The sequence below is a fragment of the Paraburkholderia sp. RL17-380-BIE-A genome (genome assembly GCF_046028085.1).
In the GTDB taxonomy this organism is placed as follows: Bacteria; Pseudomonadota; Gammaproteobacteria; order Burkholderiales; family Burkholderiaceae; genus Paraburkholderia.
This window is the reverse complement of sequence record NZ_JARESQ010000016.1, coordinates 57,672-114,167: the sequence shown is the minus strand read 5'-3', so window position 1 is coordinate 114,167 and position 56,496 is coordinate 57,672. Positions and strand designations below refer to the sequence as shown.

The 56,496-nt window shown below is 63.0% G+C and carries 53 protein-coding genes (1 of these 53 cut by a window edge); 25 read left to right on the top strand and 28 right to left on the bottom strand.

Annotated features, from left to right (window positions below; translation table 11 throughout):
- Window positions 1-117: 117 nt before the first annotated feature.
- Together P0D68_RS25490 and kdgD are read right to left on the bottom strand one after the other, a co-directional pair.
- Window positions 118-1,470, bottom strand: a complete 1,353-nt coding sequence (locus tag P0D68_RS25490) for an MFS transporter (protein ID WP_408301391.1) — start codon at window positions 1,468-1,470, stop codon at window positions 118-120.
- 200 nt (window positions 1,471-1,670) lie between these two features.
- Window positions 1,671-2,588 (bottom strand): 5-dehydro-4-deoxyglucarate dehydratase, encoded by a 918-nt coding sequence (gene kdgD / locus P0D68_RS25485; RefSeq protein WP_091802071.1) that lies wholly within the window; start codon window positions 2,586-2,588, stop codon window positions 1,671-1,673.
- A 237-nt stretch (window positions 2,589-2,825) separates the two neighbouring features.
- On the opposite strand from kdgD, the gene garD reads away from it, so the two are divergent.
- The 7 genes from garD to P0D68_RS25450 all read left to right on the top strand — a co-directional run bounded on the left by garD (window position 2,826) and on the right by P0D68_RS25450 (window position 11,165).
- Window positions 2,826-4,415: a galactarate dehydratase gene (gene garD / locus P0D68_RS25480; RefSeq protein WP_091802068.1), complete on the top strand. Its 1,590-nt coding sequence runs from the start codon at window positions 2,826-2,828 to the stop codon at window positions 4,413-4,415.
- Between the two features lie 70 nt (window positions 4,416-4,485).
- Window positions 4,486-5,328: an NAD-dependent epimerase/dehydratase family protein gene (locus P0D68_RS25475; RefSeq protein WP_408301386.1), complete on the top strand. Its 843-nt coding sequence runs from the start codon at window positions 4,486-4,488 to the stop codon at window positions 5,326-5,328.
- The gene (locus tag P0D68_RS25470; RefSeq protein ID WP_408301384.1) at window positions 5,325-6,251 is read left to right on the top strand and encodes an SMP-30/gluconolactonase/LRE family protein; all 927 of its coding nucleotides are present in this window, start codon (window positions 5,325-5,327) and stop codon (window positions 6,249-6,251) included. The genes P0D68_RS25475 and P0D68_RS25470 overlap by 4 nt, the downstream gene beginning before the upstream one ends.
- Window positions 6,252-6,886: 635 nt before the next feature.
- On the top strand, window positions 6,887-7,879 hold the full coding sequence (locus P0D68_RS25465; protein WP_091802060.1) for a TRAP transporter substrate-binding protein: 993 nt from the start codon (window positions 6,887-6,889) through the stop codon (window positions 7,877-7,879).
- 218 nt (window positions 7,880-8,097) lie between these two features.
- Complete coding sequence (locus P0D68_RS25460; RefSeq protein ID WP_408301381.1) at window positions 8,098-8,505, top strand: TRAP transporter small permease; 408 nt, start codon at window positions 8,098-8,100, stop codon at window positions 8,503-8,505.
- A 7-nt stretch (window positions 8,506-8,512) separates the two neighbouring features.
- Window positions 8,513-9,865 (top strand): TRAP transporter large permease, encoded by a 1,353-nt coding sequence (locus P0D68_RS25455; RefSeq protein ID WP_091802054.1) that lies wholly within the window; start codon window positions 8,513-8,515, stop codon window positions 9,863-9,865.
- A gap of 100 nt (window positions 9,866-9,965) precedes the next feature.
- A complete protein-coding gene (locus tag P0D68_RS25450; protein ID WP_091802050.1) occupies window positions 9,966-11,165 on the top strand; it encodes a porin in 1,200 nt (399 codons plus the stop codon).
- A 170-nt stretch (window positions 11,166-11,335) separates the two neighbouring features.
- Here the strand turns inward: P0D68_RS25450 and P0D68_RS25445 are convergent, their stop codons facing one another.
- Genes P0D68_RS25445 through P0D68_RS25435 form a run of 3 tightly spaced genes read right to left on the bottom strand, consistent with a single transcriptional unit; the run spans window position 11,336 to window position 13,347 of the window.
- Window positions 11,336-11,521, bottom strand: coding sequence for a 4-oxalocrotonate tautomerase (locus P0D68_RS25445; protein WP_408468765.1), 186 nt, complete (start codon window positions 11,519-11,521; stop codon window positions 11,336-11,338).
- A gap of 47 nt (window positions 11,522-11,568) precedes the next feature.
- Window positions 11,569-12,345 (bottom strand): class II aldolase/adducin family protein, encoded by a 777-nt coding sequence (locus P0D68_RS25440; protein ID WP_091802044.1) that lies wholly within the window; start codon window positions 12,343-12,345, stop codon window positions 11,569-11,571.
- 57 nt (window positions 12,346-12,402) lie between these two features.
- Complete coding sequence (locus P0D68_RS25435; RefSeq protein ID WP_408301378.1) at window positions 12,403-13,347, bottom strand: urea transporter; 945 nt, start codon at window positions 13,345-13,347, stop codon at window positions 12,403-12,405.
- A gap of 238 nt (window positions 13,348-13,585) precedes the next feature.
- On the opposite strand from P0D68_RS25435, the gene P0D68_RS25430 reads away from it, so the two are divergent.
- Window positions 13,586-14,140, top strand: coding sequence for a putative glycolipid-binding domain-containing protein (locus P0D68_RS25430; protein ID WP_091802038.1), 555 nt, complete (start codon window positions 13,586-13,588; stop codon window positions 14,138-14,140).
- Here the strand turns inward: P0D68_RS25430 and P0D68_RS25425 are convergent.
- From P0D68_RS25425 to P0D68_RS25380, 10 genes are all read right to left on the bottom strand, one after another.
- Entirely contained in the window at window positions 14,115-15,059 is a 945-nt protein-coding gene (locus P0D68_RS25425) for an alpha/beta fold hydrolase (protein WP_408301376.1), read from the bottom strand. The genes P0D68_RS25430 and P0D68_RS25425 overlap by 26 nt on opposite strands.
- The gene (locus P0D68_RS25420) at window positions 15,056-15,937 is read right to left on the bottom strand and encodes a metal-dependent hydrolase (RefSeq protein WP_091802032.1); all 882 of its coding nucleotides are present in this window, start codon (window positions 15,935-15,937) and stop codon (window positions 15,056-15,058) included. The genes P0D68_RS25425 and P0D68_RS25420 overlap by 4 nt, the downstream gene beginning before the upstream one ends.
- Before the next feature lie 68 nt (window positions 15,938-16,005).
- Window positions 16,006-16,914 carry an SDR family NAD(P)-dependent oxidoreductase gene (locus P0D68_RS25415; RefSeq protein ID WP_408301374.1) on the bottom strand — a complete coding sequence of 303 codons (909 nt, stop codon included), beginning with the start codon at window positions 16,912-16,914 and terminating at the stop codon, window positions 16,006-16,008.
- Window positions 16,915-17,032: 118 nt separating this feature from the next.
- Window positions 17,033-18,631 (bottom strand): flavin-containing monooxygenase, encoded by a 1,599-nt coding sequence (locus tag P0D68_RS25410; RefSeq protein ID WP_408301372.1) that lies wholly within the window; start codon window positions 18,629-18,631, stop codon window positions 17,033-17,035.
- Between the two features lie 123 nt (window positions 18,632-18,754).
- Entirely contained in the window at window positions 18,755-19,750 is a 996-nt protein-coding gene (locus P0D68_RS25405) for a sulfonate ABC transporter substrate-binding protein (RefSeq protein WP_408301370.1), read from the bottom strand.
- Between the two features lie 274 nt (window positions 19,751-20,024).
- Window positions 20,025-20,882, bottom strand: a complete 858-nt coding sequence (locus tag P0D68_RS25400; protein WP_091802019.1) for a MerR family transcriptional regulator — start codon at window positions 20,880-20,882, stop codon at window positions 20,025-20,027.
- A 200-nt stretch (window positions 20,883-21,082) separates the two neighbouring features.
- Entirely contained in the window at window positions 21,083-21,676 is a 594-nt protein-coding gene (locus P0D68_RS25395; protein ID WP_408301368.1) for a GNAT family N-acetyltransferase, read from the bottom strand.
- Window positions 21,677-21,872: 196 nt separating this feature from the next.
- A complete protein-coding gene (locus P0D68_RS25390) occupies window positions 21,873-22,154 on the bottom strand; it encodes a hypothetical protein (protein ID WP_408301366.1) in 282 nt (93 codons plus the stop codon).
- Window positions 22,155-22,306: 152 nt separating this feature from the next.
- A complete protein-coding gene (gene sapR / locus P0D68_RS25385; RefSeq protein WP_091802010.1) occupies window positions 22,307-23,203 on the bottom strand; it encodes a sap1 transcriptional regulator SapR in 897 nt (298 codons plus the stop codon).
- A 124-nt stretch (window positions 23,204-23,327) separates the two neighbouring features.
- Complete coding sequence (locus P0D68_RS25380; RefSeq protein ID WP_408184935.1) at window positions 23,328-24,215, bottom strand: DMT family transporter; 888 nt, start codon at window positions 24,213-24,215, stop codon at window positions 23,328-23,330.
- Window positions 24,216-24,465: 250 nt separating this feature from the next.
- Here P0D68_RS25380 and P0D68_RS25375 point away from each other — a divergent pair, with 250 nt between their 5' ends.
- Complete coding sequence (locus tag P0D68_RS25375; protein ID WP_408301364.1) at window positions 24,466-24,993, top strand: hypothetical protein; 528 nt, start codon at window positions 24,466-24,468, stop codon at window positions 24,991-24,993.
- A 49-nt stretch (window positions 24,994-25,042) separates the two neighbouring features.
- Here the strand turns inward: P0D68_RS25375 and P0D68_RS25370 are convergent, their stop codons facing one another.
- The 3 genes from P0D68_RS25370 to P0D68_RS25360 all read right to left on the bottom strand — a co-directional run bounded on the left by P0D68_RS25370 (window position 25,043) and on the right by P0D68_RS25360 (window position 29,519).
- The gene (locus P0D68_RS25370) at window positions 25,043-26,116 is read right to left on the bottom strand and encodes a TAXI family TRAP transporter solute-binding subunit (RefSeq protein ID WP_408301362.1); all 1,074 of its coding nucleotides are present in this window, start codon (window positions 26,114-26,116) and stop codon (window positions 25,043-25,045) included.
- 203 nt (window positions 26,117-26,319) lie between these two features.
- Window positions 26,320-27,588: a hypothetical protein gene (locus P0D68_RS25365; RefSeq protein ID WP_408301360.1), complete on the bottom strand. Its 1,269-nt coding sequence runs from the start codon at window positions 27,586-27,588 to the stop codon at window positions 26,320-26,322.
- A 395-nt stretch (window positions 27,589-27,983) separates the two neighbouring features.
- Window positions 27,984-29,519, bottom strand: coding sequence for an MDR family MFS transporter (locus P0D68_RS25360; RefSeq protein ID WP_408184937.1), 1,536 nt, complete (start codon window positions 29,517-29,519; stop codon window positions 27,984-27,986).
- 75 nt (window positions 29,520-29,594) lie between these two features.
- On the opposite strand from P0D68_RS25360, the gene P0D68_RS25355 reads away from it, so the two are divergent.
- Window positions 29,595-30,383: a TetR/AcrR family transcriptional regulator gene (locus tag P0D68_RS25355; protein WP_408301357.1), complete on the top strand. Its 789-nt coding sequence runs from the start codon at window positions 29,595-29,597 to the stop codon at window positions 30,381-30,383.
- A gap of 176 nt (window positions 30,384-30,559) precedes the next feature.
- Here the strand turns inward: P0D68_RS25355 and P0D68_RS25350 are convergent, their stop codons facing one another.
- On the bottom strand, window positions 30,560-31,279 hold the full coding sequence (locus P0D68_RS25350) for a ribonuclease activity regulator RraA (protein ID WP_408301355.1): 720 nt from the start codon (window positions 31,277-31,279) through the stop codon (window positions 30,560-30,562).
- Between the two features lie 525 nt (window positions 31,280-31,804).
- Between P0D68_RS25350 and P0D68_RS25345 the strand changes: the two genes are divergently transcribed.
- Window positions 31,805-32,317 (top strand): response regulator, encoded by a 513-nt coding sequence (locus P0D68_RS25345; protein ID WP_091801989.1) that lies wholly within the window; start codon window positions 31,805-31,807, stop codon window positions 32,315-32,317.
- Window positions 32,318-32,479: 162 nt separating this feature from the next.
- Here the strand turns inward: P0D68_RS25345 and P0D68_RS25340 are convergent, their stop codons facing one another.
- Both P0D68_RS25340 and P0D68_RS25335 read right to left on the bottom strand, forming a co-directional pair.
- Window positions 32,480-33,055 (bottom strand): Fur family transcriptional regulator, encoded by a 576-nt coding sequence (locus tag P0D68_RS25340; protein ID WP_408301353.1) that lies wholly within the window; start codon window positions 33,053-33,055, stop codon window positions 32,480-32,482.
- A gap of 152 nt (window positions 33,056-33,207) precedes the next feature.
- Entirely contained in the window at window positions 33,208-33,834 is a 627-nt protein-coding gene (locus P0D68_RS25335; protein ID WP_091801983.1) for a glutathione S-transferase family protein, read from the bottom strand.
- Between the two features lie 215 nt (window positions 33,835-34,049).
- Between P0D68_RS25335 and P0D68_RS25330 the strand changes: the two genes are divergently transcribed.
- Window positions 34,050-35,771, top strand: a complete 1,722-nt coding sequence (locus P0D68_RS25330) for an ATP-binding domain-containing protein (RefSeq protein WP_408301351.1) — start codon at window positions 34,050-34,052, stop codon at window positions 35,769-35,771.
- A 98-nt stretch (window positions 35,772-35,869) separates the two neighbouring features.
- Here the strand turns inward: P0D68_RS25330 and P0D68_RS25325 are convergent, their stop codons facing one another.
- Window positions 35,870-36,817: a phosphoribosyltransferase family protein gene (locus P0D68_RS25325; protein WP_408301349.1), complete on the bottom strand. Its 948-nt coding sequence runs from the start codon at window positions 36,815-36,817 to the stop codon at window positions 35,870-35,872.
- Window positions 36,818-37,050: 233 nt separating this feature from the next.
- On the opposite strand from P0D68_RS25325, the gene P0D68_RS25320 reads away from it, so the two are divergent.
- Both P0D68_RS25320 and P0D68_RS25315 read left to right on the top strand, forming a co-directional pair.
- The gene (locus P0D68_RS25320; RefSeq protein ID WP_408301347.1) at window positions 37,051-37,581 is read left to right on the top strand and encodes a putative pterin-binding protein; all 531 of its coding nucleotides are present in this window, start codon (window positions 37,051-37,053) and stop codon (window positions 37,579-37,581) included.
- Window positions 37,551-39,389: an ATP-binding response regulator gene (locus tag P0D68_RS25315; protein ID WP_408301345.1), complete on the top strand. Its 1,839-nt coding sequence runs from the start codon at window positions 37,551-37,553 to the stop codon at window positions 39,387-39,389. The genes P0D68_RS25320 and P0D68_RS25315 overlap by 31 nt, the downstream gene beginning before the upstream one ends.
- 36 nt (window positions 39,390-39,425) lie before the next feature.
- On the opposite strand, the gene P0D68_RS25310 is transcribed toward P0D68_RS25315, so the two are convergent.
- The 3 genes from P0D68_RS25310 to P0D68_RS25300 form a co-directional block, all read right to left on the bottom strand.
- A complete protein-coding gene (locus P0D68_RS25310) occupies window positions 39,426-40,280 on the bottom strand; it encodes a helix-turn-helix domain-containing protein (protein WP_091801972.1) in 855 nt (284 codons plus the stop codon).
- A 293-nt stretch (window positions 40,281-40,573) separates the two neighbouring features.
- Window positions 40,574-41,914, bottom strand: coding sequence for a type II toxin-antitoxin system HipA family toxin (locus P0D68_RS25305; protein ID WP_408301343.1), 1,341 nt, complete (start codon window positions 41,912-41,914; stop codon window positions 40,574-40,576).
- Window positions 41,915-41,916: 2 nt separating this feature from the next.
- A complete protein-coding gene (locus P0D68_RS25300; RefSeq protein WP_408301341.1) occupies window positions 41,917-42,171 on the bottom strand; it encodes a helix-turn-helix transcriptional regulator in 255 nt (84 codons plus the stop codon).
- Window positions 42,172-42,423: 252 nt separating this feature from the next.
- Here P0D68_RS25300 and P0D68_RS25295 point away from each other — a divergent pair, with 252 nt between their 5' ends.
- The 4 genes from P0D68_RS25295 (at window position 42,424) to zwf (ending at window position 47,276) form a co-directional block, all read left to right on the top strand.
- Complete coding sequence (locus P0D68_RS25295; protein WP_091801962.1) at window positions 42,424-43,764, top strand: NAD(P)/FAD-dependent oxidoreductase; 1,341 nt, start codon at window positions 42,424-42,426, stop codon at window positions 43,762-43,764.
- Window positions 43,765-43,941: 177 nt separating this feature from the next.
- Window positions 43,942-44,193 (top strand): hypothetical protein, encoded by a 252-nt coding sequence (locus tag P0D68_RS25290; RefSeq protein WP_408187370.1) that lies wholly within the window; start codon window positions 43,942-43,944, stop codon window positions 44,191-44,193.
- A 337-nt stretch (window positions 44,194-44,530) separates the two neighbouring features.
- Window positions 44,531-45,469: a bifunctional Delta(1)-pyrroline-2-carboxylate/Delta(1)-piperideine-2-carboxylate reductase gene (lhpI, locus tag P0D68_RS25285; RefSeq protein ID WP_408301338.1), complete on the top strand. Its 939-nt coding sequence runs from the start codon at window positions 44,531-44,533 to the stop codon at window positions 45,467-45,469.
- Window positions 45,470-45,788: 319 nt separating this feature from the next.
- The gene (gene zwf, locus P0D68_RS25280; RefSeq protein WP_408301336.1) at window positions 45,789-47,276 is read left to right on the top strand and encodes a glucose-6-phosphate dehydrogenase; all 1,488 of its coding nucleotides are present in this window, start codon (window positions 45,789-45,791) and stop codon (window positions 47,274-47,276) included.
- Between the two features lie 69 nt (window positions 47,277-47,345).
- On the opposite strand, the gene icmH is transcribed toward zwf, so the two are convergent.
- The 3 genes from icmH to tssJ form a co-directional block, all read right to left on the bottom strand.
- Window positions 47,346-48,125 (bottom strand): type IVB secretion system protein IcmH/DotU, encoded by a 780-nt coding sequence (gene icmH / locus P0D68_RS25275; RefSeq protein WP_091801949.1) that lies wholly within the window; start codon window positions 48,123-48,125, stop codon window positions 47,346-47,348.
- The gene (gene tssK / locus P0D68_RS25270; protein WP_091801946.1) at window positions 48,122-49,468 is read right to left on the bottom strand and encodes a type VI secretion system baseplate subunit TssK; all 1,347 of its coding nucleotides are present in this window, start codon (window positions 49,466-49,468) and stop codon (window positions 48,122-48,124) included. The genes icmH and tssK overlap by 4 nt, the downstream gene beginning before the upstream one ends.
- Window positions 49,469-49,576: 108 nt before the next feature.
- Window positions 49,577-50,203, bottom strand: a complete 627-nt coding sequence (gene tssJ, locus P0D68_RS25265) for a type VI secretion system lipoprotein TssJ (RefSeq protein WP_091808740.1) — start codon at window positions 50,201-50,203, stop codon at window positions 49,577-49,579.
- A 363-nt stretch (window positions 50,204-50,566) separates the two neighbouring features.
- Here tssJ and P0D68_RS25260 point away from each other — a divergent pair, with 363 nt between their 5' ends.
- The 7 genes from P0D68_RS25260 to tssG form a co-directional block, all read left to right on the top strand.
- Entirely contained in the window at window positions 50,567-51,247 is a 681-nt protein-coding gene (locus P0D68_RS25260; RefSeq protein WP_408301334.1) for a tetratricopeptide repeat protein, read from the top strand.
- A 35-nt stretch (window positions 51,248-51,282) separates the two neighbouring features.
- Window positions 51,283-51,831, top strand: a complete 549-nt coding sequence (tssB, locus tag P0D68_RS25255; RefSeq protein ID WP_408301332.1) for a type VI secretion system contractile sheath small subunit — start codon at window positions 51,283-51,285, stop codon at window positions 51,829-51,831.
- 15 nt (window positions 51,832-51,846) lie between these two features.
- Window positions 51,847-53,337, top strand: a complete 1,491-nt coding sequence (gene tssC / locus P0D68_RS25250) for a type VI secretion system contractile sheath large subunit (protein ID WP_091801935.1) — start codon at window positions 51,847-51,849, stop codon at window positions 53,335-53,337.
- A gap of 71 nt (window positions 53,338-53,408) precedes the next feature.
- The gene (locus tag P0D68_RS25245; RefSeq protein ID WP_091801933.1) at window positions 53,409-53,912 is read left to right on the top strand and encodes an Hcp family type VI secretion system effector; all 504 of its coding nucleotides are present in this window, start codon (window positions 53,409-53,411) and stop codon (window positions 53,910-53,912) included.
- Between the two features lie 85 nt (window positions 53,913-53,997).
- Window positions 53,998-54,477: a type VI secretion system baseplate subunit TssE gene (gene tssE / locus P0D68_RS25240; protein WP_091801930.1), complete on the top strand. Its 480-nt coding sequence runs from the start codon at window positions 53,998-54,000 to the stop codon at window positions 54,475-54,477.
- Window positions 54,478-54,615: 138 nt separating this feature from the next.
- Window positions 54,616-56,454, top strand: a complete 1,839-nt coding sequence (tssF, locus tag P0D68_RS25235; RefSeq protein WP_408301329.1) for a type VI secretion system baseplate subunit TssF — start codon at window positions 54,616-54,618, stop codon at window positions 56,452-56,454.
- Window positions 56,418-56,496 carry the 5' end (the start) of a type VI secretion system baseplate subunit TssG gene (gene tssG / locus P0D68_RS25230; protein WP_408301327.1) on the top strand. Its footprint extends 1,016 nt past the window's final position, so the window shows 79 of its 1,095 coding nt (coding positions 1-79); it begins with the start codon at window positions 56,418-56,420; its stop codon lies beyond the right edge, outside the window. The genes tssF and tssG overlap by 37 nt, the downstream gene beginning before the upstream one ends.

The window sequence follows — 56,496 nt, the reverse complement described above, 5'->3', positions numbered from 1 at the left end:
ATCGGCACGCCGTCCGGCGCGTCTCGCGCTGCGGCGGCGTCTGTTTCAGCGCCGCAGGGAAGTACGATAACCCCGCCGCTAACCGCATCGATAACCGCACCGATAAGCGCCGCATCTTTAGCGCGGACGCAACTCGACCCGTTTGATGTCTTTCACGATCACGAGATAGCTGAACACCGTGAGCAGGGCGTTGATGCCGACGAACACCAGCGCGCCGTTGAACGACCCGGTCTTCGCCACGAGATAGCCGATCACGATCGGCGTGACGATGCCGGCCACGTTGCCGAACATATTGAAGATCGCGCCGGACAGGCCGAGCGCTTCCTTCGGCGACGTGTCGGCGACCACGGCCCAGCCGAGCGCGCCGATGCCTTTGCCGAAGAACGCAAGCGACATGAGGGCGACGACGACCCAGTCGGTCGACACATAGTTGCAGCCGATGATGCACACCGACAGCAGCATGCCGCCGACGATCGGCACCTTGCGCGCGATCGTGAGCGAATGGCCGCGCCGGATCAGCCCGTCGGACAGGATGCCGCCGAGCACGCCGCCGGAGAATCCGCAGATCGCGGGCAGCGAAGCCACGAGGCCCGCTTGCAGGATCGTCATGCCGCGCGCCTGCACGAGGTAGATCGGAAACCAGGTGAGGAAGAAGTAGGTCAGCACGTTGATGCAGTACTGCGCGAGATAGACGCCGAGCAGCATGCGATTGCCCAGCAGTTGGCGAACCAGATGCCAGCCGCCGGTATTTTCGATGCTGTCGGCGGCGCGGGCTTTCTTCTGCCCGTTGATCACGCCGCCGCCCTGTTCGATGTACTCCAGTTCGGCGCGCGACACACGCGGGTGGTCGGCGGGGTTCTTCATCATTTTCAGCCAGGTGAGCGCGAGCAGAAGTCCCGTCACGCCCATCACGACATACACCATGTGCCAGCCGAACGCGTGCGTGAGCCATGCCATCAGCGGCGTAAACACGACCGCGGCGAAATATTGCGCCGAATTGAAAATGGCCGACGCCGTGCCGCGTTCGTTGGTCGGGAACCAGCTCGCCACCACCTTGGCATTGGCCGGAAAAGCCGGCGATTCGGCCGCGCCCATCGCGAAGCGCAGCACGAACAGCGCGGTGACGGCCGCCGCTGCGCTGCCCAGCAAACCGATGGAGCTTTGCAGCAGTGTGAAGAGCGACCAGAAGAAAATGCTCGCGGCGTAGACGCGCCGCGCGCCGAAGCGATCCAGCAGCCAACCGGCCGGCAGTTGCGACAGCACGTAAGCCCAACTGAACGCGGAGAAGATGTAGCCCATGCGGATCGCGTCGAAGCCGAACTCGGCGCGCATGGCCGAGCCGGTGACCGAGAGCGTGGCGCGGTCCGCGTAGTTGAAGGTCGTGATCAGAAAGATCAGCAGCAGGATCGCGTAGCGAACTCGAGTGCGCTTCGCGATGTGGGCGGCACTCGCCGTGCGGCTCATTTCCATGGACATCTCCTGAAGTTCTTATGCTTGGGAGCAGGCTCCCGGGCGTCGCGGCGCAACGAGCCGCGGGCCTCGTCGATACTGGCGTGCGGTACAAAAACGCCCGGCGACGTTGCCGTCCCGGGCGCTCTTTGCGGTGCCGTGCGTGCGGCGATCGTTCGCACGGCCGCCGGGTGTTGTTTGCGTCTGATACGCCGGCCGGATTACTGCGGGCCGAGCGTCTTGATGAGCGCGTCCAGCCTGGCCATTTCTTCTTCCGTCAGATCGGTCAGCGGTGCGCGGACCGGACCGGCGCTGTGGCCGACCAGCTTCGCGCCCGCCTTGACGATGCTGACCGCGTAGCCTGCGCGGCGGTTGCGAATGGCCAGGTACGGCAAGAAGAACTCGTCGATCAGTTTGCCGACGGTCGCGTGATCGTCTGCAGCGATCGCGCGGTAGAAGTCCATCGCGGTCTTCGGAATGAAGTTGAACACCGCCGACGAATACACCGGCACGCCAAGCGCCTTGTACGCGGCGGCATAGACTTCCGCGGTCGGCAGGCCGCCGAGATACGAGAAGCGGTCGCCAAGGCGGCGGCGGATCGACACCATGTTCTCGATCTCGCCCACGCCGTCCTTGAAGCCGATCAGGTTCGGACAGCGCTCGGCCAGCCCTTCGAGCATATCGGCGTTAAGCTTGGAGTTCGCGCGGTTATAGATGATCACGCCCATGTTCGGCACGGACTTGCAGACTTCTTCCGCATGCGCGGCGATGCCTTCCTGGCAGGCTTCCGTCAGGTAATGCGGCATCAGCAGAATGCCGTTCGCGCCATGACGTTCGGCTTCCTGGGCGTAAGCGATCGCAACACGCGTCGGGCCGCCCGCGCCGGCAAGAATCGGCACCTTGCCTTTGCAGACTTCGGTGGCGGTGCGCACCACGTTCGAATAGTCGTTGTGTGTGAGCGAGAAGAATTCGCCCGTGCCGCCGGCCACGAACAGTGCCGACGCGCCGTAAGGAGCGAGCCATTCCAGGCGCTCGGCATACGTGTCGGCGCGGAAGTCACCGTGTTCGTCGAAGTCGGTAACGGGGAAGGACAGGAGGCCTTCGGAAACGATCTGCTTGAGTTCCTGCGGTGTCGTCATGATGAGTATCCAGAGCGTCGGAATAGTTCGCGGATGGTTCCGCGGAGGGTTCGATCAGTAGAAATGGAGATTTCTTATACGTCATCGTACAACAAGAATTTCGGTAACTCAACGGTCATTTCGCAGCATAATGCTTGTCCTAGGGTAAATACGGAACGTCTGCGCAATCTTTCATGTTGTAGGATGACGTATGAATAGTCGGCGCGACAGGCGTGCAGCGCCATAAGGATCGATGCAATGGAACAATCTCCGCTCTACATTCGCGTTCACCCCAATGACAATGTCGCGATCGTCGTCAACGACGGCGGTCTGGGTGAGGGCGCGGTATTTCCCGATGGTCTGGCACTGCGCGAGCGCGTGCCGCAAGGGCACAAGGTCGCGCTGGCCGATCTGGCCGAGGGCGACGAAGTCATCCGCTATAACGTGGTGATCGGCTATGCGCTCAAGGCGTTGCCGAAAGGCAGCTGGATCAACGAACATGTGATCCGCATGCCGAGCCCGCCGGGACTCGAGGATCTGCCGATCGCCACGATCAAGGCGCCGGAAATGCCGCCGCTCGAGGGCTACACCTTCGAGGGCTACCGCAACGCGGACGGCTCGGTCGGCTCGCGCAACATTCTCGCCATTACGACCACGGTCCAATGCGTGGCCGACGTGGTCGAGCATGCGGTCACCCGCATCAAGGCCGAGTTGCTGCCCAAGTACCCGAATGTCGACGACGTGGTGAGCCTCGGCCACACTTATGGCTGCGGTGTCGCCATCGACGCGCCCGACGCGATGGTGCCGATCCGCACCGTGCGCAATATCAGCCTGAATCCGAATTTCGGCGGCGAGGTGATGATGGTCAGCCTCGGCTGCGAGAAGCTGCAGCCCGAACGCCTGATGCCGCCCGGCACGATTCCGATCGCGGCGGCCGCGAACGTGGCGGAAGTCGCGGACATCGGCGATATCGAGGCTGATCTGAACGGCGACGTCGTGGTGCTTCAGGACGACGCGCACGTCGGCTTCCAGTCGATGATCGAGTCGATCATGAGAATGGCCGAGGGTCATCTGAAGCGGCTCAACAATCGCCGTCGCGAAACTTGCCCGGCGTCCGATCTGGTGGTCGGCGTGCAATGTGGCGGCAGCGACGCGTTTTCCGGACTGACCGCGAATCCCGCGGTGGGCTTCGCGACCGACCTGCTGGTGCGTGCCGGCGCGACGGTCATGTTTTCCGAAGTCACCGAAGTGCGCGATGGCGTCGATCAGCTGACGGCGCGCGCGGCGAACGCGGAGGTCGCCGCGGCGATCATCCGCGAGATGCAGTGGTACGACGATTATCTGAAGCGCGGCGGCGCGGACCGCAGCGCCAACACCACACCGGGCAACAAGAAGGGTGGCTTGTCGAACATCGTCGAAAAGGCGATGGGCTCGATCATCAAGTCCGGCAATTCGGCCATTTCCGGCGTGTTGTCGCCGGGCGAAAAGGTCAAGCAGAAAGGCCTGATCTATGCGGCTACGCCGGCGAGCGATTTCATCTGCGGGACGTTGCAGGTGGCGGCCGGTATCAACCTGCACGTATTCACCACCGGACGCGGCACGCCCTATAGCCTCGCCGAGGTGCCGGTCATCAAGGTCGCAACGCGCTCGGACCTCGCGCGCCGCTGGCATGACCTGATGGACGTCAACGCCGGCACCATCGCGACCGGCGCGGCGAGCATCGAAGAGGTGGGCTGGGAATTGTTCCGTCTGATGCTCGACATCGCCAGCGGACGCAAGCAAACGTGCGCGGAAAAACTCAAGCTCCACAATGCGCTGGTGCTGTTCAATCCGGCGCCGGTGACCTGATCGGCTCGCTCGACACACCAGGTCTGCATGCATCATGCAGACCTGATCGCACTCACACCACAATAGAAACATGACTGACTCGAACCTCGATCGCGGCGCCGCACAGAAACCCTTCCGCCGTCTGCTGCTGACTGGCGCGGCGGGCAACCTGGGCAAGCAATTGCGTGGCGCGCTCGCCGCGTGGGCCGATATCGTGCGCGTCTCGGATATCGCGCCACTCGGCGACGTGGCGGCGCACGAAGAAGCCGCGAGCGTCGATCTCGCGGACGAAGCCGCCGTTCACGCGCTGCTCGAAGGCGTGGACGCGGTGATTCACCTCGGCGGCATTTCCGTCGAGGCGCCGTTTGAAGATCTGCTCGAAGCGAATATTCGCGGCCTGTACAACCTCTATTCGGCTGCGCAGAAGCAGGGCGTGAAGCGCATCGTGTATGCGAGCTCGAATCACGCGGTGGGCTTTCATCCGGTGACGGAGGTGGTCGATGTCGACGCGCCGTTGCGTCCCGATAGTCTGTACGGCGTGACGAAGTGCTTCGGCGAATCGTTGTCGCGTTACTACTTCGATCGTTTCGGTCTGGAGACGGTGTGCCTGCGGATCGGCTCGTCGTTCGAGCAGCCGAAGAATCCGCGCATGCTCGTCACGTATCTGAGCTATCGCGACTTCATCGAGCTGGTGCGCTGCTCGCTGTTTACCAACCGCGTGGGCCACGCGATCGTCTATGGCGTCTCGGACAACCGGACCAAGTGGGTGGATAACACCAAAGCGGCGTTCCTCGGCTTTCGTCCGCAGGACAGTTCGATCGAATTCGAGCATCTCTTTCCGGTCGCCGCACCCACGACCAACCTCGACGATCCGACGCAGCGTTTTCAAGGCGGCCCATTCGTGCTGGCCGGCCCGATGGAGCCGAAGCGGTGAGCGCCGCGGCGAACCCGCGAGTGGAGCGGGTGGAGGCAGCGGGACAGGCACCGGCCTCCGTCGGCGAAAGCCCGGTGTGGCGCGTGGCGGAACAGGCGCTCTACTGGGTGGACATTCCGGCGCAAAAGATCGTGCGGCTACACGTCGATTCGGGTAAGCGCTCCGAATGGCGGTTGCCGGAGAAAGTGGCGTGCATTGCGTTCGATCAGCGCGGTACGGTGCTGGCCGGTTGCGAGACCGGACTTTTCGCTGTCGCGCTCACTGAGGGTTCGGCTGACGGCGAACCCGTGCAGGTGACAGGGCGCAAGCTCGCCGCGCCGGACTTCCCATGCGACGACATGCGTTTCAATGACGGCCGTTGCGACCGCCAGGGACGCTTCTGGTCCGGCACGATGGTGCAGGACATGGCAGCGGCCAAGCCGGCCGGCGCGCTCTATCGATTCGACGGGCGCGGTGTGCTGTCCGCGCCGGTCGTCGACGCGCTCATCACGCAGAACGGCCTCGCGTGGTCGCCGGACGGTACGACCATGTACCTGTCGGACTCGCATCCTTTGCGCCGGCAGATCTGGGCATTCGACTTTGACATCGAAACCGGCGAGCCGCGCAACCGTCGCGTGTTCGCCGATCTGAATCATCATGCGGGCCGTCCTGACGGCGCCGCGGTGGATGCCGACGGCTGCTACTGGATTTGCGCGAACGACGCCGGCCTGTTGCTGCGCTTTACGCCACAAGGGAAGCTCGACCGGCAGATTGCCGTGCCGGCCACCAAGCCGGCGATGTGCGCCTTCGGTGGGCGCGATCTGGATACGCTGTTCGTGACGTCGATCCGTCCCGCGAACGCGAGCGAGCACGATGGCCATCTGTTCGCCGTGCGGCCTGGCGTAACCGGGTTGCCGGAACCGGAGTTCGCGGGTCAGCTGTAAGCGGAGCGTATTGGAGCAAGGCGCCGGACATGACGACATGTCCGGCGCCTTTGTTTTGGCTATTTCGATTCGTCACTCGTCGTACAACATTGTGGTGGAAAGGCGACGGTCTGCCTGCGGTGCGGCTGTAAAAAATAGCTTTGGGCGACGCCGGCCTCTACCTCGGCAAGGCCGCGCCAGCTGGCGCTTAGCCTCAGCATGCGATCGATCCGTCATCCCTGCCGACGTCGCTGCGGTGCGGGTAAATACCGTCTGTACAACTCAAACCGCCTTTTATAGACTTCATATGTCGTCGTACAACATATAAGCCCAAACAAATTCCTTTCTGTGAATTTCAGGTTATTCGGTATGAGGCGGACAACGTCTCGTGCGCGATGACTCGCGCGCGAGGCGCAAGCCGAGCAGTTGAAGCAAAAGTAAAAGAGTCGAGTTGTCTGACAGGAGTGCTGAGTATCTGCGCCGGGGAAGTTGCACAGACCAGCACGGCAAAGCGCGCGTGACCACCAGCGGTGGCGGGTGCCGAGCCGGGAGACGCAGCAAAACCATGTCGCATCCGAAGGCGGTCACCCGCAAGCGGTCCTCCGCAGGCGGCCCCCGCAATCGATTGGATGGTCAATTTTTCAAGGAATTTCACGATGAACAAGAAGTTTGCCTTTTCCCGTGTTTCGATGATCGTCGCGGCTTCGGCGCTGGCCTTCAGCACCGTGTCGGCACAAGCGCGTGTGTTCCGCGTGTCGGACGTGCATGGCGACACCTATCCGACCAACATGGCCGTGAAATACATGGGAGAGCAGATCAAGAAGGCAACCGACGGCAAGGACACGGTGAAGGTCTTCGGCAATAGCGCGCTGGGTTCCGAAAACGACACGATCGATCAGGTGCGCATCGGCGCATTGGACATGGCGCGTGCCAACGGCGCGGCTTTCAACGAAATCGTTCCTGAATCGATGATCCCGTCGCTGCCTTTCCTGTTTCGCGACATCGACCATTTCCGCAAAGTGATGTACGGCCCGGAAGGCCAGAAGATTCTCGACGCTTTCAAGGCGAAGGGCATGATCGCGCTGACGTTCTACGAGAGCGGCGCGCGTTCGATCTACACCAAGAGGCCGATTCACACGCCCGCTGACATGAAGGGCCTGAAGGTTCGCGTGCAGCCGTCCGACCTGATGGTCGACGAAATCCGCGCAATGGGCGGCACGCCCACGCCGATGCCGTTCGCCGAGGTCTACACGGGCCTGAAGACGGGTCTGGTGGATGCCGCTGAAAACAACCTGCCGTCGTACGAAGAAACCAAGCACTTCGAAGTCGCGCCGGTCTACTCCGAAACCCAGCATTCGATGACGCCGGAAGTGCTGGTGTTCTCGAAGAAGGTGTGGGACACGCTGTCGCCGCAGGAACAGGAAATCATCAAGAAGGCTGCCGCCGACTCGGTGCCGTACTACCAGAAGCTGTGGACCGCGCGCGAAGCCGACGCGAGCAAGACCGTCACGAAGGGCGGCGCGACCATCGTCGGCGCGTCGCAGATCGATCGTGCCGCGTTCGTCAAGGTCATGCAGCCGGTCTGGGCGAAGTACGAAAAGACCCCGCAAATGAAGCAGATCGTCGACGAAATCCAGGCAGTCAAATAAGGCTCGCCTGAAAGGAAGCAACGCAGCGGCGCGAAGGGCTCGCGAGAAGAGTCGTGAGCGCTGCCGCTGCGCGCTTCCTGAACTGAAGAGTCGAACAGGATTGCTGACTAATAAAGACAGATCGGTCGTATGCAAGGATGGGGTCAATGAGTTTCATAAAGCGCCCAAATGATTTTCTGTTCCGCGTGCTGGTTGTCGTAGCGTCGGTGAGTCTCGCCGTGCTGAGCCTGCTGGTGATCTACAGCGTCGTGATGCGCTACGTCTTCAGCGATGCACCGGATTTCGTCGAGCCCATCGCGCTTCTGCTGGTGATCGTGATCGCCATGTTCGGCGCCGCGCTCAAAGTGCGCGAAGGCGGCCATATCGGGCTCGACTCGCTCGTCAAGAAATTGCCGCCGAAGGGTCAGCTTGTCGCGACGGCCTTTCAGCACATTTGCCTGATCACGTTCGCGGTAGCGGTTTTCTTCGGTTGTCTGCAGATGGTGGAGGCCACCATGGAAGACCGGATTCCCATTATTGGCTTGCCTGAATCTTTGCGTTATTGCATCCCGGTTTTTGCCAGCGTCTGCATTGCAATGTTCTCGCTAGAGAACCTGCTCGCGCTTTTTGCACAGAAACAAAAATAGAGCAATCATGGAACTCGCCATCCTCTCCGTCAGTTTCCTCGTCTTTCTTCTTCTCGGCGTTCCTGTTTCATTCGGGCTAGGGCTTTCGTGCGTCCTGACCTATCTGTACGAGGGTTTGCCGGCGGCCACCGCCATGCAGTCGATGATCTCGGGGATCAACGGCTTTTCGTTTCTCGCGGTCCCGTTCTTCATTCTGTCCGGTGAGCTGATGCTGCACGGCGGCATTGCGGACCGCATCCTGCGTTTCGCGCAAGCCACGGTCGGGCATTTCCGCGGCGGTCTCGGCATGGCCAACGTGGTCGCCTGCACGTTGTTCGGCGGGGTCTCCGGTTCGCCCTCGGCGGACACGTCGGCGATGGGCGGCGTGGTCATTCCGTTGATGAAGCGTGAAGGCTACAGCGCGGCCTATGCGGTCAACGTGACGACGCACTCGTCGCTGGCGGGCGCGTTGATGCCGACGTCGACCAACATGATCATCTACGCATTCGCGGCGCAGGGTATCACCGGCACGTTGAATGGACACCCGATGAGCGGCGTCTCGATCGGCGATCTGTTGTTTTCCGGTCTGCTGCCGGTGCTGTGGGTGATGGGTTTCGTGCTGGTCGCCGCGTACTGGCAAGCGGTGAAATACGGTTATCCGCGCCGTCCCGACGGCTCGACGGAACTGCAGCGATTCCCCGGCTGGTTCGCCGTGGCCCGCACATTCCTTGGCGCATTGCCCGGCTTGATGGTGATTGCGATCATTCTGGTCTGCGTGGCAAAGGGCATTGCTACAGCGACAGAAGCCGCTGCAATCGCCGTGTTTTATTCGCTGGTGCTGACGATCGTCGTGTATCGCTCGATGACGATGAAGAAGCTGTTTCACGCGCTCTCCAAGGCTGCCAAGACTACCGGCGTGGTGCTGCTGCTGATCGGCGTGTCGAACATGCTGCGCTACCAGATGGCGTATCTGGAGATTCCGGACGCGATCGAACACATGCTCGACGGCGCGACCAGCCTGCCGTGGCTGATGCTGCTGTACATCAACCTGATCCAGATTTTCCTCGGCACGTTCGTCGATATGGCGGCGCACATCCTGATCACCACGCCGCTGTTCCTGCCGATGGCGATGCACGCCGGCGTCGGCCCGGTGCAGTTCGGGATCATGATCCTGCTGAACTGCGCATTGGGTCTGGTGCACCCGCCGATCGGCTCGGTGCAGTTTATTGGCTGCGCGATTGGCAATGTGTCGATTGGTGAAACTACCAAGGTGGCGTGGCCGTATTACCTGGCTATCTTCAGCGCGATCAACATCGTCACTTATGTACCGATGTTTTCCACGTGGCTGCCTAGCCTGATCAATGGTCACCCGGTATTTTGAAATCCTTTATTAGCGTCCCGAAGAATATGTCCTTTGGGGGCGCCCGGCGGCGCTCGTACAGTGCGGCAAACAAAGAAAAATCTTTTAAAGAGGAGCAGAAATGAAAAAGGCACTAGCAACCTCGGCCCTTGGGTTGGTCGCCCTCGGCGCACACGCTCAGAGCAGCGTGACGTTGTACGGGATCGTAGACGCGGGGATCGGTTATCAGAGCAGTCAGACGACACTCGGCTCGACCTCCGGCGGCCGCTCGGTTGTGAAAATGGTCAACGGGGTCTGGGCTGGCAGCCGCTTCGGCCTGAAGGGCTCGGAGGATCTGGGTGGCGGCACCAAGGCGATCTTCCAGTTGGAAGAGGGCTTTAACAGCGCAACCGGCGCACAGTCCGTCTCCGGCCTCGGGTTCAACCGTCAGGCTTATGTCGGCGTGGCCAACGCCAGCTACGGTACGTTCACGGCCGGCCGCCAATATACGTCGTACTACACGATGCTCTCGCCGTATAGCCCGACCACGTGGCTGACGGGCGCATACGGCGCGCACCCGGGCGACATCGACTCTCTGGATACGCTGTACCGCGCGAATAACTCGCTGGTGTACACGTCGCCGAACCTGTACGGCCTGACGGCTAGCGGCTCGTATTCGCTGGGCGGCGTGCCGGGCAGCTTCAACGCCGGTTCGACGTGGAGCGCGGCGTTGCAGTACCTGAATGGTCCGTTCGGCATTGCGGCCGGCTTCCAGCGCATCAACAACTCGACGCCTGGCGGCGGCGCATGGGGCGCTGACTCCACGACGTCCAACAACGGCGCGCAGGCTGGCGTGTCGGGCATCAACAACGGCTATCAGCGCGCCCAGGCTCAACAGCGCGTGGCGGTGACGGGTGGCTATACCTTCACCCCGCAGTGGGATGTGTCGTTCTCGTACTCGAACGTGCAGTACATTCCGGGTATCAACTCGCCTTTCCACACCACGGCGATCTTCAACACAGGCGGCGCCGTGCTGCACTTCAAGCCTTTGACGGCACTGGACCTCGCTGCGGGCTACAGCTATACGCGCGCTACCAAAGCGAACGGCATCACGAGCTCGGCTAGCTACCAGCAGTTCAACCTGTCGCAGTACTACAGCCTTTCCAAGCGCACCGGTCTGTACGCGCTCGAGGCGTATCAACGCGCAGGCGGCCAGACGCTGGGCACGAACGGCGTGAGCATCATCAACGCAACGGCTGATATCGGCGACGGTCAGAATAGCGCGCCGTCCTCGTCGCGTAGCCAGTTTGCCGCGGGCGTGGGCATCATCCACAAGTTCTGATGGCGTAACCCGGTGGCGGTGTGTTGCTACGCCGCCACGGCGGCGCGTTTTTTAACGCGCGTCGCCGAGCAGCACAGGCTGCGCGCGCAATGCGCGCAGCATTTTCGACGACGCCGGCCGCCTGCCATTGCGCGCGTCGTACCGGCCCGCGCGTACGGCGCGCTTCGCCTTCACGCGTCAGACCACAAACGCCCACCCGTTGCCCAGTTTTCGCGCTTCGCGTCGGTGAGAATGATCTCCACCGAGTTGGCCTCGACGCCAAGCGATTCACAGGTCGCTTTGGTAATGGCTTCGACGAACTGGCGTTTCTGTTCCACCGAGCGGCGTTCGAAGAGTTCGATGTGAAACGTGGGCATGGCGTGACTCCGTATAGGGATGGGTTTGAGGTGAGCGTGAGGCGAATTCAAGCGCGATAGCCGGGATCGAGCCTGTCGAGTTTGCGCAGCAGGGCAGGCCATTCGAGTGCGCCTTCAATGGCGCCGCCGTCGTAAAGTTGTTCCGCGGTGCGTGCGGCGACCGCATCGCTCGGCACGACGAGTTCCGCGCCGCATGCTTGCGCTTGCAACTGGATCTCGCATGCCTTGAGCAGTGTTGCCATCAGCACATAGGCTTCCGCGACGGTGCGCCCAACGGTCAGCGTGCCGTGATTGCGCAATAGCATGGCGGGTTTGTCGGCGAGATGCGCGACGAGACGCTCGCCCTCCGCCGGCGTGAACGCAAGGCCTTCGTAAGCGTGATACGCGAGGTGGCCGTAAAAGCGCAGCGCATGTTGCGAAGCGGGCAGCAGGCCGGCCGGCTGAGCGGAAACCGCCACACCCGCCGTATTGTGCAAATGCATCACGCAGAACGCATCGGCGCGTGCCGCGTGAACCGCCGCGTGCAGCGCGAAGCCGGTCGCGTTCACCGCATGTTCGCTCGCGCCGACGATGTTGCCGTCTATATCGATCTTCACGAGGTTCGACGCGCGGACTTCATCGAAGGCGAGGCCGAATGGATTGATCAGGAAGTGGCCGGGCTCGCCCGGAACGCTCGCCGAGATATGCGTGTAGATCAGATCGTCCCAGCCGTTGAGCGCCGCGAGCCGATAGGCGGCGGCGAGGTCGACGCGGGTTTGCCGCTCCGCGTCGGACCGTGGCCCCGCTTCGGCGACGCGGCCGGCAGGGGTGTGAGTGAACGACATGACTGTCTCCTGAAATTTTTTCAGCGCCGCGGCGCATGCGCGGCGCTGCCCGACGGCCTAACTCACGCGGCTGGCCGGACCCGGAGTCGCCGCGCTGCGCACGGCGTCGATCCGCTGCGCCGGTTCGGCGGCCGCGACGCCATGCGCCGCGCGCTGCCTGAGCCATTGCACGCTCCACGTCGCGAGGACGAAAGGCGCTGTCATAACCGGCCAGCCGATGTGGGCGGCCGCCGCTTGCAGCACGACCGACAGGGCCACACCGCCGAGCATCGTAACGACACCGCAGTCGGCAAGCGCGAGCGCGGTCAGTGCGCCGTTGAATCCTAACAGGCCTGCATCGAACGAGCTTGCCGTCGCGCCAAGCATCAGATGCGCGACGCTCGCGAACCCCGCGCCGATCAACGCCCGCAACGCATGCTTGCGTGACGAAGCCGCGATCCCGATCAACACCAGCAAGCCAGGCAGTGCGTCCGATGCGAAGGCGGTTTGCGCGAAACCGGCGAGCAGGCCGCCGCTCCACTGCAGCGCGCGCGATGCAGACATCGCGGCCACGCTTGCCGGTTGCGCGTTCGCCGCGACAAACGGCAGCCAAAGCCAGCTGATGATCAGACACGGGCTTGAAAAAAAGCCGAGCCCGCGCGCGCGCAGCATGCGCGACCATGGCTCCAGAAGCCATGCCGTGGCGGTGGCGGCGAGAATCGCCACCGCGGCGGCGGTGGCATTGTCGGCGATGAAGCTGAAGGCGGCGAGACCCGCCAGCGCGCCGTTGAAGCCGTGCAAGCCGGCACGCGTATCGTCCTCGCGATATCCGGCCAGGACTGCGCTCACATTGGCCGCAACCGCACCCATGAGCGCGGCGCAAGCGAGGCGCGGGTCGTCGAGCAGCCACGCGCCGAGCAGGCACGCGCCGGTGAAGGCGTTCGGTTGCAGCACGATCTGGCCGACACTGCGCAACAGCGTGCGCAAGGCGGCGGATTGAGCTTCGGTCGCGGCGGCGTGCATGATGTGAAGGCGGCGTGATGTCGATGAGGCGCAAATCCCGGGCGCGCACGGCAAGCGCGCCGGCAGGAGAACTGGGAATGGCGAGGATAGGCCAGCTACGGCGCGCCGTGCATCGCCATGCTTGATAGTGGCTATTTGCGACACCGGCCACGCCACGGCGTGTCGGTGAGCCGAAAGCTTTCGCGCTACGATAGTAGCCCGGCGTGCAGCCTGCGCCGTTTCACGAGGAGACAGTCAGATGCGTGAAGTACGGTGGGCATCGGAAGAGGGCGACGGCATCGAACATCTGGCGTTCGATGCGCATGAGGACGGCTTCGCGGTAGAAAGCGCCCTGGTCGGGCAGCGCTATGGGAAGCCGTATGGGCTGCACTACAAGGTGCGTTGTGACGCGCAATGGCGCACGCGCTTTGCGTGGCTGAAGATCGTCGGCGGCGGCGAACTGGAATTGCATGGCGATGGCGAGGGCCACTGGCGCGATGGCCACGGGCTTGCACTGAGTGCGATCGAAGGTTGCATCGACATCGATATCGCCGCCACGCCGTTCACCAACACGCTGCCGATTCGCCGTTTGCAACTGGCGGAGGGCGAGCGCCGGCCCATTTCGGTAGCGTATATCTCTACGCCGGATTTGCAGGTGACGCGCGTGGAGCAAGCCTATACGTGCATCGCATTGCACGGCGAGTATCGCTACGAGGGCATCTTCCGCGACTTTACGGCCGACATGAAGGTGGACGAAGACGGCCTCGTGATCGACTATCCGACGCTGTTCACACGCCTGCCGCGCGAGCGTTGAGCGTTGATGCGGTCGAGCCGCCGTGGTCCGTGCGGTGCCGTTCCACAAAACGCTCGATGCTTGCCGCGATCCGTTCGGGTTCGCGCAGCACGACCCAGTGGCCCGCATCGATCTCGATGCGTTCATATGCGCCGAGCCAGCCCTCCAGTCCAAGAGAGAGCGCCGGCCCGACATAACGGTCACGCAGCGGCACGAGGAATTGCACCGGCGCGTGCGCATGACGCGCGCGCGGGTGCAGCAGCTTGTCGATGAAATTGGCGCGGTAGAGATTCAAGCCGTTGATCGCGTTGCGCATCTGCGCGGGATCGGGCGCCGGGCGCACGCGTTCCGTCACCCGCAGCCATAGCGGCCACAGACGTGCGCCGCCCGCGCGCCATACCAGCTCGGGCAGCCACGGCAAATGGAAAAAGAAAATGTACCAGGACTTGAGCGTCTGCCGGACACTGCTGCCGAACGGGCGCTTCTTTGTCTGCTGCGCGGGTTGAGTGTCACCGCCGCCGCGCAAGTCGAAGGAAGCATGATCGAGACACGGCCCTGAGATCGACGTGTACGAAGCAATGCGGCCTTTGAACGCGGGATCGGTCACGGCTTCCCAGCATTGAATCGAGCCCCAGTCGTGCCCGACGAGGTGAAACGGCCGCGTGCCGCACGTGGCGTCGGCGACGGCGGCAAGATCGGCGGCGAGGCGTTCGAGCCGGTAAGCGTGCCGCGTGGCCGGCGCCTCGGAGGCGCCCGCGCCGCGCACGTCGTAAGCGATCACGCGATAGCGCGCATCCAGTTGCACGCGCACCGGTTCCCACACCGCCGCCGAATCGGGGTAGCCGTGTACCAGCACGATGGGCGGCGCCTCGCGCGGTCCGCTCACATAAACCGCGAGCCGCACGCCGCCGGCCTCGACCGAGAGCGTGTCGCGTATCACGCGGCCGCCTGCACGCCGCGCCGCGTGGCTTTGCGGGCGCTCGGCGTGGCCGCATTGGTGGCATCGACCGCGGCAACCAGTCCGTCGATACGCGCCAGTTGCGCGCGGTTGTCGTGATCCCACGGATGAAAGCCGGGCCGGAAAAAGCTCAGCCACTCACCGGCGATGCGAGGAAACACACCGTGGCGCGGGCCGTACAGATATTTCACGACGCGCCACATGCCGCGCAGATGGCCACCGCGCTTGCGGTCGGCGATGATGAGCCGCACATGGTAGTCGAATACGATCAGCCAGAACGTCACGGTGGTGGCGAGCATGGTGCCGGTGCGCAGGAGATAACGGCCGAGTCCGGGCTTGAGCACGGTGTTCCACACGTCGTACGAAACGGATTTATGCTCGGTTTCTTCGAGTGCATGCCAGGTCCACATCTGCGTATAGCCCTCCACAGACCCGCCGATGCGCGTCGCGTCCTGCAGCAGCAGGCCCGCCAGCATGGCCGTGTAATGCTCGAGGCAGACGGTGACCGCGAGCTGGTACGAATGCGGCAGAACCTTGCGGCCGAAGTTGAGAATCGCCCATAGCCGTTTGTCGAGCTTATGCGCGGGCAAGCCGGCTTCCTGCAACAGATCGTTGTACTCCACATGCTCGCGCGTGTGCATGGCTTCCTGGCCGATGAAGCCGAGCACCTGCTTCTTCAGCACCGGGTCGTCGATCTGGTCGCGGTAGTTGCGCACGCTGTCCATGAAGAAACGCTCGCCGGCCGGAAACAGCAGCGAAAGCGCATTGAAGAAGTGTGTCACATGCGAGCCCTGCACGTGCCAATCGCAGGCACGTTCCTGCGGCAAGTTGAAACGGAGGTCGCGGCGAACCGGCATCATGGCCTTTCTCCTTGTGAGTCTCTATGTGTTGCTGAATGTTCTGAGCGAGTGACGTGCATTGCGCAGCTTTATGCGCGCTTGCCGTCCACCTGCGCGGCGCGCCGCGCGCGTTTCTCCGCGATGCGTTTCATCCGCCGCGTTTGCATCACCACCAGTGCCTGATAGGCCGCCGGCAACGTGCGCGCCAGCCAGTCGGCGGCCCGCGCGTCGCGTCCGATCAGCACGCGCCGTTTGTTCTTGCGCACGCCGTCGAGAATCACGCGCGCGGCTTCGTCGGCGGTGGTGATGAAGAACTTCTCGAAGTCGTCCTTGCCCTGCTGTTCGGTTTCCAGCATGAAGCCGACCATGTTCGACGAGATACGGCTCGATTGCGCGATGGCCGTGCGGATGCCGCCCGGATGCACGCAGGTGGCCGACACGCCGCACTTCATCAGGTCGAGTTCCTGGCGCAGTGCTTCCGTAAAGCCGCGCACCGCGAATTTGGTCGCGTTATAGCCGCTCATGCCCGGCTGGGAGAACAGTCCGAACACGCTAGACGTATTGACGATATGCCCCGCACCGGACGCCTTGATGTATGGCAGAAACGCCTTCGTGCCGTGCACCACGCCCCAGAAGTTGATGCCGACGATCCACTCCAGATCGGCGTAGTCCATGCCTTCGATGGTGCTCGACAGCGCGACGCCTGCGTTGTTGAACACGAGGTTGACGCGCTGATGCTGCGCAGCGGTTTCGGCGGCCCAGGCGAACATCGCGGCGCGGTCCGCGACATCGAGCACCCGGGTGGTGATGCGCAGCGGCGCGCCGACGATGTGTGGCGCCGCGGCCTGAGCAAGCTGCGCGGTTTCGGCGAGGCTTGCGGCATTACGGTCGGCTAGCGCGAGGTGGCAGCCTTCGCGCGCGAGCTGGATCGCGAGCGAGCGGCCCATGCCCGAGCCTGCGCCGGTGATCGCGGCCACTCTGTCAGTAAAGTTTTTCATTGGCTTATCTCCATGCACAGCGTTCAACCAGAGCTAGTGCTTCAACCTTTCACTCCGGTCCCATGCGAAATTGTTGTTGTCCTCTCTGAACAGCACCTGTCGTTATCGTTATGTCCTCTCAGGTCGCCTCCACCGACGCCGTCGCGCCGCCGTGAGCGTGGGCGGGCGGCGGCGACATCATCGGCGCGCCTGCCGGTTGCGGCGCGGGCGAATACGCGAGGTAGTCGTCCATGCTGAACGTGCTGGTGGCCTGGCGGAATTTGTACGCGAATCCCGGCCACAGCGTGGTGTTCTTGCCGGTTTTCGGATCGAGATACCAGCTCTTGCAGCCGCCCGTGGACCAGATTGCGCGGCCGAGTTTCTGCTGGATCTGTTCGTTGTAGGCACGCTCTACCTGCGGACGCACTTCGATCGCGTCGGCGCGTTCCGCGGCCATCGTCTTCAGTGCGCGCAGAATGTATTCGACCTGCGACTCGATCATGAACACCATCGAGTTATGACCGAGACCGGTATTCGGTCCGACGATCATGAAGAAGTTCGGATAACCAGGCAATGTCGTACCGAGATATGCATGCGCGCCGTCGCGCCATGTGTCGACGATATCGACGCCGCCGCGCCCGCGCACCACGCCGCGCGGAAACGGATCGGCCACCTGAAAACCGGTGCCGAAGATCAGGCAGTCGGCGCGGTGACGCTTACCGTCGGTGGTGACGACCGCGTCCTCCTCGATACGGGCGATGCCGGTGGTCGTCACCGAAACATTCTGGCGCGACAGGGCGGGGAAGTAGTCGTTCGAGATCAGAATGCGCTTGCAGCCCATCGTGTAGTTGGGCGTGAGCGTCGCGCGTAATTGCGGATCGCGCACCTGGCGGCGCAGATGCCGCTCGGCGACTTTTTGCGCCGTCTTCATCAGCGAAGGATGAACCGCGAAGCCAAACGCACGCGATTCGAGCATGCAGTAGAGCGCCGAGCGCATGATCTTCTGCGTGAACGGCAGGTGTTTGAATAGCCATTGTTCCAGCGGCTTCACGCGGCGGTCGGCCTTCGGCATGATCCACGGCGGCGTGCGCTGGAACAGATCGAGATGCGCGACGCGCGGCGCGATCTGCGGGACGAACTGGATCGCGCTCGCGCCGGTGCCGATCACGGCGACGCGCTTGCCTTCGAGCGAATAGCCGTGGTCCCACTGCTGTGAATGAAACGCTTTGCCCTTGAAGTTTTCGATGCCGGGAATGTTCGGCATGGCCGCGCGCGAGAGGCCGCCCATGCCCGAGATCAGCACGCGCGCCGACCATTGCTGGCCGTTCGCGAAGGTCAATTGCCAGCGGTGGCGCGTCTCGTCGTAGGTCGCCGTTGCGAGTTCGTGGCCGAAGCGCAGATGCCGCTGCACGCCGAAGCGCTGCGTGCATTCCTCCAGATAAGCGCGGATTTCCGGTTGGCGCGCGAACATACGAGTCCAGCGCGGATTCGGGGCGAAGGAGAACGAATAGACGTGGGATTGGACGTCGCAGGCGCAACCGGGGTAGTGGTTGTCACGCCAGGTGCCACCAACCGAGTCGGCTTTCTCGGCGACGATGAAATCGCTGATACCGGCCTGGCGCAGCCGGATCGCCATGCCGAGGCCGGCAAACCCGGACCCGATAATGGCGATGTCGGTCTCGATAGGCGCGGACGCGTCCGGCGCCGCGGTGTCGTGAGGCAGCATGCGTGCGTTCATCCGTTCCGTCTCCTTTTTTACTCTCTTAACTGTTACATTGGTCGATGTAACAATAGAGGCTGGTAACGGATGACGCAAGAAGGCGGTTAGACGCGCCCCTCTAGTACCGAAGGCACGCGATGTTCACTTCGCGGCCAGGGCCGCCGCGACGTCCCGGTTCTGCCAGACGCTGTCTTTCACGGTAATTTTCTGCGGGATCAGATTGGCGCCGTAGAACGCGTCGGCGACGCTCTGCTGCGAGCGCACGATTTCGTCCGTGACGGGCGTAGTGCCATAAGGATAGCGGCGCACCCACGTCTCGACCAGTTTCTGATCGAGACCGACCTTCGGCGCGATCAGCGCGGCGGTTTCCACCGGGTGGGCGTTGACCCATAACCCGGCGGTGCGCAACTGGCCGAGAATCGCGCCGATCACATCGGCATGCTGTTGCGCGAAGTCGCGCGTCGCTTCATAGAAGTTGTACGGCGCGTTCAGTTCGCTGTAGTCGGCCAGCGTGCGTGCCTTGAGCGCCTGCTGCGCGGACGCGTAGTAAGGGTCCCAGATCACCCATGCATCCACGCTGCCGCTTTCGAAGGCGGCGCGGGCGTCGGCGGGGGGCAGGTACACCGGACGAATGTCCTCGTAGCGCAGTCCCGCTTTCTTGAGCGCTTCCAGTAGCAGATAGTTCGAACTCGATCCCTTCTGCAGCGCGACGCGCTTGCCCTTCAGATCGGCCACGTCATGCAGCGGCGAGTCGTTTTTGACCAGAATGGCTTCGGCGTGACGTCCCGACGGTTCCGCACCCACGTACACGAAGCGCACGCCGCTCGCCTGCGCGAACACCGGCGGCGGCGCGCCCGTGTAGCCGAAGTCGATGCTGTTCGCGTTCAACGCTTCGAGCAATTGCGGTCCTGCCGGAAATTCGAACCATTTGATGCTATAGCCCAGCGGCTTGAGCTTTTCATCGAGGGAGCCCTGGGCCTTGAGCACCGCGAGCAAGCCCGATTTCTGATAGCCGATGCGCAATACCCTGGCCGGCTCGCCGGCGTTGCCGCTGGTCTGCGCGGTGGCGCTGAAAGTCGTGAATGCCGCGAGCAGGGCCGCGGCGAATTGAAGCGAAAAACCGGTGTGACAGGCCATCCTGCGAATCTCCATTGCGTTCGATTGGTGTGGCCGCGGTTTGTTTTCAGCGTGATCTGCGCACGTCTGCGCTAGCCATGGCGAGGGCTTGCGGAGATGGCTGAAAACGTGTTGCGGCGACGTTCGGGGATCGTCGCATGGACGTCCCGCCGATCAAACGAAGCAATGCAGATTTGAATATGACGTGCGCCGGAGGGGGGCGCCGTTCACGCGTCCCGCTCGCCGGGTCAGTGGGCGTGTACAAACACTAACGCGGCCGCGACTGCGCGCAGGCTTACTTTTTTGATTTGTCTTTCTTCACTGCGGCCGCTGTGCCTTCGGCGGGATGGCCCAGTTTCTTTTCCATGATGCCCGCGACGCGGTCGCCCAGGTAGTCGCCGGAGGCTTCTTCGAGCGCGCGGTTCATTTCGCTTTCGACCAGCACCATGGCGAGCGGCCGCACGCGCCAGATAGCCTCGACCAGAGCGGGCACGTCGGCGGGCGGCGGCAGGGCGCCGGCCTCGTAGCGGTCCAGTTGGCGAACCACCAGATCGACCAGCGCTTTGGCAACCGCGTTGAAATGCGGCCTTGCGATGCCCACGGCGTCGAGCAGGTCGGCAAGCGGAATGCCTTCCTTCGCCATGGTGGCGCCGGCGGCCAATGCTGTCGGGCTGCCCGACACGAAGGAAAGGCCGTTGCGCTCCAGCAGGCCGAGCTCGACCGCTTTGCCGAGCGCGCTCGGCGAGGCTTTGTCGCCGAACATTTGCAGCAGTTCGATCAGCGAGTACTTTTTCGGCCGCTCGCGCGACCAGCGGCCGCCGATCGCCGTTTCCAGACCGAGGATGGAGCGAAGATCGTGGCCCTCGTCGACGGCCATGATCAGGTCCTGGATGTTGGCTAGCGTGTAGCCGCGTGCGAGCAGATGGTTGATCAGCTTCAAACGCGACACGTGCGTGTCGTCGTAGACGCCGACGCGGCCGCGCTTCTCCGGCGGTGCAAGCAGTCCCCGGTCCTGATACGCGCGCACGTTGCGCACGGTGGTGTCGGTGACGCGCGCGAGTTCGTCGACGGTGTATTCGTTGCGCGGCGAGGCGCTGGCCGGGTCGCCGGAATCGGCGTACAGCGGCGGGACAGGAGGCGGCGTGTTGGGCATGGCGGGATTTTAACGCGCTGGCGCGCGCGGCCGCCAGCGCGCCCGCCGCATGCACGCCGGTGATCGGAACTTTCGCGGGGATGCGCTTATGTTGCCGGTGCTACTTTTGCACGACTCACCGTGGGTGCATTTCTGTCCGCGCATGAACGACGGATTGCGCGACGCATTGCCGAGGTTTCAGACGTGACGGGCGTCGCGCTTCAAACGCCTGCCGGCGCAACGTCGTCCGGCGAGGTCGAATCGCCTTTGCCAAGCGTGCGTTGCATCAACGTGGTGTCGAGCCAGCGACCGTGTTTGAAACCCACCGACTTCAACGTGCCGGTCAATTCGAAACCCAATTGCGTATGCAGCGATAGCGAACCGCCGCTGCCGCCATCCGCGATCACGGCGACCATCTGGCGCCACGGTCCGGTTTCGCAACGCTCGATCAGCGCCTGGAGCAATACGCGCCCCAGCCCCCGGCCGCGATAGGCGTCGTTCACGTAAATCGAATCTTCGATGGTGTTGCGATACGCGGCGCGCGGCCGGTACGGCGTCGCGTAGCAATAGCCTGCGACCTCGCCGTCGATCTGCGCGACCATGTACGGCAGCCCATGGCTGCGTACCGATGCGAGCCGCATGCGCAGGTCGTCGACGGAAGGCGGGATTTCCTCGAACGAGGCGACGCCGGTCAGGACGTGGTGTGCATAGATGGCCTGGATGGCGGGAAGGTCGGCTTCAGTGGCGTCGCGGATCAGCGGGGCGGCTTCGCTCGCTGAGGCCGCAACAGAGGGCGCGGGGCGGGTGGTGCTCATACGTGTTCCTGTCGTGGCGATAAGTCTGCGGATACGTTTTACTATGCCCGCCGCGCGCGCGAATTTGAAGCGAGTCAAAAATCGCCGGGACGTATAGCCGGTATCCGTGCACGGACTGATCGGCCGCGCCGCGCGCACGGCCGGGATTGCGCCGCTCAGTTCGGCCGCGCCATGCGCACGGCCAGGCTTGTGCTACTCAGTTATGCGAGTACGTCTCGGGCTGTGTCACATGCCCGCGATGGTGCCGGGAATGCTTCACCTTATGTTTCGGGCTGGCTTTCGGCGGCGGCGCGTGCTGTTCGTCAGGCGCCGCAGCCGCCGGCGCTTGAGCCTGCGCACGAGGCGCGGGCGCGGGGTGCGTATTGCCTGAAGGCAGCCCGCTTTGGCCTTCGCCGAAACGGAAGGTTTGCGAAGTCTGGGCGTATGCGCCAACAGAGCATGTCAGCGCGGCGGCAGCCAGGCAAATTGAAAGCTTCATGGGTCCTCCTTCTGAACGAGCCGGTGAGGATACCTGTTTTCCTGACAGTCGATCGATCACATCAGGCGCAAGCAGCCCGCTTGCCTCATTGTCGAGCGGTGACGCGCGCGTTGAGTCGATGGTCGGTCGCAAGGCGAAGCGAGCGGAATGCGTCAAAGGTCGTCGAACTGATCGAATTCGCTTTGCAGTTCACGGTTGCGCGCCACGCGCTCGTCGAGGTCCGGCCCGAGCCTGTCGACGATCGCCGAGATCAGCAGATTGAACAGGCAGGTAAGCGGCGCGAGCGAATCCCAGAACTGGCCGACGTCCGTTTTGACCTGTAGCAGATCGCCGTCGAATTCGCGCGCCCACGGACAATAAATGTCGGTGATGAGCGCGAACGGCAGGCCGCGACGTGTGGCGGCTTCGCAATAGCGGCGCGCGACCTTCGAATAGGCGCGGGTGTCGGTGACGATCAGATACGGCGCTTCGAACCCCGAGTTCAGCGAATCGACGTATGAACCCGACATGCCGTCGGAATAGAACACGCGCGGGCGGATGTATTCCAGGTAGCTGTAGAACGCGTTGCTGATGCCGCGCGTGGACTGAATGCCGAGAATGTAGACCGCATCGGCGTTGGCGATACGCTCGGCCACGCGCGCGAACACCGGCGATTGGGCGAGCTGATAGACATGCTGGATCGCACCGATCTCGAGTTCGAGCGAGTGGGCGAGCGCGGGGTTGGGCGCGACGGACGAAGCGGCTTCCAGCGGGGTGTCGTCGTGATGGCCCGCGGTGCGGCGGAACGCGTCGAGGCGGTCTGTGATCAGCCAGGGGCGCTCCTGAGCCCCGCGCAGTTCGCGCTTCAGGTCGTCGAGATTCTGGTACCCGATGCTGCGCAGGAACCGGCCGACCGAAATGCCGCTCGTACCGGCTTGCTGGGCGATCTGGTCGGCGGTTTCGAGACCGAGCCGGTCGAGGTTGGCCAGCATATAGCTGGCGACGCGTTTGGAGGTGGGGGTGAGTTCGGCAAAGCGGGCTTCGACGGTTTGAGCAAATGCGGTCGGCATCGTAGTCGCGTGGCGGGGCAGTGGTTAATCGATCATCGGGATGATGACATATTCAACCGGCTGCTCGCGCCGCGCGCGTCTGGAAAACGGCTAACGCGAATGCGTACCGCGGACGATGCGCCGATCAGGCAACCGGCCGCGCCGGCGCCGCCCGTGAGAAGCGCCGTGCGCCCGCCACGCAGGCCACGACCACGACGGTGACGAGAATCATCGCGGGCGGCACCTGTTCGTGCAGGAGCAGTCCCGCAAGCATCAGGCCGAAGAACGGCTGCAGCAGTTGCAGTTGTCCGACGCCCGCAATGCCGCCGAGCGCGAGGCCGCGATACCAGAACACGAAGCCGATCAGCATGCTGAAGAGCGACACATAGGCGAGGGCCCAGAGCGCCGCGTGACTGACTCCGTCGAACGATGCGGGCCGTGCCCACAAGGCGAGCGGAAGCATGAGCGGCAGCGACAGCACGAGCGCCCACGAAATCACTTGCCAGCCGCCGAGATGGCGCGACAGACGCGCCCCTTCGGCATACCCCAGCCCGCAGGCGACGATGGCGGCCAGCATCAGCGCGTCGCCAACGGGCGATGCGTCGAGCCCGTGACGCAGGGCGAAGGCCACCACGGCGCCGCTACCGAGTGCCGAGAACAGCCAGAATGCCGGTTGCGGACGCTCGCCGCCGCGCAGCACGCCGAAGATCGCCGTGGCGAGCGGCAGGAGGCCGACGAACACCACGGCATGCGCCGAGCTCACGTGCCGCAGCGCCAACGCCGTCAGGAGCGGAAAGCCGATCACCACGCCGAGTGCGACTACCACGAGCGGGATCAGGTCGCGGCGCGCGGGGCGCGCCTGGCGAAACACGAGTAATAGCAACAGGCCGAGCGTGCCGGCGATCGTTGCGCGCGCGACCGTCAGGAACAGCGGGTCCAGGCCTTCGACGGCGATGCGCGTGGCCGGCAGCGAGCCGCTGAAAATCAACACGCCTATGAAGCCGCTCAGCCAGCCGTTGGTTGTCTTGTCCATCCGGAGAGTCCATGCGTGAGGAGAGAGAACGCATAGCATCGGCTATCCGACCATGGACAGTAAGGTACGGATCGGTACAAATCGCCCAAACTGTATCGAGGAATGGAGCGGTACAGCGGCTACGCGACTTGCCACCCGCTGATACGGATTACCTTCGGCGGCAATGTTCCGGCTGCGTCATAAAGGTCTTATCGTGTCTATCATGAACTTGGAGTTCACGGGATTGCGCCGATCACTTCAGGAGACGAGCATGAGCAAGCTGACCACCACGATCAAGCACGAGTTCATGGAGATGCTTCCGCCGACCATCTATTTCTTCGTGATTCTCCACATTGTCGCGATCATGCGCGCGCTGATTACCCGAGGCTATGACGTGACGTTGCCGACATCGGTTTCCGTGACCATCGCCGCGCTGATTCTCGGCAAATCGGTGCTGATCGCCAACATGCTGCCGTTCATCAACCGGTTTCCCGAGAAACCGCTGATCTGGAATATCGGCTGGAAAACGGTGATCTATACCTTGGTGGCTTTGATCGTGCATTACCTGGAGCATCTTTACGAATACTGGAAGGAGGCGCCGAGCCTCGCCGCCGCCAACGGCAGGTTGCTCGCCGATCTCAACTGGCCGCATTTCTGGGCCATCCAGATTCTGCTGGTGACGCTGATCGCGATCTACTGCGTCGTTGCCGAGCTGGTTCGCGTGATCGGCCGTGACACGTTCATGGCAATGTTCTTCGGTCCCATTCCGCCGAAGGCGACCGGCCAGGCTGCCCGCTAGTCCAGTCGCTCCCGGTCGCGCGAGAGGCGCGTTTGTCACGCTGCCAATCTTACTTGCATAGCAGAAGCAGCCGTTCCTGATCCGAACACGTGGGACGCGGTTTCGGCGCGGCCTGGGCCGCGGTGGCATTGATCGCGGCGCTCTTATTCGCGAGACATGCGCGCAGATGCTTCTCGACTGGCGAGTAGTATTTCCATCCACGCACGAGCGTCGGCAACTCCAGCTTCACCTGCTTCCACTTCGGGTGGCCATGCTCCTGGAGATTGTCGAAGTTGGCGCATAGCGAGTCGGCAAAGTGATTCAGATTGCCGACGGTATCGCGCAGACCGTAATCGTAGGTGACGAGAAAAGCCTTGACGGTCAGCGTGGGAACATCTTCCTTGAGCCAGTTCGGATAGCTGGTTGCGCGGATCGTCGCGGGGAAATAGGTCTGCTTGGCGCGGGCGGTTTCGGGTGCGGCCTGGTCGACCTTCAGGAGGCGGATCTGCTGCAGCAGGTCGGGATTCATGTCGTTGAACAGTTTCGCCGGCTGACCGACCACGATAATCGCGACGTCCACTTTCTTCACGATCAGCGCGGCGAGCGCATCCTCGTTGCTCAGATGCTGGATGTTCTGCTCGGGAATCGCCTGACCGAACATCAGGTGGTAGAGCGTGGTGGCCGATTGCGCGGTGCCGCTGCCGATCAGTCCGACACTGATGCTTTTGTCCTTGATGTCGGCGAACGTCTTCAAGGCCGAATCCGCGCGCACCACGACGTTAATCTCTTCGTCATAGAGCGGCATGATGAGCCGCAGCGGCCGGATTGCCGTACCCGCGTCGGCGTTGCCGGCGTTGGCCATGTCGATATACGCCTGATACACATCGGATTGCACCAGCGCGAGCTTGACCCCCGGCTCGAAGCGCATGCGTTGCACGTTTTCAGCCGAGCCTTTCGACGCCATCACTTCCAGATCGATGCCCGCCGGCTGCGCAACCCATTTCGACAGATCCTGGCCAATCTGGATATACGTGCCCCGTTCCGGACCGGTGACGATCTTGTAATGCGCTGGCTCCGCGCAGGCCAGCGAAAATACGACCATCAGCGCCAGCCCCAACCATCCCGCCAGAAGTCTCTTTAGCATGGTCTATCTACCTATCGGTCAGGTTCGTACAGCTTCGCGCGTCGGCACGCGAAGCACCAGTGAGCCGGTTTGCCATGTCATGTTCTATGTGCTGAGAAAGCCACGTCCGTCTGTTACCTCTCAAACCACGGGCGCTTTTGCGCGCCCTTATGCATTCGGATGCCGCTCACATCGACTATGTGTTTTGGTATCCAGAATATTGTTCACTGCTTGAGTGCGGTGCCCGCGCCAGGCTTGGCGGCATTCGCGTTCGCGCGGTTCCAGCCGGAGTCTTTGATCGCGCGTTCGCGCGCTTCGACACTGTTGTTGTCGGGCGCCGTGGTCGCGGGGCGGGGACTACCCACTGCGGCCTGATTATTCGCCGGCATACCTTGGGGAAGCGGGGTTTGCAGTTGAGCCACCTGTTGAGACGGTGGTGCGGCTTGCGCTTGTGCAGTCGGTTTGACTTGCGGCGCGGTGCCCGCTGCGGCGTGCGGGGTGAGCGGTGCCCAACCGGTCTCGCGAATCACGCGGGCCAGAATGGACTTCGCCGTTTCATTGCCGGTGTCGAGCACGAGCGCCTCGTTGGCGTGCTGACGGGCGCAAGGCCACGACTGCTGCGCGGCGCAAGTTTGCGCCGCCTGCAACGCGGCGTCGCGGCGTGCGAGCAGGGGCTTCAATTCTCCCGCCAGGTCTTGAGCGTCGGAATTGCCTGGTTGCAGCGCCTGAGCGGCGCCGAGCGCGGCTTGTGCTGAAGAGAGATCGTTGCCGCGCAACGCGAGGCGCGCTGATTGCAAGGCCTGTGCGGCATCGCTGAACCGGGGCGGCGCGGGTTTGACGGGCGCCGCCGCAACAACAGGCGGCGTGACGGGCGTCGCCGGTATCACCTGAGCCGGCCTCGCGGGGTTGACCGACACGGCGGGTTTGCCCGCAGCGGCAGCCTGGTTGGCGGACTGAGCCGGCGTGTACGGCGCGATCGTGCCAGTCGTCGTTCTGGCATCCTGATTAGTTTCGTTATCGGCGGACTGGCCTGCGGTTCCGCTCGACAGATCGCGATCGCTGAATAGCGCATATCCGACATACCCCAGGCCAATCACGACAACCGCCCCAATGGCATAGAGCGCTCTGCGAATCGAAATCGTCCCTTGGCTTGCCGCTTTGACCGCTTGGGAAAGATGCGGTACCGGCGCGTCCGGCGACACGAGCGCCGAGGCGGGTAGCGCGGCCTCGCCAGTAACGGGTTCGCTGGCGACCATCGCACGCGTCGCGAAGCCGGTTTCGTCCGGTGTTGATGGATCGAGGCTGTTCTTTTGCGCAGCTTTCGTAGTGGCGCTCGCGCGACTGCCGGGAATCACGGTGCGCTTGTGCGGACCCGCGTCGAGCGGATGCACCGCACCGCAATAGGGACAATAGTCGACTTGCCTGTACAGTGCCCCGCCACACCGTTTGCAGGGCGTCGGAAAACTGTGTCCGATCAGTGTCTGGGTGGACATGCTGTGACCCACCTTTGTAAAACAATGCCATTACGGCATGTTCCGGATCATGTTGAAGCGGGAGCAATGTCCGCGGAAATCACGATCCACATGCGCCGGAGAGTCCTGAGCGGCAAGCCCGAGCTTACGGTGCCGCTGCTCGCAATATGTGGCGTTTCGATCAGAACGTCAATCGACGTTGCTACCTATCCTATGTGCGCTAGCGAACATTCACAGGTACGACGAATTGCACTCCATGCCGGCAGGACGAACGGCTGCGGAGATTTTTTCACACCATTTGATTCGCGCAAAAAACAGAACGAGGTCGGCGCGCATGGCGTTCGACCTCGTCTTTGTCGCTGTTTTCACCGTCGTTAAGCGCTTGCATCAAGCGCTCGACGCAAGCGGCACGATAATCAGTGCTTACGCAGCGGATGATCCTTCAGCAGCCACGCGAGCGCGAACGCCAATACCACCACGCACGCAGCCGAGAGGTACACCGTGTGCAGCGCGCCGGCGAACGCCTGCAGGTAGTCGTCGCGCAATGCTTGCGGCAACTGATGAATCGCGGCGGGCCCGAGCGCATGCGGCAATTCGGTGTCCGCCGGAATCAGCTTTTCCAGACGCGCGGCGAGGCCGTTCGAGAACACGGCGCCGAAACCGGCCACGCCGATCGAGCCGCCGATCGAGCGGAACAACGTTGCGCCCGAAGTGGCCACGCCCATGTGCTTGAACTCGACGGTGTTCTGCACGGCGAGAATCAGCACCTGCATCACCATGCCGAGACCACAGCCGAGAATGCCCATGTCGATATACATCACATGAATCGGCGTATTGATCTGCAGGCGCGCGAGCAGCAACATCGCGATCGCCACGAGGAACGTGCCGGCAATCGGGAACATGCGGTATTTGCCGATCTTGCTGATCACGCGGCCGGTCACCATCGACATCAGGAACAGGCCGCCCATCATCGGCAGCATCTGCATGCCAGCTTGCGACGGCGTCGAGCCTTTGACCACCTGCAAATACAACGGCAGGAACGTCACCGAGCCGAACAGCGACACGCCGATGATGAAGCCAATCAGGCTGCTCAGCAGAAACGTGCGCTGTTTGAAGAGTTCGAGCGGCATGATCGGCTCGACGGCGCTGCGTTCCTCGTGAATGAAACCCCAGATCGCCACGAGGCCCATGCCCAGCGTGAACCACAGTTGCGGCGACGACCACGGCAGGATCGTGCCGCCCTGGCTCGTGAACAGGATGATGCAGGTGAGGGCGCCGGCGAGAAATGCGGCACCCATGTAGTCGATCGTGTGCTTCACGTGGCGCACGTGCGGCTTGAAGACCGCGCCGATCACGACGAGCGAGATGATGCCGAGCGGCAGGTTGATGTAGAAGATCCAGCGCCACGTCAGGTGCTCGACGAGAAAGCCACCGAGCAGCGGGCCGACCACGGTCGCGAGACCGAACACGCCGCCGAACACGCCTTGATAGCGGCCGCGCTCAGCCGGCGGAATCACATCCGCTATGGCGGCCATCGTGACCACCAATAAGCCACCGCCGCCGAGACCTTGCAGCGCGCGCAGCACGATAAGCTGTGTCATGTCCTGCGCGACGCCGCACAACGCGGAGCCCACCAGGAAGACGATGATCGCGGTCTGGAGCACGATCTTGCGGCCGAACAGATCGCCAAACTTGCCGTACAGCGGCACGACGATCGTCGAGCTGAGCAGGTATGCGGTCACTACCCATGACAGGTTGTTGAGCCCGCCCAGTTCGCCGACGATGGTCGGCAGCGCGGTCGAAACGATCGTCTGATCGAGCGCGGCGAGCAACATCACCAGTAGTAGCGCCGGAAACAGCAGGCGGATCGGCGGGTGATCGCCAGCCTGCGTGCCGTCCTGCGCGTGAGGCTGCGTCAGCGCGGCGGGTTGAGTCGTGGTCGATTGATCCATGGCATTGGGTCGTTGAAATTAATTAATTTAGAGATTAATATATGCGACATCGCGTTACCAGTCAAATCGAGTGCAATGGCAAGAATTCCGTCCGACGATCCAGCGGTGAAAAACGCCCCGAGTGACACGCCTACCGTGAAGGTTCGCCGGCCGCGGGCGGCGCGCGGGCGGCCCGTTGAAGCGGAGGACGGCGCGTCGGCAAGCCACGAGGCCACCGTGCCCGCCCGGCGGCCGGGCCGGCCGTCCGGCGCGGCGCGTGGCGTCGAGCAGCGCAACCGTCTGCTCGACGCGGCGCTCGAGTTGTTTGCGCGACAGGGCATTGTCGACACCACGCTTGGGGAGATTGCTCGCGAGGCCGGCTTCACGCCGGCGATGATGCATTACTACTTCAAGACGCGCGATCAGTTGCTCGACGTGTTGATCGACGAGCGTTTCGCGCCGTTGCGCGCCGGGCTGGGCGTGCCGTTCCAGGAAAATCCCGACGATCCAGTGGCGGCAATCACGCAACTCGCGCAGCGGATGGTGCGGGTGGCCGTCGACAACCCGTGGTTTCCATCACTGTGGGTGCGCGAAGTCATTAGCGACGGCGGCTTGCTGCGCCAGCGCATGCATGAACGCTTTGGCGACGCGCATCAGAAGGCGTCGCTGTCGGCCATCGCGCGCTGGCAGAAAGAGGGACGGCTCAACGCGGGGCTGGAACCCGCGCTCGTCTTCGTCACGCTGCTAGGGCTGACGATTTTGCCGCTGGCTGCGTCGAAACTGTGGCGTAACGATCCCATGCGTCGCAACATCGGCGGCGAGGAAATTGCCCGGCATGCCGTGGCGTTGCTGGTGCAGGGAATGGGTCCTAAGAAGGGAGGTTGACGCGGCGGGCTGCCGCTTGCGCATGTCCGCTCCTTGCGCCTCTCCTTGCGCCTCGCTCCTCGTTTCCCGTTTCTCGCTTTAAGCTTCTCGCTCGCCGCTCACTGTGCCGCGCGTACATGCTGCGAATTCTCATGACCGGCCCACACGCTACACCGCCTTTCCACGCTATTCCGGTCTCACGCTTTCCGTTTCTGCTTCCACGCTTCGTAAGCGGCCTTCGTCGCATCGTTTGGCGGGTAGGTGCCCGGCAAGGCCGCGCCGTCGCGAATCCGCTCGGTGAGAAACGCTTCGAGTTGCTCCTGTTCGGCGGCGGCTTGGGCGATCTCGTTGGCCATTTTTAGCGGAATCACCACGACGCCATCCGCGTCGCCTACGATCACGTCGCCGGGAAACACGGCGACGCCTCCGCAGCCGATCGGCACATTGATATCCACCGCATGATGGCGGATCAGGTTGGGCGGCGCGCTGGCGCCCGCGCAGAACACTGGAAACCCTAAAGCGGTGATCGTCGGGCTGTCTCGCACGGGGCCGTCGGACACCATGCCCGCCACGCCGCGAACCTGCAAACGTTGCGTCAGGATTGAACCGAACGACGCACTGCCGCGCTCGCCGCGGCAATCCTGCACGAGCACGTGGCCGGCCGGAATCGTTTCGACGCACTTGCGTTGGGCGTACTCGGGATCGGCAAACAGTTCGAGCACGTCGATGTCTTCACGCGACGGAATGTTGCGCAACGTAAACGCCGGCCCGACCAGATTCGCGCCGCTGTGCGCGGCAAGCGGCGCGACGCCTTGCATGAACGTGTTGCGCAAGCCGCGTTTGAACAGCTGGGTGGTGAGTGTCGCGCTACTGACGTGACGAAGTGCTTCGAGCGTGGCGGAGTCGAGATCGGGCATGGTGTAGGACGGCCTCCGGGTTGAGAGTGGTGAATAGCAAGAGGGCATGCGCGCCGTACGGCCTGCGGCGCGACGGGCCGCTGAAACGTCCCGATACGGCCCCGCGCACACGATGATAGCGCCACGCGTGTCCCGCCACGCGCCACCCGCCACCCGTCAGCCATCACCCGCCACCCGCCACCCGCCGCACAATCCAACCTCTCCGCACCAAAGCCGGCGAGGCACGCTACGTGCTACCGATGGGGTGGACGTTAATGCAGGCGGCATCAAGCACCACCGCCGGCATCGCAACGAACAGGAATGTGAAAAGAGACGCTGGGCGGGATAGGCCGTGCCGAATGGGGTTTGCACGAGCCGCCGTGGCGAATCGGGAGTCGGCATCGGTCGGCCATGACTGTGGCGCCGAGCGCCGGTTTTTCATTGGCGTGCAGTTTTGGCGCGTTACTGGCGCACGCGTTGGCGCTCAGGCCATGTTTTACAATCGCGGGCTTGTTTGCAACTCGGCGCATGAAATCGAGTCGGACCATGAACAGCACTATCGCAGCCGCGCAGATCGGCGGCAATCAGCAGAGTGACACGTTGGCCACGTCTGACGGCCTAACCGGTTTTTTAGAGCAACAACAGAAAATGAATGCAGCATTGAGACTCGATCAGGCCACGATCGTGCTCGTAGAAGACGACCCGGATAGCCGGGAATCGCTGACCTTGCTACTCGAAGCAGAAGGCGCGCATGTCGTCGCCGTGGCGGATGCGGAAGAGGGCGTGGAGGCGGCGCTGCGGTTGTTGCCCGACGCCGTGGTATGCGACCTCGAACTGCCCGCCATGGATGGCTTCTATCTGATCCAGCGCTTGCGCGACCACGAGATTCGCGGGGATCACGTGCCTTCGGTGGCCGTCGCGCTCACCGGCCATACCGACGACGCTTACCGGTTACGAAGCATCGGCGAAGGTTTTCAGCACTTCATGACCAAACCGGCTTTGCCGGAAGACCTCGTGACGTTGCTGCACGACGCGATCGACGCTCGCGCTGCAGGCTGAATGCAGCAGGACGGCCTCGCAGCAGATGGTCTGCCAATATCTGTGGCGCGCGGCAGTCGCGTTCCTTCGGAGCCGCCGAGTGCCGCTTGCAGTTTCGGACGCCCGGCGCCTGAGCGGCGAGCCGCCTCTGCGCGCTTCGCGAACCGGCCGGCGTCGCTGCCGCTATTTGACGGCGGCGACGGGCGCGGCCGGATCAGGGTTCGACGCCGCTGCCTCCGCTGCCTGACAGGCGGAGCACAATCCCTTTAATTCGATTTCATCGCTCGCGAGCCGGTAGCCCGCGTCTTCGATTTGCGTGACCAGCGCCTGGCGCAGCTTGGGCTGATGCAGTTCGGTGACGTTGCCGCATTGCTGGCAAACCACCAGAATGCCATGCTGACATTGCGTCAGGTCGTGGCAAACGGTGAACGCATTGATCGATTCGATGCGATGCACGAGCCCCGCCGAGAGCAGAAAATCCAGCGCCCGATAAACGGTGGGCGGCGCCGAACCGGGATGGATCTGGCGCATCTCGTCGAGCAGCGAATACGCTTTGGTCGCGCGCCCGGAATTCAACAGCAATTCGAGCACTTTACGGCGGATCGGCGTGAGTTTTTCGCCGCGTTCGCGGCAATATTCTTCCGCGAGTGTCAAGGCGGCTTCCTGCGAATCACCGTGCGTGTGCCCCGGCTCATGGGTGTGAGCGGAGTTGGTCGGGGCGGTTTTGTGGATGGTCGCGGCGGGCTTGGCGGTCTTCATGCGTCGATTATAAAGGCCATCGTGCCTCGCTGTGCCGGCTCGCTGCGCGCAGCGCGAGTGCGCGGCGGGCCGGACACGCGCAACAGCGTCAGAAGCAGGGCGTGCGACCGGAGCCTTGGCCACACGCGGCTAGATTGGTCAAACGCGACGGCTCAAGTCAGCGGAAAGTCGACATACTTCTTGAACCCCGTGCGCGTCGCAATACGCGAATACCAGCGCTGCAGATTCGGCAGCGGCGGACGCTCGACGCCGTCCACGCCGAACCAGCGTTTCGCGTACGCGCCGATCACGATGTCGGCCAGCGTGAACTTCTCGCCTTCGAGAAAGAATCGCCCTTGCAGATGCGTGTCCAGCATGCGCCACAGAATGGCGACGGCGTTGAAGTCGCTGGCGAGTTTGGTATTGTCGCGCTCGGCGGCGGGTGTGCGCACGAGCGCCCAGAACACCGGACGCTCGGCGGGTTGCAGCGTGGACAACGACCAGTCCAGCCAGCGGTCAATGCCGGCGCGCGACTTCGGGTCAGCGGGATACAGCAGGCTGGCTTCGCCGTATTGCAGCACCAGATACCGCAAAATCGAATTCGATTCCCACAGCACGAAGTCGTCGTCGACCAGCGTCGGAATCTTGCCCGTCGGGTTCATCGCGAGATAGGCGGGTTCGTCGTTGCGGCCGAATTGCAGGCCGGCGTCGATTCGGTCATACGGCAGCACCAACTCATCGCAGCACCACAAAACTTTCTGGACGTTGACCGAATTGGCGCGTCCCCAGATCGTAATCATCCGGTAAATCCTTTCTTGACAGTTGGCAAGCCGCGCCCGTCGCGCGGCGTTCAGCCAGTAACGATACACGATGCGCGTGATAGTGCGCGCCGCCGGGCGGCAACCGCCCGTGCCGGACGAACGGGGCGGTACGCCTGAAAGCGACGCTGCGACAGGCATTCGGCAATCCGCATGCGTTGCGTACAATGAGCCCACCCGAATTCGACGAGGCACGCATGGCCCGTATCATTCCCGACGACTGGAAGAGCCTCGCCGCCACCGGCGCCGCGGCCCGCGAGCGCGAAACACTGGCGTTGCTGGAAGAAGCACTTCCCGATGGTTACACCGTCTATCACGGCGTGCACTGGACGCGGCTGAACCAGAACTTCTCGGTGTTCGGCGAAGCCGACTTCGTGATCGTCAGCCCGGCCGGGCGCGTGATGATCGTCGAACAGAAAACCGGCTTCCTGCGCGAAACGCCGAAAGGGCTCGTCAAGGTCCACTTGCAGACCGAGCGCAATGTGGCGATCGCGCTCGCGCACACCGTCGAAAGTTTGCACCGGCGCTTTACCGCGGCCTTCGGCGCGGGTACGTATTTCATCGAGGAACTGTTGTATTGCCCGGATCACATCGTCAAGGACACGGCGATTGCCGGCGTGAATCCCGCCCGGATCGTCGACGCCACGCGTAAGGACCGGCTCGCAGCGGTTATCCGCGAAGCGTTGCCGGCCGATGAGCCGCGCCTCGCCATCGCGCCAAAAATCCACCACTTTTTCGCCGACGAACTGGCGCTCACGCCGGACGCGAGCGCGCTGCTCGGGCAGGCGGGCACGCTCGTCACGCGTCTGGCGGGCGGCCTCGCCACGTGGGCGAGGCGGCTCGAATTCTCGCCGTTCCGCTTGCGCGTGATCGGCACGGCCGGCTCCGGCAAGACGCAACTCGCGGTGCAGGTCATGAAAGACACGGTGGCGCGCGGCCAGCAGCCGCTCTATGTGTGCTTCAACCGGCCGCTGGCGGATCACATCGCGCGGGTCGCGCCGCCCGAGGCGAAAGTGGCGAACTATCACCAGCTATGCGACTGGATCGCGCGTGATGCCGGCCGCGAACCGGATTTCCAGGCGGGCGGCGTGTCCCCCAACGGGACTTCGCTTGCAGCGTTCGATCAGCTGGAAACGGTTTTCGCCGAAACGCCGATCGGTCCGCGCTGGCAATTCGATGTTCTGATCGTCGACGAAGGCCAGGACTTCCAGCAGCCGTGGGTCGCCGCGCTCGAGCGCCTGTTGCGCCCAGGCGCCGCGTGGTGGTGGCTCGAAGATCCGCTGCAGAATCTGTACATGCGTGAACCGGTCGCGCTGCCCGGTTGGACCACGCTGAAAGAGACCACCAACTATCGCAGCCCGCGTGACATTCTCGACTATGTGCGCAACGTGGTCGGCGCGTCGGTGCCGGTCGCGGCGGCGCTCGCGTCGGGCAGTCCATTCGACGGCTCCGATATCTCGCTTTCCATTTACGACGAAGCCAATGCGGCCGAAAGCAGCATCGAAGCCACCAAGCGCGCGATCACGCAGGCGCTCTCGCTCGGCTTTCGCAAGCAGGACATCGTGGTGCTGTCGTTTCGCGGCCGCGAAGGCTCGGCGATGACCGCGCTGGATCATCTCGGGCCGCATCGGCTGCGTAGTTTCACGGGTAAGTACGATCTGTTCGGCAACCCGGAGTACCGCGAAGGGGACGTGCTGTTCGAATCGATCTACCGCTTCAAGGGGCAGGCGGCGCCGTGCGTGATTTTCACCGAGGTCGACTTCGAGACCTTCGACGAGCGTATCGCGCGCAAGCTGTTCGTCGGCGCCACCCGCGCGACGATGAAGCTGATCGTCGTCGCGTCGCAACGGGCCGCGCGGCATCTGCATTTGCGCGACGGCAAGGAGACGAAGGAAGCGAAAGAGGCGCGCGAAGGTTAGCAGCGCGCAGGTCCATCCCGGTTGGTCAGGCCGTTGGGACCACTTGGGCGATCGAGGTCATCTGGACCTATCAGGCCACTTGAGCCATTCACGCGCGCTCAAACCCACGCACGCGCGCCGACCAGCATGCCGGTTTGCGTGTGCGCGTCCCACCAGATCACCCGCAAGAGCGGCGCCTGTTGCGCGATCAGCAGCGCCTGCACCGGATCGCTCTCGATAAAATGCGTGACACCGCCGCGCAATGCGGCCGTAGCCTTGTGAGCGGCGCTGCCGGCGGGACTTTCATCGTGCGTGTCGGGCGTTCGCATCAGCAGTTGCAGGTGGCCAAAACCGTGCCGTGCAAGCCACGCTTCGGTACGCGCGCGATCCACTTCCGGCCGTCCGGTGATGATCGTTAGAACCTGCTTCAGGTCGATGCCGGGCAGCACGTCGAAGGGCAGCAGTGCATCGCGTTCGGCGAGCGCGGCGGCCAAGTCCTCGTCATAACGCGCGAGCGGCACGTCGGGCAGCAGAATGCCGTCCAGGTCGATCGCGTACGTGGCGTATTCGTGATCGTCCGCCATCGCGGGTGCCTCGCCTGCTTCGACGCGCGCCCAGTCGTCGCGATAACGCTCGGTGTAGGCCTGGCGTTCCCACGGGAACAAGGCGAAGTAGCCGCGAGCGTCGATCGCGTAGTCGGGTTGCGTGCGGCTCAGCTCGTCCGCGGCACCGGTCAGCGTTCTGACCACGAGGCCTTGCTGCTGAAGAAACGCGATGCTATCGGTCAGCGTGAAACCGCGCCCCGCGATGTCCTCGCACAGCAGCACGTTCGAGCCTGCCGGCGGAATCGGCAGCGTCGAATCCCAGGCGACCTTGCGCGTCTGGCGGTCGTAGCGCAGGAAGGCGACCGGCGTGCCGACGGCATGCGACACCATCAGCGCGAGCGGGGCGCCGCCCCGCAGAATGCCGATCGCCATCGTGAAGCGCTCGGCCAGCAGGGCTGGTTGCAGCGACTCGATCCAGTGATCGAGTTGTTCGTACGTCAGGGGCAAGACCGGCTTGTTCATGACTCGTAGGGCGGCGCGTGGCGCGTGTGGGGCAACTGTTTCTGGCGCGGAAGCAGCGTACGGCGCTCGCGCCGCCGCGGTTCCTCGTTTTTGAGACAGAGAATTTTGGCGATATTATGCATGCGGTTCAAAGATCGCGCGTCGGAGGCAATGGGTGGCGGGCGCGGCAACAGATCGGACCCGGGGCCTGTCACGGCGCCCGCAGGAAATTAGATAACGGAATATAAAAGCAGATGACCAGCTCGACCGCAGGGGTGAAGGGCAGCAAACGTGCAATCTGGGCCGCGGGCGTCGTTCTCGCGCTGGCCGCATGGGGTGCGCAGGCTCAGTCGGACGCGCCACCTTTATCGCTCGACGTGCGCGGCAAGATCGGCAAGACGACTGATGCGTCCCACCAGACATACCGCTTCACCGAGGCTCAACTGCTCGCGCTGCCGGTCCACGCGATCACGAGCGCGACCACCTGGACGCCGCGTTCCACCTTCACAGGACCCTTGCTGGCGGATATTCTGAAGACGGTCGGCGCGTATGGCAGCCAGGTCGAAATCCATACGCTCGACGACTACACCTACACCGTTCCTGTGTCGGACTGCGATCGCTACGGCGTGATCGTCGCGTACAGCATGAATGGCCAGCGTCTTAAGATCAGCAACTTCGGGCCGCTGTTCCTTATCTACCCGCGCGATGCGTTCCCCGATGAACTCGCGGGCGCCTCGGGCGATTCGAAATTCGTATGGCAGATCAAGGCCCTCATCGTCAAATAGTGCGCCGCCCGTGGCGCCGTGTCCTGTACGTGCTGATCTGGCTGACCGCGCTCGCGGCGCCGGCGGGCGCGATCGGCTATCTGTTGTACGCGAATCTGCTCAACCCGCGCACCACCGAGCAGTTGACGGGCACCTACGACGGTTTCTACTGGGACGCCGCGCAGTTGCAGATCACCTACGCGCGCTTCGAGAATCAGCTGCTGCTCTATCAGTCGGGCGTGGACGACGACTATCAGCGATTGATGCTGCGTTATCAACTGCTGCAATCGAAACTCCATGTGCTGGCGGGCTCGACGCGCCGGCTGACCACGCAGCTCTCGCTGCTGCAAAGGCAATTGGACGAGATTCATTCGCTCGATCTGTTGCTGGGCGGCATCGAACCCGAAATCGATGCGTTGCCGAAAGATCGCAGCCAGGCCAACCGGATCGTCGCGCAACTGCGCCAGCACTGGAACGAGGTCAACGATCTCGCGCTGAGCCGCCGTTTCGCCGATGTTGCCGACCGCGAAGCGATGAACCGCGATTTCATCGACAAGCGCCGCATGCTGTTCGCCGGCGGTCTGGTGCTGCTGTTGCTCTCGGCGGCGGCGACGCTGTTGCTCGTGTTGAACGGGCGGCGCCGCACGCGTCTGATGCGCCAGCAGCACGCGGCGCTCGAAGCCGAGCACCAGGCGAGCCGCGCGGCGCGCGAGGCCAGTCACGCCAAGGACGCGTTTCTCGGCATGATCAGTCACGAACTGCGCACGCCGTTGCACGCCATTGTGTCGTCGATCGAGTTGCTGGGCTTCAACTATCACTCCGAAGCGGACCGCAAGGTGATCCAGCGGCTCGATACCGCGGCGCGGCATCTGGAAGCGCAGATGAAGGACCTGACCGACTATGCGCGCCTCGGCGCCGGTAAACTGGAGTTGCGTCACGAACATTTCGAGCCGCGCGAGTTGCTGGCGTCGATCGTCGACGAACACGCGATGTCGGCCGCCGCACGCGGTCTGCGGCTCGAAAGCGAGGCGAGCGGGATGAGCGGCCTGGTCGATTCCGATCCGCACCGGATTCGCCAGATCGTCAACAACCTCGTCACCAACGCGATCCGTTATACCGAGACCGGCACCGTGCGCGTGCAGTTGCGGCAGCGGCCGGCGCTGCTGATGTTCGTCGTCAGCGATACGGGGCCGGGCGTGCCGCATGCGCAGATTCCGCTGATCTTCCAGGAGTTCACCCAACTGGACGCGTCGCGCACGCGCCGCTTCGAAGGCGCGGGGATGGGGCTGACGATCGTGCAGGGACTGGTCAAACTGTTCGGCGGCACCGTCGAGGTGGCGAGCAAGGTGGGCGAGGGCACGACCTTTACCGTGACCATTCCCGTCACGTCGGTCGCCGCCGCCGAGCCGCCGGACGTGACGGCGAACGCCGAGCCCGGGGGCGCGCGTCCGTGCGTGCTGATCGTCGACGACAACCGTCTGATTCGCGAGTCGCTCAGCGAAATGGTCGCGTACATGGGTTTCGACGCGCACGCCGTCGCCAATGCCGACGATGCGCTCACCTGGCTCGACGCGCGCCGCTGCGACGTGGTGCTGCTCGATCTGCATATGCCCGAGCGCGACGGCTACACGTTTCTCGCGGATTTTGCCGCGCGCGGCGGGCCCTCCGCCGGCGTGCCGGTGATCGTGGTGAGCGCGTATGCGCCGGACGGGGACAATGACGCAGACGCCGGCTCCCGGCCGTTCTTCGAAGCGCTACTGAAGCCGGTGCATTACGAGGAGCTTCGCAGCGCGCTGCAGCGGGCCCTGGCTTCGCGGCGCACGGTGTGACTCGCGTTGAGGCCGCTTAGGGCAGCTTAAGTCCGCTCAAGGCCGGTTCAACCGCTTCGACAGATCGGCCACCAGAATCGCCATGCGCGCGGGCTTTTCATAACACGCGACGTCGTAATTGCGGATCACCTGGCTGATCTCCGATTCGCTGGCCTTGCCGGTCAGCAATTCACCGGTCAGCACGAAAATCGGCGCGTCCGGGTTTTCCGAGGCGCGCACCGCGCGAATCGCGGCCGCCGAGGTTTGCGGGCCGAACAGCCAGTCGATCACGACACCGTCGAACACCTGGGTTTGCAGTTGTTCGGCAAAAGCCGCGAGTCCGTAGATCGCCACCGCCGTGAAGCCACTGCGCTCCAGATAGTCACGCAGGTTGTCGGCGCTTGCCTGATCGTCGTCGACCACGGCGATGGTCGGCTTGTCGGTTTCCGCGCGACGCGGATAGATCTCGATCTTGTGAACCTCGTACGCGCTTTGGTAGAGCGTGCCGTCGTGACGCGCCACGCGCCATTGACCGAGCCTGGAATACGCGACGAATTCCGGGCGGCTGCCCGGCTCGAGCGCGGCGCCGATCCAGGCCGTGCAGGCCAGTTCGATTGCGCCGACGCTGAACACGGCCTCCTGAGCGATCGCGCCGACCATGCCCGGATCGAGAGATTGCGCGCCGAATAGCTGGGCGGCAGGTTCGCCGTACACCTCGGCGACCTTCTTGATCTGGGACAGAGTCCACGGGCTGTTGCCGCGCAGCTTGCGGTGCCCCTGTGAAAAACTCAGATCGAGGATGCGGCACAGTTCCGTGGTCTGCTGGCGTTTGCCGATTCCGTGCCGGCTCATCAACTCGCGCACGCGCTCGGCGACGGCGATGGAGTCGGGTGAGTTTGTTTCGTTGGCCATACTGCGTGAGAATCCGCCGTCTTAAAGGGTACTGGGGAGCGCGATACGACAGGCGCAACACGGCCATGCACATTCAATGCGCATTGACGCGGCTACGCGGGGGACAGCAAATGTACCGTAAAAAGTATCGCAGTCTGTAGTTTTGTTGAGCGTCGCCGAGCCCATCAGGATGAGTGTCGAAACAGACTGGTTCGGCGATCGTTTTATGCATTGAGCATGAATTGTATTTTACCGATTAAACCGTGCCGTATCGGTGAAGAAATACGCCGAACGGGGCAAGCCGCCCGACACGCCTAGCCTGCGGGCATGGTGGCGAGCTTCGCCGCCGAGCTTGTCAGGCCTTTGAAAATCCGTTCGGCGACCCTGGCCGGAAAACGCTCGGGCAATTCCGCCGAGACCCGCTCGATCACGCCGGGGGTCTGTTCGATCAACCGCTGGATCAACGGTTCCGCGTCCGCGCCGTACGAGCACTTCAGCGCCATCGTGTTGAAGTGGCGCCGCTGCACGTCGCGAAACGCGTCGTGTTTGCTGCGCGACCACATGCCCATGGCGAGCCTCGCCTTGAACCACGACCACTGGTTCGGGCCGCTGCCTTCCACCGGCCAGATCGACATCACGTCGTAGAGCGGCGTCAGGCGGTAGTGGCCGCCCGCCAGCAGGCGAATGCTGAAATTCTTCGCGTGACCGTCCGGCGCCGCCAGCATCCAGAACAGGATCTGGCTCGCCAGCAGCGTTTCGATGTCCTGCCGGGCCTCGACCGATTGCTGGAGAATCCGCGCAAGGTCGAGCACGCCCGGGCCGCCTTCGTTTTCATATTTGCGATGCGACGGCACGCCGTACACCTGGCAGAAGTCTTCCTGCGGCAGGCGCAACAGCCATTGCCCGCTCGAATGCAACTGGCGGTCGAAGCGTTCGACGCTCAACACCCGTTGCTTGCCGAACGTCACGATCTCCGTGTTGGCGACGGGCAGGCCGAAGGCGTGCAGAATCCGCAGACAGAGCCACTCGTTTTCGACCGAGGTACTGAGATCGGCGAGTTTATTGCCGACGAGGCCGAGCGGCAGCTTGAAAATGTGCGTGGTGGGCGTGGCGCCGTGCGGCCTTTGCCACTTGCCCTCGTGCCACAGCAGCGCGGTTTTTTCCTGCGCGCCGGCGAGCGAGATGCGGAAATCGTTCGTTTCGTCGGGCGCGCCGAGCGCAGGGTTGCTGACCGTGCGCGCCAGCATGGCTTCGATTTCGGCGTCCGTGAGCGGCGTGCCTTCGATTCGTTCGACACCTTGTGGCGCGTCGTCCTCGGCGAGTAACTGGACGGCGCCCACGCAGTCGCGGCCGATGGCTTGCAGCAGGTCGAACGCGTCGAGCGTCTCGGTCCGGTAGCGTTGGGCGATGCGCTTTCTGATCGCCTCGCTGTCGGGCAACAGATTGTCGAAATAGTTGAGGACGCGCGAACCCTTGTGCGCCAGATTGCCCGGCGTGAACGGCAGCGACAGGGACAGGGGCCGTCCCGCGGGCGAGGCGACCCACGCGGGATCATAGGCAAACTCCATGGGACCGCGCGCGGGCAGGCGCCAGACGCCGACCCGCTCGCCATTGGCCCACACGGAGAGCGCGCGTGAGTGAGTTTGGCGGCCCATGTTCACCACTCGACAAGAGGCGCGGGGCCAGGCAGCGTCTGACTCTTGTCGCGCAATTGCAATTGCAGACCGTAGATGCCGCACAAGGCCAGCAACTGGGCGAGAGTAAGGGCGGCTGCGTCGGTTTCGAGTGCCGAAATGCGGCTTTGGCTGACGCCGATCCGCGCCGCTGCCTCGACCTGCGTGAGTCCGGCTTGCCGCCGGCTGGCGGCAAGCAACTGGGCCATCTGATCCGGCGTGGCGATGAGGTGGAGCATGGCAAATTATCCGCAACACGAATAAATGCATTTTATGCGTCACACGCATATCTGTCAATTATTTGTGTGACGCATATTTTGACTATATGCGTGTGACGAATAAACGGCCAATATCTGTGTGGCGCATAAACTGCGCATGTCGCGCCGTTTCGTCTCGTTTCCGCGTCGAGCCGCAAGCCTCAGGCATCGCGGCATTGCGAACAAGCGCCTCGCCTGCGAAGATTACGCCCACACTTAAAACCTGCCCGTCCGATGACCACGACTTACCCCCTGCACGCGAACTTCACGCCCGCCGACCAGCCGTTTCCGAAACATGCCGACGTGGTGATCGCCGGCGCCGGCATCATGGGCTGCGCGGCCGCCTACTATCTGGCGCGCCGCGGCCTCTCGGTCGTGGTGCTCGACAAATCGCGGATTGCCGGGCAGCAGTCGTCACGGGCGTGGGGATTCGTGCGCCAGCAGGGCCGTGAAGCCGCCGAAGTGCCGCTGATGATGGCCAGCATCCCGCTGTGGAAAACACTTGAAAGCGAGCTGAATTTCGATCTCGAATGGCGTCAGGGCGGCTGTCTGTACGTGGCGACCGGCGAGGAAGACTGGAGCTCCTTCCAGCAATGGATGGACGTCGCGCGTCAGTACGGGCTCGATACGCGCACGCTCGATCGCAAGCAGATCGACACGGTCGTGACCGGCATGCACGGCCCGGCGCTCGGCGGCCTCTACACCCCGAGCGATGGGCAGGCGGAACCGCGCCGCGCCACGGCCGCCTTCGCGGCGCGGGCGGCCGAGGCGGGCGCGCTGTTTTTCGAAGGCTGCGGCGTGATCGGCGTCGAGCGCGCGGGCGGTGCGATTGCCGGCGTGGTCACCGAGCGCGGCACGCTGCGCACTTCGCGCTTCATCTGCGCGGCCGGCGCCAGCAGTTGGCGTCTGCTCAAAACGCTCGGGCTCGAACTGCCGCAACAGGCCGTGCGCGGCACCTGCATGCGCACCAACCCGTTGCCGCGCATCACCGCGTCGACCTTCTGGGGGCACGGTCTCGGCGTGCGGCAACGCGAGAACGGCGCAATCAATCTCGCCGACGACATGCAGGTCGACGTCGACATGACGCTCGGCCATTTCCGCGCGCTCAAGTGGTTCTTGCCCGAGCTGTGGGCGCAACGCGAGAAGTTCAGCTTCCATCTGAACGGCGCGTGTCTGCGCGATCTGCGCGAGCGTCTGCCGGGCGGCGTGCCGGAACACGACCGTGTGCTGCATCCGCGCGATCCGCATCCGCAGCCGAATGTGAGCCACGCGCCGCGTGCGTTGAAAAAACTGCGCGCGTTGTTCCCCGCGCTGAAGGACGCGCAGGTGGTCGAATCATGGGCCGGTCTGATCGATGTGCTGCCCGACGGCATCCCCGTGATCGACGCGCCGCCGCAGGTTAGCGGTTTGACGATCGCCACCGGCTTTTGCGGTCATGGATTCGCCATGGGACCGATTGTCGGCAAACTGCTCGCGGAATTGAACGACGGCGGCAAGGCCTCGCTCGATCTGTCGGCCTTCCGCTTGCAGCGTTTCTTCGACGGTACGATGCAGCGGCCTCGCAGCATGCTGTAAAAAACACCGCTCTCAATCCACTTCACGACCGACGAACTACTCACGTTGCGACACGCCGGCATGCGTACTACACGCAATGGGACAACCCCGCACGGGTCGGCCCGATCGGCGCGCGCAATGATCGGGCCCGTTTTCTGCTGGAAAGCCTGCATCTCTTTCTGCGATAACGGACCTGTCATGAATCGAGTCTCTGTCCTGCTTGCTGCCAGCCTTGTCGTCCTAAGCTCGGCTAACCCGGTGAACGCTGCCAGCCGCGATGAGCAGACCAAGGCCTGTCGTGGCGATGCAATGCATTTCTGCGCCGCCGACATTCCCAACGAAGACAAAATCACCGCATGCATGAAGCAGCACGTGGATGAACTGAGTCCGGCGTGCCGCGCCATGTTCAAGGGTGGCAAGAAGGGCAACGATAAAAATACTTCGCAATGAGGCGGGGCGTGAGCCGCCTGTGGCACCGCTGGAACCCGCCAGGGGATTTGCCCTCGATTGCGCTTACGCCTTCTTCGAGCGGCGCTTGATCCACCCATCACCTCACACCTGACCCTCCCACTGCCGCGATCCGGCCCTACGACGCGCGAGGCGTCGTAGAATCGTTTGTCCTCGACTCACGAAGCCACCGCATGCCTGATGCCCGAACCGGAGCCAACCGATCGCGGCGCGCGGCCTGGCGACGCCGATCCATCCGTCGCGCCAGGCGGACGAAGGGAGCGCCGCTAGCTAGTCGATCCCAACTCAACCCTGTGCCAAGGACTGGAACCACCTGCCCATGACTCGCCCGACCACGCAGATTTTCGACGCCGCCGCGACCGCGCGGCTGATTCCGTATGCCGCGCTCGTCGACGCACTCAAGCGCGCGAGCGTCGAGTATGCACAGCAGCGCATCGCGAGTCCCGAACGGCTCGTCGTGCCGCTCAACGAAGGCGGCATCATGCTGTCGATGCCCGCCACCGCGCCCGATCTCGCGATCCACAAACTGGTCAACGTGTGCCCGAGCAACGGCCCGCGCGGCCTGCCCACGATCCACGGCAAAGTGATGACGTTCGACGCCGACACCGGCGAGACGCTTTTCATCCTCGACGGGCCGATCGTCACGGGCCGCCGCACGGCGGCAATCTCGATGCTGGGCGTCGAAACCTTCGCCGCCGGCACGCCGCGCGAATTCCTGCTGATCGGCACCGGCACGCAGGCGCTCAACCATCTGGAGGCGATCGGTGAGCTGTTTCCAGACGCGCGCGTATGGGTGAAGGGCAGTGCGCCCGCGCGTGCCGAAGCATTTTGCGCGCAGCATCACGACAAGGTGCGCGAGCTTCGGCCGCTCACGCAAGACGGCGGCGCGACCATCCCCGAGTCGGTGGACGTCGTGATCGCGCTGACCACGAGCAGACAGCCCGTCTACGACGAACCCGCGCGCGCGGAGCGCCTCGTGATCGGCGTCGGCGCATTCACGCCCGCCATGGTCGAGATCGGCGCGCACACCATTGCCGGGAGCGCGCTTTTCGTCGACGACGAGGCCGGAGCGCGCCACGAGGCCGGTGACTTCATTCAGGCGGGCGTGGATTGGGCTCAGGTCGGCGGGATCGCCTCGGTGCTCGGCAACCCGGCGCTGCGGCCGCAAAAAAAACCGATCGTTTTCAAAAGCGTCGGCTGTGCGGCGTGGGATCTGGCGGCGTGCCGCGTGGCGCGCGAGGCGCTGTCAGGCAGTTGAAGGCTCGCCGCACAAAGCGTGCGTGAGAAGCTGGTGCAATGGCGCGAGGGGGTGAGGAGCAGCGGAGATATAGCAACGCGACCGGCTTGCCGGTGAACGCCGAAAAAGCCTTGCAAACAGGCTCTTACCGTCTCAGGTTGGCATATTGCGCCAACCTGAGGCACATGTTGCCGTGCAAACAATCGCAAAACGTTGCACCATAGGCGTTTGCCAGAAAAAAGTGCCGGCCTGCCGGCACGGCGCTTCGCTGCTGCTTGTGCTGCTGCTTTTTTCTGCCCGTTGACCGACGCCTCATCCATCACGACGCTGCGACCGCGCTATGACGACCCACCACGCTTCTGCCACTCCCGACCTGCCGCTCGACATGATCATCTTCGGCGGCACCGGCGACCTGTCGTTTCGCAAGCTGCTGCCCGCGCTCTACATGGCGCATCTGCACTGCAATCTGCCGCCGGACACCCGCATTCTCACGATCGGCCGCAAGCCGTGGTCGCGTGAGGAGTACATCAACGAATTCATGGAGTTGAAGGCGAAGCCCTTCATCGAAAAGAAAGCGTTCGAAGCCGCCGCCTGGGACAAATTCCTGGCGCTGTTCGAATACGTGCGCATGGACGTGGACTCGGTCGAGGACTATCAACGCCTGAAGGAAGCGTCGCGTGAAGGCGTGCGCCGCGTGTTCTATCTGGCGACGTCGCCGGATCTGTTCACGAACATTTGCGACAACCTCGCGGCCGCGGGACTCGTCGACGGCAACTCGCGCGTGGTGCTCGAAAAGCCGCTGGGCCACGATCTGGCCTCCGCGCAGGAGATCAACATAGCGGTCGGCAAGCATTTCAGCGAAGCGCAGATCTACCGGATCGACCACTACCTCGGCAAGGAAACCGTGCAGAACCTGATGGTGCTGCGCTTCGGTAATCCGATTTTTGGCCCGCTGTGGCAGGCACCGTACATCAAGAGCGTGCAGATCACGGTGGCGGAGACGGTCGGCGTGGGCAGCCGCGCGGGCTTCTACGATAAAACCGGCGCGCTGCGCGACATGGTGCAGAACCACTTGCTGCAATTGCTGTGCATTGTCGCGATGGAACCGCCCGTGTCGCTCGACCCGGACGCGGTCCGCGACGAAAAGCTCAAGGTATTGCGCTCGCTGCGGCCCATGACGCCGGAAGACATCGCGCGCGATACGGTGCGCGGCCAGTACACCGCCGGCGCCGTGGACGGCGAGGCGGTGAAGGGTTATCTCGAGGAAGACAACGTGCCGGCAGGCAGCCGTGCCGAAACCTTCGTCGCCTTGCGCGCGCATATCAACAACTGGCGCTGGGCGCATGTGCCGTTTTTCCTGCGCACCGGCAAGCGGATGCAGAAGAAGGTGTCGGAGATCGTCATCGAGTTTTCCGAGTTGCCGTTCTCGATCATCCCGAATGGGAATAGCGGGCACAACTACGGCAACCGGCTCGTGATCCAGTTGCAGCCCGAGGAGTCGATCCAGTTGCAGGTGCTCGCGAAAGAGCCGGGCAGCGGCATGCATATGGTGCCGGTCAATCTGAATCTGGACTTGCAGCAGGCCTTCACCGAGCGTCGCGCGGAAGCGTATGAGCGTTTGCTGATCGACGTGATTCGCGGCCGTCTCACGCACTTCATGCGTCGCGACGAACTGGAAGCGGCGTGGGCGTGGGCCGAGCCGATTCTGGCGGGCTGGAGCAAGTCGGGCGAGAAGCCGCGTAGCTATACGGCGGGCACGTTCGGACCTTCGGCATCGACCGCGCTGATGGCGCGCGAAAATGCCGTGTGGGCGGAAGAGTCGCAATAAACGGTTTTCTTCAGCGCAGTGAAGAAGCCCGCGAAAGCGGGCTTCTTTATGTCCGCGATAAACGCAGGCCTAAGGCAACGAAATCGTCAAGGTAGCCGATTGCGGCCCCAGCTTGACCACCTGCGAATACGGCGCGAGCGAGCGCAAGGTCTGGTCGCGCAGATAGGTGTTCAGGCCGAGGTAGGCCAGCAGTCCAACCAGCGCGAACACCGCGCCGATCGACCACAACGGCACCTCGCGTTTCAGCCGGTGCGCGACCTGATCGGGCAGCGGCCAATGCGGCGCGAACGGCGCGCGTTTGCCTTTCATATGCGCGATTTCATCGCCGATGCGAGCGGTCAGATAAGCGAGCTTCTCCGGTCCCTCGAGCAGATATTTGCCCTGGAATCCGAGCAGCAGGCACATGTGAAACACCTCGAGCGATTGCAGACGTGCCGCGCCCTGTGCACGGCATTCCTCGAGATACTGGAAAAATTTCTCGCCCGCCAGCTGCTCGCCGAACAGCACGAGTTGCAGCGGCCGGCGCTCCCACTCCGTGCGGATTCTGAACGTGGACGACAACACCGATTCGTCGATGGCCGCGCAGAACGCAAACTTCGACGCGTAGACATCTTCCGCCGACGCATTGAGCTTCTTCGCGCCGCGTTCGAAGTCGCCGAGAAACTGCTGGATGCGCTGGCTGAATTCTTGCGCGTCGCCGGGCTCGCGGCCGTTCTTCAACAGAAACAGCATGAAGAAGCCGTCGTATAGCAGATCGAGCAGCGAGCGGACCTGATAGCTCGGCTCGGTGATCGGGGCGGGCGTCGCGGCAGGCGTGCTGCCGCCAAAGAGGGAGGGCGCGTAGCTCATGATGTGACGGCGATCAGTTCGAGTTGAAGATCGTTGATGCCCGACGGCGCGTAGATCATGGCCGATTGGGCCTGCAACATGCGGTCGTACAGCGCGCCACGCGATTCGAACGAGAAGTAGCAGGCGCCCGGGCGGACCGGAATGGCGGGCGGCACCTGCGGCGTGTAGACGAGGCGCACGCCCGGCATGGCCGAGAGCACGAGCTTGTCGACGTCGTCCGGCGCGCCGACCTTGAAGCGCGCGGGCACGGCTTCCACGAGCTCGGCGGTGGGCATGTCCGCCGACACCGCGATGTAGAACAGGGTTTTGTCGTCGATCTTGCCGGAGTCGAGCCGGCCCGCATGGAACGACGGGCGCACTTCTTCGAGCGAAATCGCGAAGTAGCGCGTGGAGATCACGGTCTCGAGCAGATCGCGCAGGATCGTGTCGAGACGCGCGAAACCGGGGCCCGGATCGTCATGCCGGTAAGCCGGCAAGTCGGACAGCGCATAGCCCTTCGAAAACGTCATCAACTGGCCGGCGAGGCGCAGCAGTTCCTGGAACAGACGTTCAGGATGCAGCGCCGAATGCTGGTACAGATGCGCGAGCGAAGCGAACGCCGCGCTTGCTGTATGCAGCAGCCAGAACGACGCAATGTCGCCGGAGCGGAACTCGATGATGTTCTTGGTCGGCTCGCGGTGAAAGCCGTACAACGCATTGACCTTGGCCTGCAGTGCGTCGATCAGTTGGCGCAGCCGCTGATGCAGGACCGGCGAAGCGTCGATGGCGAGGCAGGGCGGCACGAAGGTGTCGTCGATTTCGAAACCCGACGTGGCCGTGCGACGCACGCGTACGAGCGGCACCGACAGCAACTGGTCGCGCGGCTCGCTGTGCGCGATGAGTTTGACGCTGGTCTTCAGGAACGTGATGTCGGCTTCGGCGGCGTCGGTGAAATGATCGGCCACCGGCGTCTGCTCACTGACGTAACGCGAGACGAAACCCGCGTTGCTGTCTTGCGAATAGTTCGCGCCGGTTTCGCGCAGCGGATGCAGCGCGAGATAAAACGTGAATTCGTTGATTCCGTCGGGCAGCGTATCCAGCGCGATGGGTGGCGGCAGGTCGTCGGCTTGCGGCGCGGAGTAGAGCGCGCCGTCGGGAAACACCAGCGAAAGTTCGCTCACGCGCAGCACGTTGCTGCCGAGCGCGTCGCGGTCGAAGCGCGCCGAACGCACGCCCCAGTTGTACGGCTGGATCGCCTGGATCGATTCGAACAGGCGTGCCTCATGATAGGCGTCCTGACGCTGAAAATGCTGCGGCCTCAGAAACAGGCCTTCCCCCCAGAGCACTTTTGCGGAATAACTCATCTCAAACCTGTTATATGCGTTCAGCGTGTGGCGCACCCGGAGATAACCGATTCGAGCGCCGCATTGTTAAATCTGTGAAAAATGTTAAATCGTATTTTATCGGCATCTTTATCCGCAACTCACCGAAGAAAGCATATTCAGCGGTTGTGCGGGCAATCCCTGTTCTGGCGGGATCACAGTGCCGTTGGTCACCGTCATTGCACAGTTATGCAGGCCGATCATTATGCCGGATTTCTCCGACTTCGCCGGGTCGAAGGCGAATTTCCAGCGTTGCATGGCCGGATCGCGGAATAACGCGACGATACCGAATGCCTGCGCTTCACGCGAGACTTTTTCGGTAACAACGTAGCGCTGGCCCGGGATTAGCGTGAGTTCGCGCACACCCAGCAAATCGCCGCCCAAGGTAGTTTTTTCCCTCGCTGGATCGGTAAAGGCGTCGAATGGCGCCTGCTGGAATGAGGTCGGGTCTTTCAGGACATATAGCCGCACTACCAGCGCTAATGGACGTTTGTCGTTCGCCGCATTCAGATTCGGCGCCGCATATAAGGTGAGGCCGACATTGCGTGGCGGCTTCTGGGCGTCCGGCAGGTCCGGTTTGCCGAGGCCGCTTGCCTGCAAAGCCGCGTTGGCAGCCGCTCCGAGCACCGTCACACCGGCCGCGCAGCCGCCCAGCAGCGCGCACGCGGCGGCATTGGCAATCAATTGCGATGCATAGCGAATAAGACGCGAATTCATATACATCGACCGGCTCGCCGCCGTCCCCTATCAGAACAATCAATAACGAAATCAAGCCGGTCATTTTGCAGAAACGGTTTGCCACGTAATGCCGCTTTATGCAAAGTGCATGAAGCGATGCGTGGCAGCCTATAGCGGGCGAAGAGTGGCAAATTTTTCCGCTTTCTGTTTCTTGCTATTGAAGCAGGAAACAATTTCTGCATGTTTCGTTTAAATGACCCTCATGCATTTTTTTTGTGCAATCCTTCTTCACACGAAAGTTGAATTATCGAAAATTGGCCTGTACTATACCCGCGCACTTGAAGCAAAGCAAAACTCCGGTTTTCCCTTTGAAATAAAAAATTCGCACGTCGGTGAAAAACGATGAATGAGCGTCTGTTAGTAAAACTATCTGGGGTTGTGTTGGCATGCGGCGTGATGGCCGGTTGTGCGACACAGGGCAACAATCTCGCGACCACACCGGAGGCTTTTAATAAGCAACTCGCGGATGCCGATACCGTCGCAAAGGGCGGCGATCAGGATCGTGCAATCGCGCTTTATCAGCAGCTTTCCAAATCCGACCCGACGCGTGAAGAACCGTGGTCGCGTATTGCGCAGATCCAGTTCACGCAAGGTCATTACGGTCAGGCAATCGTGGCCGCGCAGGAAGCGCTGCAACGCGACCAGACCGATCGTCAAGCCAAGAGCGTGCTGGCCGTGGCCGGCCTGCGCGTCGCCACGCAATCGCTCGGCGAATTGCGTCAGGACGCATCGCTCGCGGGCGATGCGAAGTCGGACGCGCAAGCGCTCGCCAAGCAATTGCGCGACACGCTCGGCGAAGCCACGTTGTTCCCGCCTGATCCGAGCGACAAGCCCGTGGTGAAGAAGAAGCGCGTCATTCGTCACACCGCGAAGAGCAAAGCCGTGGATACGCCGGACGCCAGCCCGAGTGCCGCGCCGGCTGCCGCCACGCCGGCTGCTCCCGCAGCGCCGGCGGCGCCTGCCGCACCCGCCAAAGCCGCGCAAAGCGGCGGCGCGTCCGATCCGTTCAGCGCGCTGCGCTGATCCAAGCCTGATCCATCAGCACCCGGGAGCCGACGATGGCGAAGAAAGAAAGCATTCAAAAACGCTTGCAAAAAGTGCGGCCGCCCCGCGTCCAATTGACCTATGAGGTCGAGCGCGGCGATGCGATCGAGGTGAAGGAGCTGCCGTTCGTCGTCGGCGTGGTCGCCGATCTGGCGGGGCAGTCCGAAATCGAGCAGCCAAAGCTGCGCGATCGCAAGTTCGTCAACATCGATCGCGATAACTTCGACGACGTGATGAAAGCGATCGAGCCGCGCGCCGCGTTCCAGGTGGAAAACCGCCTGAGCGAAGCCGGCGGCAAATTCGCGGTCGATCTGCGCTTCAAGTCGATGGCCGATTTCAATCCGGACGAAGTAGTCGCGCAAATCGAACCGCTGCGGCGCCTGCTCGAAGCGCGCTCGAAGCTCGCCGATCTGCGCAACAAGCTGGCCGGCAACGACAAGCTCGAAGACCTGCTGAGCGAAGTGCTCAACAACACGCAGCAGTTGCAAACCCTGGCGAAAGATCAGGGCAACGCGGCGGACCAGCACGGCGGCGCGCCGGACCACGACAAGCAGGGCGAATAAAGCACGGGGTGTGAGATGAATCAACAAACGGCAGCAGCCCAACTGGCCACCGCGCAAGGCGGTACGGAATCCACGCTGCTCGACGAAATCGTCGAGAAGAGCCGCGTGGCGAAGTCCGATTCCGAACACGCGCGCGCGAAGGACCTGATTGGCGAGCTCGTGCATCAGGTGCTCGACGGTACGGTGGTGGTATCCGACAACCTGTCGGCCACGATCGACGCACGCGTCGCCGAACTCGACCGCCTGATCTCCGCGCAGTTGAGCGCGGTGATGCACGCGCCGCAATTCCAGCGCATGGAAAGCACGTGGCGCGGTCTGGATTACCTGTGCAAGGAAAGCAATACCGGCGCAACGGTCAAGATCAAGGCGCTGCATGCGCCCAAGCGCGACCTGGTGCGCGACTTCAAGACGGCGATCGAATTCGATCAGAGCGCGCTGTTCAAGAAGATCTATGAGGAAGAGTTCGGCACCTTCGGCGGCTCGCCGTTCGGCACGATCATCGGCGACTTTGAAGTGACGCGCCAGCCGGAAGACGTGTATTTCATCGAGCAGATGTCGCACGTCGCGGCAGCCGCGCATGCGCCGTTCATCGCTTCTGCGTCGCCCGAATTGCTGGGCCTCGAAACCTTTGCCGACCTCGGCAGGCCGCGCGATCTCGGCAAGGTGTTCGACACGGTCGAATATGCGAAGTGGAAGTCGTTCCGCGACGCCGAAGATTCGCGCTATGTCGGTCTCACGCTGCCGCGTTTTCTGGGCCGCCTGCCGTTCAATCCGAAAGACGGCGCCACGGCGGAGGGTTTCAACTTCGTCGAAGACGTGGACGGCACGGATCACAGCAAATACCTGTGGTGTAACGCGGCGTGGGCATTCGCCGCACGCCTCACGGCGGCCTTCGACGACTTCGGCTGGTGCGCGGCGATTCGCGGCGTGGAAGGTGGCGGTCTGGTGGAAGATCTGCCCACCCACACCTTCAAGACCGACGACGGCGAAGTCGCGCTGAAATGCCCGACCGAAATCGCGATTACCGATCGCCGCGAGAAGGAGTTGAGCGACCTCGGTTTCATTCCGCTCGTGCACTGCAAGAACTCGGACTATGCGGCGTTCTTTGCCGCGCAATCGGTGCAGAAGCCCAAGAAATACAGTACCGACAGCGCCAATGCGAACGCAGTCCTGTCCGCGCAATTGCAGTACATCTTCTCGGTGTCGCGTGTCGCGCACTACCTGAAGGCGATGATGCGCGACAAGATCGGCAGCTTTGCATCGGCGCAAAACGTCGAAGTATTCCTGAACCGTTGGATCTCGCAGTACGTGCTGCTCGACGACAACGCGACGCAGGAGCAGAAGGCGCAGTTCCCGTTGCGCGAGGCATCGATACAGGTCTCGGAGATTCCGGGCAAGCCGGGTGCGTACCGTTCGGTTGCATTCCTGCGTCCGCATTTCCAGTTGGACGAGCTGTCGATTTCTTTGCGGCTCGTCGCCGACCTGCCGAAACCGGCCAATTCATAAGCAAATCAGAGAACCCGGGCCGGCCGCCCGGATTAGCTGCTAAAACCACCTCTTTGGGGAGTCGATGAGTTATGAAGGATATCTATTTAAAATTCGGCAATCCGGCGATCAAAGGCGAATCTGCCGATAAGGATCATGCTGGCTGGATCGAAATTGATTCGTGGAGCCATTCGATCACGCAACCGCGTTCGGCAACGGCTTCAACGGCAGGTGGTCACACCTCCGAGCGCTGCGAACATGCCGACATGCTGTTCACGAAAGACATCGACGTGGTCAGCCCGCTGATTTATCAACATGCGTCGGGCGGCACGACGTTCGACGAAGTCACGATCGACTTCATGCGTTCGGACGGCGAAGGCAATCGCATCAAGTACCTGGAAGTGAAGCTCAAGTACGTGATCATCTCGAGTGTGACGCCGAGCGTGGTGGGCGAAGGCCTGCCGTCCGAGCAGTTCTCGCTGAAATACGCTGCCGTGCAATGGAAGTACACGCAGCAGAAGATCGGCGGCAACCAGGGCGGCAACGCGCAAGGCGCGTGGAGCCTGACGAAGAACGACAAGACGTACGCGGTCTGATGCAGGTGCGCATCCGGCACGCGCGGCTCGCGAGGGCCGCCGTGCGCCGTGCGCGCCTCGCATCGACCCGCTTCTTCGGACGCTGATGAAACGTTTCGAACCCAGCTTTCTCGACAAGCTGTTCGACGACGAACCGCATCTGCCGGCTTCTCCGGCGATGCGGCAATTGTCGTTGGACGAATTGAAGAGCACCGTCGCGCGCGACGTCGAGGCGATCCTGAATACGCGCATCGCCCTGACCGAGCCTGAGCTGGCGGCGCTACCGGAATGCCAGCGCTCGGTGCTCACGTACGGTCTGAACGATTTCGCGGGCCTGAGCCTCGCGAGCCATTACGACCGCACGTTCATCTGCAAATCGATTCAACAGGCCATTGCACGGCACGAGCCTCGCTTGCAGGATGTGGCGGTCACGCTCGAATTGAACGAACAATCGACCAACGCGTTGAACTTCGCCATCCAGGCGCTGCTGGTCGTGCATCCGGCGGAAGAACCGGTGAGTTTCGACGCGATGCTGCAACCGTCCACGCTGCAATACTCAGTGACGCGCGCACGCGCGAAGCTGTAGCAGCAAGATTTTCAACCGTCGCATTTCAGGTGGCGGGGTTGTCGAGCAATGGCTTTCTTAGTACCGCTTTACCGCCGCCGTTACGCGCAACGGCGGCGATAGATTGGGCGGATAGGTTTCAGGTCCGGGGATAGATCGATGGAAGAACTGCTGCCGTATTACGAGCGCGAATTGTCATTTCTGCGGCGCTATTCGCGCGACTTCGCCGAACGCTACCCGAAGATCGCGGCGCGTTTGGCCATGTCCGGCGAGCATTGTGAGGACCCACACGTCGAGCGGATGATCGAATCGTTCGCGCTGCTCGGCGCGCGCATCAACAAGAAACTCGACGACGATTACCCCGAATTCACCGAAGCGCTGCTGGAAGTGCTGTATCCGCACTACCTGCGGCCATTTCCGTCGTGCTCGATCGCACAGTTGGGCACGTCCGCCGCGCTGAGTCATTTGACGGAACCCGTACGGGTGGAGCGCGGCACTGAACTCAAGTCACGGCCCATTCGCGGCGTGCAATGCCGGTTCCGTACCGCCTACGACGTGACGCTGGCGCCAATCCGTATTTCGGAGGCGAAATACACCTCGGTGGCGATGGCGCCGAGTGCAACCGTGCTACCAGGCAATGCCACGGCGATCGTGTCGATCACCTTTGAATCGACGGCGGCGCAACTCGATCTGTCCGCGCTTAAACTCGGCACGCTGCGCACGCACCTGCACGGCGAACAGTCCTTTATCGCGGCGCTGGCGGACTGTCTGTTCGTCAACGCCATGGCCACGTATGTGGAGGCGGACCGGCGCGGCGTGTGGAAACAGGTGCGCGAATCTCCGGTCGTGCAGGCGGGTTTCGGCGAAGAAGACGCACTGATCGACTATCCGGCCAAATCGCACCCGGCGTACCGGTTGCTGACCGAGTACTTCGCGTTCCCCGAGAAATTCAATTTCGCCGACTTCGATCTCGCGGCCATGACGCGCGCGAGCGGCCGCTGCCAGCGTGTCACGCTGCACGTGGTGCTCAAGGAAGTGCGCAGCGACTCACACGTGGCGCGTCTGCTGGATTCATTGGGCGCACATCATTTCCGCCTTTTCTGCACGCCCGTGGTGAATCTGTTCGAGCAGCACGGCGAGCCGATTCGCGTCAGCCATCAGGCGATTTCGTATCCGGTAATAGCCGAAGCGCGCCGTGCATTTGCCTACGAGGTCTATTCGATCAATTCGGTGAAACTCGTCAGGCAGCAGGCACATGAAGAATCGGTGATCGAATTCCGGCCGTTCTATTCGTTGCATCACGGCGAAGCAGCGCGTGCAGGGCACTACTGGTTCGCCAGACGCAACGATTGGGTCGCGCAGAAAAGCCCCGGCTATGAAACTGAAATCTCGATCGTCGATATCGACTTCGAACCGGCCGCGCCGCAAACCGATACGTTGAGTCTCGATCTGACCTGTACCAATCGCGATCTGCCCGCCGGTCTCGCCGTAGGGCTCGAGGGCGGCGATCTGTTTCTCGAGGGCGGCTCGCTGACCGGCAGCATCTCGATGTTGCGGCGCCCCACGCCGAGCGTGCGTTTCGAGCGCGGGCGCGCCGCGCATTGGCGGCTGATCTCGCATCTGGCGTTGAATCACGTCTCGCTGGCAAACAGCGGTCTGTCGGCGCTCAAGGAAATGCTCGTGCTCTACGATTTGCGGCGCACGGCGGTCTCGGCGCGGCATATCGACGGGCTGGTGGGCATTGAACAGCGCGCAGCCGTGCAATGGCTACCTGGCAAACCGTTTGCCACTTTCGTGCGCGGCATTGAGATTCGTTTGACTATCGACGAAGAACATTTCGTCGGCACGAGTCTCGCGTCGTTCGTGCGGGTGATCGACACGTTTTTTGGGCTGTACGTGCATCTGAACAGCTTTGTGCAACTGGTCGTCGTGTCGAAGCGCACCGGCGAGGAGATTCTGCGATGCAAACCGCGCAGCGGCGAATCGATCCTAGCGTAGTCGAGCAGCTTCTCGACGAGCCGCATCGCTTCGAATTCTTTC

Coding starts and splice junctions, on each gene's coding strand:
- P0D68_RS25490 (WP_408301391.1), bottom strand. CDS start 1,470: ATGGAAATGAGCCGCACGGCGAGTGCCGCCCACATCGCGAAGCGCACT.
- kdgD (WP_091802071.1), bottom strand. CDS start 2,588: ATGACGACACCGCAGGAACTCAAGCAGATCGTTTCCGAAGGCCTCCTG.
- garD (WP_091802068.1), top strand. CDS start 2,826: ATGGAACAATCTCCGCTCTACATTCGCGTTCACCCCAATGACAATGTC.
- P0D68_RS25475 (WP_408301386.1), top strand. CDS start 4,486: ATGACTGACTCGAACCTCGATCGCGGCGCCGCACAGAAACCCTTCCGC.
- P0D68_RS25465 (WP_091802060.1), top strand. CDS start 6,887: ATGAACAAGAAGTTTGCCTTTTCCCGTGTTTCGATGATCGTCGCGGCT.
- P0D68_RS25455 (WP_091802054.1), top strand. CDS start 8,513: ATGGAACTCGCCATCCTCTCCGTCAGTTTCCTCGTCTTTCTTCTTCTC.
- P0D68_RS25450 (WP_091802050.1), top strand. CDS start 9,966: ATGAAAAAGGCACTAGCAACCTCGGCCCTTGGGTTGGTCGCCCTCGGC.
- P0D68_RS25445 (WP_408468765.1), bottom strand. CDS start 11,521: ATGCCCACGTTTCACATCGAACTCTTCGAACGCCGCTCGGTGGAACAG.
- P0D68_RS25440 (WP_091802044.1), bottom strand. CDS start 12,345: ATGTCGTTCACTCACACCCCTGCCGGCCGCGTCGCCGAAGCGGGGCCA.
- P0D68_RS25435 (WP_408301378.1), bottom strand. CDS start 13,347: ATGCACGCCGCCGCGACCGAAGCTCAATCCGCCGCCTTGCGCACGCTG.
- P0D68_RS25430 (WP_091802038.1), top strand. CDS start 13,586: ATGCGTGAAGTACGGTGGGCATCGGAAGAGGGCGACGGCATCGAACAT.
- P0D68_RS25420 (WP_091802032.1), bottom strand. CDS start 15,937: ATGATGCCGGTTCGCCGCGACCTCCGTTTCAACTTGCCGCAGGAACGT.
- P0D68_RS25415 (WP_408301374.1), bottom strand. CDS start 16,914: ATGAAAAACTTTACTGACAGAGTGGCCGCGATCACCGGCGCAGGCTCG.
- P0D68_RS25410 (WP_408301372.1), bottom strand. CDS start 18,631: ATGAACGCACGCATGCTGCCTCACGACACCGCGGCGCCGGACGCGTCC.
- P0D68_RS25405 (WP_408301370.1), bottom strand. CDS start 19,750: ATGGCCTGTCACACCGGTTTTTCGCTTCAATTCGCCGCGGCCCTGCTC.
- P0D68_RS25400 (WP_091802019.1), bottom strand. CDS start 20,882: ATGCCCAACACGCCGCCTCCTGTCCCGCCGCTGTACGCCGATTCCGGC.
- P0D68_RS25395 (WP_408301368.1), bottom strand. CDS start 21,676: ATGAGCACCACCCGCCCCGCGCCCTCTGTTGCGGCCTCAGCGAGCGAA.
- P0D68_RS25390 (WP_408301366.1), bottom strand. CDS start 22,154: ATGAAGCTTTCAATTTGCCTGGCTGCCGCCGCGCTGACATGCTCTGTT.
- sapR (WP_091802010.1), bottom strand. CDS start 23,203: ATGCCGACCGCATTTGCTCAAACCGTCGAAGCCCGCTTTGCCGAACTC.
- P0D68_RS25380 (WP_408184935.1), bottom strand. CDS start 24,215: ATGGACAAGACAACCAACGGCTGGCTGAGCGGCTTCATAGGCGTGTTG.
- P0D68_RS25375 (WP_408301364.1), top strand. CDS start 24,466: ATGAGCAAGCTGACCACCACGATCAAGCACGAGTTCATGGAGATGCTT.
- P0D68_RS25370 (WP_408301362.1), bottom strand. CDS start 26,116: ATGCTAAAGAGACTTCTGGCGGGATGGTTGGGGCTGGCGCTGATGGTC.
- P0D68_RS25365 (WP_408301360.1), bottom strand. CDS start 27,588: ATGTCCACCCAGACACTGATCGGACACAGTTTTCCGACGCCCTGCAAA.
- P0D68_RS25360 (WP_408184937.1), bottom strand. CDS start 29,519: ATGGATCAATCGACCACGACTCAACCCGCCGCGCTGACGCAGCCTCAC.
- P0D68_RS25355 (WP_408301357.1), top strand. CDS start 29,595: ATGGCAAGAATTCCGTCCGACGATCCAGCGGTGAAAAACGCCCCGAGT.
- P0D68_RS25350 (WP_408301355.1), bottom strand. CDS start 31,279: ATGCCCGATCTCGACTCCGCCACGCTCGAAGCACTTCGTCACGTCAGT.
- P0D68_RS25345 (WP_091801989.1), top strand. CDS start 31,805: ATGAACAGCACTATCGCAGCCGCGCAGATCGGCGGCAATCAGCAGAGT.
- P0D68_RS25340 (WP_408301353.1), bottom strand. CDS start 33,055: ATGAAGACCGCCAAGCCCGCCGCGACCATCCACAAAACCGCCCCGACC.
- P0D68_RS25335 (WP_091801983.1), bottom strand. CDS start 33,834: ATGATTACGATCTGGGGACGCGCCAATTCGGTCAACGTCCAGAAAGTT.
- P0D68_RS25330 (WP_408301351.1), top strand. CDS start 34,050: ATGGCCCGTATCATTCCCGACGACTGGAAGAGCCTCGCCGCCACCGGC.
- P0D68_RS25325 (WP_408301349.1), bottom strand. CDS start 36,817: ATGAACAAGCCGGTCTTGCCCCTGACGTACGAACAACTCGATCACTGG.
- P0D68_RS25320 (WP_408301347.1), top strand. CDS start 37,051: ATGACCAGCTCGACCGCAGGGGTGAAGGGCAGCAAACGTGCAATCTGG.
- P0D68_RS25315 (WP_408301345.1), top strand. CDS start 37,551: ATGGCAGATCAAGGCCCTCATCGTCAAATAGTGCGCCGCCCGTGGCGC.
- P0D68_RS25310 (WP_091801972.1), bottom strand. CDS start 40,280: ATGGCCAACGAAACAAACTCACCCGACTCCATCGCCGTCGCCGAGCGC.
- P0D68_RS25305 (WP_408301343.1), bottom strand. CDS start 41,914: ATGGGCCGCCAAACTCACTCACGCGCGCTCTCCGTGTGGGCCAATGGC.
- P0D68_RS25300 (WP_408301341.1), bottom strand. CDS start 42,171: ATGCTCCACCTCATCGCCACGCCGGATCAGATGGCCCAGTTGCTTGCC.
- P0D68_RS25295 (WP_091801962.1), top strand. CDS start 42,424: ATGACCACGACTTACCCCCTGCACGCGAACTTCACGCCCGCCGACCAG.
- P0D68_RS25290 (WP_408187370.1), top strand. CDS start 43,942: ATGAATCGAGTCTCTGTCCTGCTTGCTGCCAGCCTTGTCGTCCTAAGC.
- lhpI (WP_408301338.1), top strand. CDS start 44,531: ATGACTCGCCCGACCACGCAGATTTTCGACGCCGCCGCGACCGCGCGG.
- zwf (WP_408301336.1), top strand. CDS start 45,789: ATGACGACCCACCACGCTTCTGCCACTCCCGACCTGCCGCTCGACATG.
- icmH (WP_091801949.1), bottom strand. CDS start 48,125: ATGAGCTACGCGCCCTCCCTCTTTGGCGGCAGCACGCCTGCCGCGACG.
- tssK (WP_091801946.1), bottom strand. CDS start 49,468: ATGAGTTATTCCGCAAAAGTGCTCTGGGGGGAAGGCCTGTTTCTGAGG.
- tssJ (WP_091808740.1), bottom strand. CDS start 50,203: ATGAATTCGCGTCTTATTCGCTATGCATCGCAATTGATTGCCAATGCC.
- P0D68_RS25260 (WP_408301334.1), top strand. CDS start 50,567: ATGAATGAGCGTCTGTTAGTAAAACTATCTGGGGTTGTGTTGGCATGC.
- tssB (WP_408301332.1), top strand. CDS start 51,283: ATGGCGAAGAAAGAAAGCATTCAAAAACGCTTGCAAAAAGTGCGGCCG.
- tssC (WP_091801935.1), top strand. CDS start 51,847: ATGAATCAACAAACGGCAGCAGCCCAACTGGCCACCGCGCAAGGCGGT.
- P0D68_RS25245 (WP_091801933.1), top strand. CDS start 53,409: ATGAAGGATATCTATTTAAAATTCGGCAATCCGGCGATCAAAGGCGAA.
- tssE (WP_091801930.1), top strand. CDS start 53,998: ATGAAACGTTTCGAACCCAGCTTTCTCGACAAGCTGTTCGACGACGAA.
- tssF (WP_408301329.1), top strand. CDS start 54,616: ATGGAAGAACTGCTGCCGTATTACGAGCGCGAATTGTCATTTCTGCGG.